At 74.3% G+C, this 57,671-nt stretch carries 42 protein-coding genes and 1 pseudogene (1 of these 43 running past the window's edge); 16 read left to right on the top strand and 27 right to left on the bottom strand.

All coding sequences use genetic code 11. From position 1 onward, the window contains the following. Nucleotides 1–91, bottom strand: partial view of a hypothetical protein gene (locus ABZ449_RS12320; protein WP_360344428.1) — the beginning only. It extends 344 nt beyond the left edge of the window; only the first 91 of its 435 coding nucleotides appear in the window; the start codon lies at nucleotides 89–91; its stop codon lies off the left edge, out of view. A gap of 118 nt (nucleotides 92–209) precedes the next feature. Between ABZ449_RS12320 and sigJ the strand changes: the two genes are divergently transcribed. Next, on the top strand, nucleotides 210–1,166 hold the full coding sequence (sigJ, locus tag ABZ449_RS12315; protein WP_360344425.1) for an RNA polymerase sigma factor SigJ: 957 nt from the start codon (nucleotides 210–212) through the stop codon (nucleotides 1,164–1,166). 10 nt (nucleotides 1,167–1,176) lie between these two features. Here the strand turns inward: sigJ and ABZ449_RS12310 are convergent, their stop codons facing one another. Together ABZ449_RS12310 and ABZ449_RS12305 are read right to left on the bottom strand one after the other, a co-directional pair. Then, nucleotides 1,177–2,424, bottom strand: a complete 1,248-nt coding sequence (locus ABZ449_RS12310; protein ID WP_360344422.1) for a saccharopine dehydrogenase NADP-binding domain-containing protein — start codon at nucleotides 2,422–2,424, stop codon at nucleotides 1,177–1,179. A gap of 6 nt (nucleotides 2,425–2,430) precedes the next feature. After that, nucleotides 2,431–3,486, bottom strand: a complete 1,056-nt coding sequence (locus ABZ449_RS12305) for an alpha/beta hydrolase (protein WP_360344419.1) — start codon at nucleotides 3,484–3,486, stop codon at nucleotides 2,431–2,433. Nucleotides 3,487–3,573: 87 nt separating this feature from the next. On the opposite strand from ABZ449_RS12305, the gene ABZ449_RS12300 reads away from it, so the two are divergent. After that, nucleotides 3,574–4,422 carry a PaaX family transcriptional regulator C-terminal domain-containing protein gene (locus tag ABZ449_RS12300; RefSeq protein WP_360344416.1) on the top strand — a complete coding sequence of 283 codons (849 nt, stop codon included), beginning with the start codon at nucleotides 3,574–3,576 and terminating at the stop codon, nucleotides 4,420–4,422. On the opposite strand, the pseudogene ABZ449_RS12295 reads toward ABZ449_RS12300, so the two are convergent. Then, a pseudogene (locus ABZ449_RS12295) lies at nucleotides 4,412–4,848 on the bottom strand (MFS transporter); the annotation flags it as partial. The gene ABZ449_RS12300 and the pseudogene ABZ449_RS12295 overlap by 11 nt on opposite strands. A 75-nt stretch (nucleotides 4,849–4,923) precedes the next feature. Between ABZ449_RS12295 and ABZ449_RS12290 the strand changes: the two are divergent. From ABZ449_RS12290 to ABZ449_RS12275, 4 genes are all read left to right on the top strand, one after another. After that, nucleotides 4,924–5,667: an SOS response-associated peptidase gene (locus ABZ449_RS12290; RefSeq protein WP_360344413.1), complete on the top strand. Its 744-nt coding sequence runs from the start codon at nucleotides 4,924–4,926 to the stop codon at nucleotides 5,665–5,667. 102 nt (nucleotides 5,668–5,769) lie between these two features. Continuing rightward, the gene (gene fxsT, locus ABZ449_RS12285; RefSeq protein ID WP_360344410.1) at nucleotides 5,770–12,351 is read left to right on the top strand and encodes an FxSxx-COOH system tetratricopeptide repeat protein; all 6,582 of its coding nucleotides are present in this window, start codon (nucleotides 5,770–5,772) and stop codon (nucleotides 12,349–12,351) included. 5 nt (nucleotides 12,352–12,356) lie between these two features. Beyond that, nucleotides 12,357–13,625: a CHAT domain-containing protein gene (locus ABZ449_RS12280; RefSeq protein ID WP_360344407.1), complete on the top strand. Its 1,269-nt coding sequence runs from the start codon at nucleotides 12,357–12,359 to the stop codon at nucleotides 13,623–13,625. Next, nucleotides 13,622–14,668 (top strand): hypothetical protein, encoded by a 1,047-nt coding sequence (locus tag ABZ449_RS12275; protein ID WP_360344404.1) that lies wholly within the window; start codon nucleotides 13,622–13,624, stop codon nucleotides 14,666–14,668. The genes ABZ449_RS12280 and ABZ449_RS12275 overlap by 4 nt, the downstream gene beginning before the upstream one ends. A 99-nt stretch (nucleotides 14,669–14,767) precedes the next feature. Here ABZ449_RS12275 and ABZ449_RS12270 read toward each other — a convergent pair whose 3' ends face one another. Continuing rightward, on the bottom strand, nucleotides 14,768–15,550 hold the full coding sequence (locus ABZ449_RS12270; protein ID WP_360344401.1) for a GNAT family N-acetyltransferase: 783 nt from the start codon (nucleotides 15,548–15,550) through the stop codon (nucleotides 14,768–14,770). 450 nt (nucleotides 15,551–16,000) lie between these two features. Between ABZ449_RS12270 and ABZ449_RS12265 the strand changes: the two genes are divergently transcribed. Then, the gene (locus ABZ449_RS12265; RefSeq protein WP_360344399.1) at nucleotides 16,001–17,149 is read left to right on the top strand and encodes a hypothetical protein; all 1,149 of its coding nucleotides are present in this window, start codon (nucleotides 16,001–16,003) and stop codon (nucleotides 17,147–17,149) included. A gap of 250 nt (nucleotides 17,150–17,399) precedes the next feature. On the opposite strand, the gene lanL is transcribed toward ABZ449_RS12265, so the two are convergent. The 6 genes from lanL to ABZ449_RS12235 form a co-directional block, all read right to left on the bottom strand. Next, nucleotides 17,400–19,931, bottom strand: a complete 2,532-nt coding sequence (gene lanL, locus ABZ449_RS12260) for a class IV lanthionine synthetase LanL (protein WP_360344396.1) — start codon at nucleotides 19,929–19,931, stop codon at nucleotides 17,400–17,402. 55 nt (nucleotides 19,932–19,986) lie between these two features. After that, complete coding sequence (locus ABZ449_RS12255; RefSeq protein WP_360344393.1) at nucleotides 19,987–20,154, bottom strand: SflA family class IV lanthipeptide; 168 nt, start codon at nucleotides 20,152–20,154, stop codon at nucleotides 19,987–19,989. Between the two features lie 261 nt (nucleotides 20,155–20,415). Further along, nucleotides 20,416–21,336: a squalene/phytoene synthase family protein gene (locus ABZ449_RS12250; protein ID WP_360344390.1), complete on the bottom strand. Its 921-nt coding sequence runs from the start codon at nucleotides 21,334–21,336 to the stop codon at nucleotides 20,416–20,418. An 83-nt stretch (nucleotides 21,337–21,419) separates the two neighbouring features. Further along, complete coding sequence (locus ABZ449_RS12245; protein ID WP_360344387.1) at nucleotides 21,420–21,944, bottom strand: hypothetical protein; 525 nt, start codon at nucleotides 21,942–21,944, stop codon at nucleotides 21,420–21,422. Between the two features lie 163 nt (nucleotides 21,945–22,107). Next, nucleotides 22,108–23,361: a styrene monooxygenase/indole monooxygenase family protein gene (locus ABZ449_RS12240; RefSeq protein ID WP_360344384.1), complete on the bottom strand. Its 1,254-nt coding sequence runs from the start codon at nucleotides 23,359–23,361 to the stop codon at nucleotides 22,108–22,110. Between the two features lie 151 nt (nucleotides 23,362–23,512). Further along, nucleotides 23,513–24,163, bottom strand: a complete 651-nt coding sequence (locus ABZ449_RS12235; RefSeq protein WP_360344381.1) for a pyridoxamine 5'-phosphate oxidase family protein — start codon at nucleotides 24,161–24,163, stop codon at nucleotides 23,513–23,515. Between the two features lie 537 nt (nucleotides 24,164–24,700). On the opposite strand from ABZ449_RS12235, the gene ABZ449_RS12230 reads away from it, so the two are divergent. Together ABZ449_RS12230 and ABZ449_RS12225 are read left to right on the top strand one after the other, a co-directional pair. Beyond that, entirely contained in the window at nucleotides 24,701–25,468 is a 768-nt protein-coding gene (locus tag ABZ449_RS12230) for a slipin family protein (protein ID WP_360344378.1), read from the top strand. Between the two features lie 113 nt (nucleotides 25,469–25,581). Next, nucleotides 25,582–26,946: an FAD-dependent oxidoreductase gene (locus tag ABZ449_RS12225; protein ID WP_360344375.1), complete on the top strand. Its 1,365-nt coding sequence runs from the start codon at nucleotides 25,582–25,584 to the stop codon at nucleotides 26,944–26,946. A gap of 165 nt (nucleotides 26,947–27,111) precedes the next feature. Here the strand turns inward: ABZ449_RS12225 and ABZ449_RS12220 are convergent, their stop codons facing one another. From ABZ449_RS12220 to ABZ449_RS12195, 6 genes are all read right to left on the bottom strand, one after another. Further along, a complete protein-coding gene (locus ABZ449_RS12220; RefSeq protein WP_360344372.1) occupies nucleotides 27,112–27,729 on the bottom strand; it encodes a TetR-like C-terminal domain-containing protein in 618 nt (205 codons plus the stop codon). A gap of 635 nt (nucleotides 27,730–28,364) precedes the next feature. Continuing rightward, nucleotides 28,365–30,446: a histidine kinase gene (locus tag ABZ449_RS12215; protein ID WP_360344369.1), complete on the bottom strand. Its 2,082-nt coding sequence runs from the start codon at nucleotides 30,444–30,446 to the stop codon at nucleotides 28,365–28,367. A gap of 180 nt (nucleotides 30,447–30,626) precedes the next feature. Beyond that, the gene (locus tag ABZ449_RS12210) at nucleotides 30,627–31,304 is read right to left on the bottom strand and encodes a response regulator transcription factor (RefSeq protein ID WP_360344366.1); all 678 of its coding nucleotides are present in this window, start codon (nucleotides 31,302–31,304) and stop codon (nucleotides 30,627–30,629) included. After that, complete coding sequence (locus tag ABZ449_RS12205) at nucleotides 31,301–32,689, bottom strand: histidine kinase (protein ID WP_360344593.1); 1,389 nt, start codon at nucleotides 32,687–32,689, stop codon at nucleotides 31,301–31,303. Before ABZ449_RS12205 ends, ABZ449_RS12210 begins: the two co-directional genes overlap by 4 nt. Nucleotides 32,690–32,911: 222 nt before the next feature. Then, on the bottom strand, nucleotides 32,912–33,760 hold the full coding sequence (locus tag ABZ449_RS12200) for an ABC transporter permease (protein ID WP_360344363.1): 849 nt from the start codon (nucleotides 33,758–33,760) through the stop codon (nucleotides 32,912–32,914). Continuing rightward, a complete protein-coding gene (locus tag ABZ449_RS12195; protein ID WP_360344360.1) occupies nucleotides 33,757–34,713 on the bottom strand; it encodes an ATP-binding cassette domain-containing protein in 957 nt (318 codons plus the stop codon). The genes ABZ449_RS12200 and ABZ449_RS12195 overlap by 4 nt, the downstream gene beginning before the upstream one ends. Before the next feature lie 268 nt (nucleotides 34,714–34,981). On the opposite strand from ABZ449_RS12195, the gene ABZ449_RS12190 reads away from it, so the two are divergent. Beyond that, nucleotides 34,982–35,374 carry a DUF302 domain-containing protein gene (locus ABZ449_RS12190; RefSeq protein ID WP_360344357.1) on the top strand — a complete coding sequence of 131 codons (393 nt, stop codon included), beginning with the start codon at nucleotides 34,982–34,984 and terminating at the stop codon, nucleotides 35,372–35,374. Between the two features lie 10 nt (nucleotides 35,375–35,384). Then, nucleotides 35,385–36,227: a universal stress protein gene (locus ABZ449_RS12185; RefSeq protein WP_360344354.1), complete on the top strand. Its 843-nt coding sequence runs from the start codon at nucleotides 35,385–35,387 to the stop codon at nucleotides 36,225–36,227. Nucleotides 36,228–36,412: 185 nt separating this feature from the next. Here the strand turns inward: ABZ449_RS12185 and ABZ449_RS12180 are convergent, their stop codons facing one another. Then, the gene (locus ABZ449_RS12180; protein ID WP_360344351.1) at nucleotides 36,413–37,387 is read right to left on the bottom strand and encodes an alpha/beta hydrolase; all 975 of its coding nucleotides are present in this window, start codon (nucleotides 37,385–37,387) and stop codon (nucleotides 36,413–36,415) included. 231 nt (nucleotides 37,388–37,618) lie between these two features. Further along, nucleotides 37,619–38,170: a DUF6300 family protein gene (locus ABZ449_RS12175; RefSeq protein ID WP_360344349.1), complete on the bottom strand. Its 552-nt coding sequence runs from the start codon at nucleotides 38,168–38,170 to the stop codon at nucleotides 37,619–37,621. A 278-nt stretch (nucleotides 38,171–38,448) separates the two neighbouring features. Between ABZ449_RS12175 and ABZ449_RS12170 the strand changes: the two genes are divergently transcribed. Continuing rightward, on the top strand, nucleotides 38,449–39,537 hold the full coding sequence (locus ABZ449_RS12170; protein WP_360344346.1) for a branched-chain amino acid aminotransferase: 1,089 nt from the start codon (nucleotides 38,449–38,451) through the stop codon (nucleotides 39,535–39,537). 80 nt (nucleotides 39,538–39,617) lie between these two features. Here ABZ449_RS12170 and ABZ449_RS12165 read toward each other — a convergent pair whose 3' ends face one another. The 8 genes from ABZ449_RS12165 to ABZ449_RS12130 form a co-directional block, all read right to left on the bottom strand. After that, the gene (locus ABZ449_RS12165; protein WP_360344343.1) at nucleotides 39,618–41,195 is read right to left on the bottom strand and encodes a long-chain fatty acid--CoA ligase; all 1,578 of its coding nucleotides are present in this window, start codon (nucleotides 41,193–41,195) and stop codon (nucleotides 39,618–39,620) included. Between the two features lie 38 nt (nucleotides 41,196–41,233). Further along, nucleotides 41,234–42,151 (bottom strand): alpha/beta fold hydrolase, encoded by a 918-nt coding sequence (locus tag ABZ449_RS12160; protein WP_360344340.1) that lies wholly within the window; start codon nucleotides 42,149–42,151, stop codon nucleotides 41,234–41,236. Further along, nucleotides 42,148–43,113, bottom strand: a complete 966-nt coding sequence (locus tag ABZ449_RS12155) for a beta-ketoacyl-ACP synthase 3 (protein ID WP_360344337.1) — start codon at nucleotides 43,111–43,113, stop codon at nucleotides 42,148–42,150. Before ABZ449_RS12155 ends, ABZ449_RS12160 begins: the two co-directional genes overlap by 4 nt. Continuing rightward, nucleotides 43,110–43,922, bottom strand: coding sequence for an enoyl-ACP reductase FabI (gene fabI, locus ABZ449_RS12150; protein ID WP_360344334.1), 813 nt, complete (start codon nucleotides 43,920–43,922; stop codon nucleotides 43,110–43,112). The genes ABZ449_RS12155 and fabI overlap by 4 nt, the downstream gene beginning before the upstream one ends. Continuing rightward, nucleotides 43,922–45,163: a beta-ketoacyl-[acyl-carrier-protein] synthase family protein gene (locus tag ABZ449_RS12145; protein ID WP_360344331.1), complete on the bottom strand. Its 1,242-nt coding sequence runs from the start codon at nucleotides 45,161–45,163 to the stop codon at nucleotides 43,922–43,924. Before ABZ449_RS12145 ends, fabI begins: the two co-directional genes overlap by 1 nt. Beyond that, the gene (locus ABZ449_RS12140; RefSeq protein WP_360344328.1) at nucleotides 45,160–45,414 is read right to left on the bottom strand and encodes an acyl carrier protein; all 255 of its coding nucleotides are present in this window, start codon (nucleotides 45,412–45,414) and stop codon (nucleotides 45,160–45,162) included. The genes ABZ449_RS12145 and ABZ449_RS12140 overlap by 4 nt, the downstream gene beginning before the upstream one ends. Nucleotides 45,415–45,558: 144 nt before the next feature. Continuing rightward, nucleotides 45,559–46,677 (bottom strand): radical SAM protein, encoded by a 1,119-nt coding sequence (locus tag ABZ449_RS12135; protein ID WP_360344325.1) that lies wholly within the window; start codon nucleotides 46,675–46,677, stop codon nucleotides 45,559–45,561. Nucleotides 46,678–46,725: 48 nt separating this feature from the next. Then, on the bottom strand, nucleotides 46,726–47,445 hold the full coding sequence (locus tag ABZ449_RS12130; protein ID WP_360344322.1) for a Phenylacetic acid catabolic protein: 720 nt from the start codon (nucleotides 47,443–47,445) through the stop codon (nucleotides 46,726–46,728). 397 nt (nucleotides 47,446–47,842) lie between these two features. Between ABZ449_RS12130 and ABZ449_RS12125 the strand changes: the two genes are divergently transcribed. The 4 genes from ABZ449_RS12125 to ABZ449_RS12110 all read left to right on the top strand — a co-directional run. Continuing rightward, the gene (locus ABZ449_RS12125; protein WP_360344319.1) at nucleotides 47,843–48,301 is read left to right on the top strand and encodes a PaaI family thioesterase; all 459 of its coding nucleotides are present in this window, start codon (nucleotides 47,843–47,845) and stop codon (nucleotides 48,299–48,301) included. A 154-nt stretch (nucleotides 48,302–48,455) separates the two neighbouring features. Next, on the top strand, nucleotides 48,456–48,623 hold the full coding sequence (locus ABZ449_RS12120) for a hypothetical protein (protein ID WP_360344316.1): 168 nt from the start codon (nucleotides 48,456–48,458) through the stop codon (nucleotides 48,621–48,623). A 255-nt stretch (nucleotides 48,624–48,878) separates the two neighbouring features. Next, entirely contained in the window at nucleotides 48,879–50,129 is a 1,251-nt protein-coding gene (locus tag ABZ449_RS12115; RefSeq protein ID WP_360344313.1) for an MFS transporter, read from the top strand. Nucleotides 50,130–50,307: 178 nt separating this feature from the next. Next, on the top strand, nucleotides 50,308–57,671 hold a 7,364-nt coding region (locus ABZ449_RS12110), incomplete at its 3' end, for an SDR family NAD(P)-dependent oxidoreductase (protein WP_360344310.1).

Raw genomic sequence — 57,671 nt, 5'->3', positions numbered from 1 at the left:
TCTGGAGCGCGACGGAGACCCGCAGGAAGGTGTGGGTGCGCTGCCCCGCCGTGGTGTCCGTCGTCGCCCCCGCCGTCATCCCGATGGCCATGATGTGCTCCCCTCTTCTGCCTCGCGGCAGCTGATCGGTAGTGTCCCGCTCATCCGACGACACAGGCCGGCGAAGTGTGAGGCCCGCGGACGAGAGGAAGCAGGGAGTGGCCCCGACCATGAACATCCCGTCCGAGCCGGGGCAGCAGCGGTCCGTACCGGAACCGAACGTGATCGTCGGCGAGCGGCGGCAGCTGATCAACCTCGCCTACCGGCTGCTCGGTTCGCTGGCCGAGGCCGAGGACGCGGTGCAGGAGACGTACGCCCGCTGGTACGCGCTGTCGCGGACGCAGCAGGAGGCCGTCGCCTCGCCGGGCGCCTGGCTGACCACGGTGGCCTCCCGGGTCTGCCTGGACCTGCTCGGGTCGGCGCGGGCCCGCCGGGAGCGCTACGTGGGCGAGTGGATACCCGAGCCGCTGCCCGACCGCGGCGAGTGGATCGGGGGGCCGGGCGGCGACGGCGGCGGACCGTCCGATCCGGCGGACCGGGTGACCCTGGACGAGTCGGTGAACATGGCCTTCCTGGTCGTGCTGGAGGCGATGACTCCGGCCGAGCGGGTGGCGTTCGTCCTCCACGACGTCTTCCGCTACCCCTTCCCCGAGGTCGCCGAGATCGTCGGCCGGACCCCGGCGGCCTGCCGGCAGCTGGCCACCTCCGCCCGCCGCCGGATCAGGGCCGCGCAGGCCCCGACGGTGCCGAGGGGCGCGCAGGCCGGTCTGGTGCGGCGCTTCAAGGAGGCCTGGGAGGCCCGGGACATCGCGGCCCTGGTCGCCCTGCTCGCCCCCGACGCCACGATGACGGCCGACGGCGGCGGACTGGCCGGCGCGGCCCTGCGCCCGGTCCGGGGCAGCGAGCGGATCGCCCAGTACCTGATCCACATCGCCGACAAGGCCCCCGGGCTCGTGCTCCTCGAACGGACCGTCAACGGCCGCGCGGGGCTGGTCGCCCAGCACGGCGGGCGCACCGCGACGGTGGCGGCGTTCGAGCTGGCGGAGGGCCGGATCACCCGCATCTGGGCGGTCCGCAACCCGGAGAAGCTGCGCCCGTGGACGGAGGACGACCCGCGCGGCGCCTGAACCCCCCGGCCTACAGGTCCTCCACCACGGTCACTCCCGGGCACTCCCTCGCCAGATCGGCGAAGAACCGCTCCCCGTCGATCACCGCCTCCGGCGGGTGCACCCCGGCCGGCCGTACCGTGCCGTCCAGCAGCTGTGCCAGCCCCAGCCCCGCCGGGACGCCGGTGGCTTCCGCCATGTCCGCCAGCAACCGCTCCGCGCCGGTCAGCCGGGCGAGCGCCACGGCCGGGCGGCCGTCACGCGTTCCGGTGGCGGCGGCGAAGAACGGCGGGAGGGTGCCCGGGCCCCGCAGCCTGGGGGCGCGGGCGGCCGCGCGCAGGGTGCGGCGCACGGTGGGGCGGTCGAGGTCGGCGGCGGCGCTCTCGTTGGTCAGCCGTCCGGCGTCGAGGTCGGTGCGCAGCACGTCCAGGTAGGCGGCGGTGCCGACGGTCACCACCATCAGGTTGGCCGCGTCGCCGCCGGGCCGCAGGCTGCGGTGCAGGGTGACCGGCTCGGGGTGGCCGACGGTGTAGGCGGTGCCGCGGTGGCCGCCGGGCAGGTCGAGGGTGACCGGGCGCAGCGGGGGCCGCCGGACCAGCCGGCCGCCTTCCACGGCCGCGACAGTGCCGCTGATCTGCTGCATCCAGTGCACGGCGGCGGCCGAGATCGCGCCGTTCGCGTCGCGCAGCGAGGTGTCGGCGGGCGGGCTGTCGGTCGGCGGGGTCGCGGGCTCGGAGGTCGCGGGCCGGGAGGTGTCGGGCCGGGAGGTGTCGGGCCGTTCGCCGACGTCCACCGGCCAGGCGGTGTACACGTCGGTCAGGGTGTCGAGGCGGGCGGCGGCCCGGGCGGCGAGCAGGTTGCTGACGCCGGGACTGGCGCCCATGCCGAGCACGGCGCGCACTCCGGCGGCGCGGGCCTCCCCGTCCAGTTCCAGCATCGCGACGGTGGGTTCCCAGTCGTCGCAGATGTCCAGGTAGTGGGTGCCGGTGCGGATCGCGGCGCGCAGCACGTCGAGGCCGTAGCGGTAGTACGGGCCGACGGTGTTCAGCACGGCGTCGGCGTCCGCGAGGGCGGAGCGCAGCCGCGGGCCGTTCGTGACGTCGACCCGGCTCGCGCGGACGGGCACCGGTGAGCCGGTGGCGATTGCGGCGGCGGCGTGGCGGGCGGCGTCGAGGTCGCGGTCGGCGATCACCAGTTCGTGGACGCCGGGCAGTGCGGCCGCGACCCGGGCGGCGACCCGGCCCATCGCGCCGGCTCCGCCGAGGGCGAGCAGTCTCATCGTGGGTCAGCCCTTCCGGTGGTCGAGCGAGGTCAGGAAGTTCCGCATGCCGTCGAGGTAGCCGGGGGCGAACAGCGAGCGCGGGGCGGCGATGGCGAGGAGGGTGCTGCGCAGTTCGGAGTCCTCGACGTCCTTGGGCACGATGTTGTGGGTGGCGTCGGGGAAGCGCAGGACCTGGAGCAGGCCCGGGGTGGTGACGAGGCGGCGGTAGCCGGCCTCGGTGTCGTCGCTGTCGACGTTGACGTCCCGGCCGCCGAGGACGAGCTGCACGGGAACCCGCAGGGCGGCGAGGTCCTCGGTGGCGTCGGCGAGGTGGTTGCGCTTGTTGAACGCCCAGCGTTCGGGGGTCAGCCCCTGGACGTCGCCGCCGGCGGCCCGGTACTGCTCGAAGGTTCCGGCGGTCCGCAGGGCGGCCAGGTTCCGGTCGCTGCGGTCGACGGCGGCGGCGGTCTCCTCGGGCGAGGCGTGCCGTTCCCGGAGCTCGGCGAGCAGGTTGTAGCGGCCCTGCCGGAGCCAGTTGACGGCGGGGCCGACGGCGATCACGAACTTCACGTCCGGGGACTGCCGGGCGGCCTTGGGCATCACCCAGCCGGCCTGGCTGGCGCCCCAGAGTCCGATCCGGTCCGGGTCGATGCCGGGCTGGGCCTTGGCCCACCGGATCGCGGCGAGGGTCTCGTCGGCGCGGTCCTGGAGGCTCTGGTCGAGCCAGTTGCCGGGGGCATGGTTGACGCCGGGCTTGTCCCAGGACAGCGTCGCGTATCCGGCCTTGGCCATGGCCTCCCAGAGCGGCCGGTAGAAGGTGTCGTGGGTCGCGTCCATGGGTCCGTCGCCGTGGACGAAGACCACCAGTCCGTACGGTCCGTGGCCGCCGCTCGGGCGGGCCAGCACCCCCTGGAGCGGCTGCTTGCCGCCGGTGACGGTGACCCGCTCCTCGGTGAGGTCGTACTCGTTCTGGTACACCACCCAGCCGCCCGCGCCGGCCAGCAGCACGGCCACGGCCAGCAGGGATCCCCAGAGGCGACGGCGCTTGCCCGGCGTCTTCGTCGTCTTGGCTCTCTTCATCGCCTTCGTCGCCTCCATATCGTTCACTTGCCCATCGATCGTTCTGAAAACGACCGTATCAGAGATGAACGCACTAGGATGATCGTCATGCAGGAGATCCCCACCCGGGTGCTGGTGGACGCGATGGTCCGTGCCGACGGAACGGTCGACTGCGGCGACCTCTACGCCGTGGCCGGCCGGCTCGGCATGAGCGACCAGCAGGTCCGGCTGACCATCAAGCGCCTCACCGCCGACGGCCGATTCGTCCAGGAGGGCCGCGGCCGCCGGGCGCTGCTGCGTGCCACCGCCACGACCCGACGGGAGATCGAACCCGACGTCGAGCACCTCGCCCTGATGTACGCCCAGGACCGGGGCGAGGCCCCCTGGGACGGCGTCTGGCACCTGGCCGGATTCGCCGTCCCCGAGCGCGAGCGCACCGCCCGCGACGCACTGCGCGAGACCCTGCTGCGGCTCGGCGGCGCCCCCGTGCAGAACGGGCTCTACGTCTCGCCGCACCCCTGGGAGCCGGACGTCCGGGAGGCGGCCGGCGCCCTGGGCGTCCTCGGCAACCTCACCCTGCTCGGCACCCGCGACCTGCACACCGGCGACACCGCGGACCCCCGGGAACTCGCCCGTCACTGGTGGCCGCTGGAGGAGCTCGCCGAGGGCCACCGGCGCCTGGCCGCCTTCGCCGCCGAGCAGCTCGCCCGGCTCACCGCGGGCAGCCTGTCGGAGACCGAACTACTCACCGTGGCCGTCGAGTTGGCCGCCGTCTTCACCGAGGCCACCGAGCCGGACCCGCTACTGCCCCCGGAGCTGCTGCCGCGGCCCTGGCCCGGCGCCGAGGCCCGCACGCTGGTCGCCCGCTGCTGGGCCCTGCTGCTCGCCGACCGCAAGCCGGGCACGCCCCGGCTGTTCGACGCCTACGCGGAGGTCGTCGCGGCGGTCACTTCCTGACCGGTGCCACCCACGTCGCCGCCGCCGCCTCGGACCCGGCGGGCACCGGGAGCACCAGCTCCGGCAGCGTCCGGAACAGCACCCAGCTCAGCACCGGCATCAGCACCAGCGGCAGCAGTGCCGTGCGCAGCGAGGTCGCGTCCGCGAGAGCGCCGATCACGGGGCTCGCCAGGCCGCCGACGCTGACCGTCGCCCGAGGGTGACCTGCAACGAGAACAGCACGTACAGCCCCGCCGAGGCCAGCGCCACGAACAGGTACAGCACCGGACCCGGTACCAGCAGCAGCCCGGCCACCGCGACCGCCGCCACCGGGTACGACCAGCGGGACACCGCGACCCGCCCCCACCGGTCCGCCAGCGCGCCGCCCAGCACCGACCCCACCGCGCCGCCCGCGTACAGCACCACCAGCGCCGCGGTGCCCGCCGCGCCTTCGGCCACACCCCGGGCGCGCAGGCGCCCCGTTGAACGTTTGGTGCCCCTGCGACGTGGGAGGCTGGGGGCATGTGCGGTCGCTTCGTCTCCACCACCACGCCCCAGGACCTCGTCTCGCTGCTCGGAGAGCTCCGCTGGGACCCGGCCGAGACCTTCGCCCCCAGCTGGAACGTCGCCCCGACCGACCCGGTGCCGGCCGTCCTGGAACGCGTCGACCGGGACACCGGCGAGGTGCTGCGCCAACTGCGCCCACTGCGCTGGGGTTTGGTGCCCTCCTGGTCCAAGGATCCGTCGGGCGGCGCCCGCATGATCAACGCCCGCTCGGAGACCGTCGACACCAAGCCCGCCTTCCGCAAGGCCTTCACCGCCCGCCGCTGCGTCATCCCCGCCGACGGCTACTTCGAGTGGCGTGAGGTCCCCGCCGGCGCCGACCACAAGAAGTACAAGCAGCCGTACTTCCTCAGCACCGGCGGCGTGATGCTGATGGCCGGCCTCTACGAGTTCTGGCGCGACCGCACCCGCCCCGAGGACGACCCGCTCGCCTGGCTGGCCACCGCCACGGTCATCACCACCGACGCCACCGACTCCGCCGGCCGCATCCACGACCGGATGCCCCTGACCATCGCCCCCGACGACCTCCCCACCTGGCTCTCCCCCGCCCACACCGACCCCGCCGAACTCCACCACCTGCTGCGCCGCCCCGCCGACGGTGACCTGCGCGTCCGCGCGGTCCCCACCACCGTCAACAGCGTCCGCAACAACGGCCCCCGACTCCTTGACCCCGCACCGGACCCACTGGGGCTGGCCGACTGAGGATCCTTCGGCGATTTCCCTGACACACCGCCCGCGCACCACTACGGTGGGCTCGCGGAACCGGCAGCGGGGATGGATGAGGGCACCGAAGTGTTGATGTCGATGACGGCACACGTCCGACCCGAGGGCGGCCTGCCCGACCCGGAGCCCTTCGAGCAGCGGCGCCGCCCCACCTCGTCCTCGGCCGCCTCCGGCGACCCCCACGCCGCCGTCCTGCCGCCCGAGGCGGCGCAGGCCGCGCTCACCGTCGAGCCGACCACGCCGACGCCCAACCTTCCGCCCCACTCGGCCGGCCGACTCGTCGGCCGGGAAGCCGAGTTGCGCGCCGTCACCAAGGCCCTCGCCCGCGGCCGGGGCGGCGGCCTGGTCACCCAGGCCACCACGCTGCACGGCCTCGGCGGCGTCGGCAAGACCACCCTGGCCCTGCACTACGCCCACCGGCAGGCGGCGGCCGAGCAGTACCGGCTGGTCTGGTGGATCACCGCCGAATCGGAGGAGCAGCTCGCCGAGGCCTTCGCCGGGCTCGCCGTCCACCTCCACCCCGCCTGGGCCCTCACCGCCCCGCCCGGCCAGCAGGTCGAATGGGCCCTCACCTGGCTGCGCACCCACGACCGCTGGCTGCTCGTCTACGACAACGCCGAGGATCCGGCGCACCTCGCCCCCTACCTCGGACGACTGCTCGGCTGTGGCCACCAGTTGGTCACCAGTCGCCGCGCGGGCGGATGGCACCCCGGCATCCGGCCGGTCCACATCGACGTCCTGGGCGCCCCGGAGGCGGCCCGCCTCCTGTGCGGCACCGCGTACCCGAGCATCGACGTCGACCCGGCCGAGCGGGACGAGGCCCGTGCGCTCGCCGACGAACTCGGCCACCTGCCGCTGGCACTCGCCCAGGCCGGCGCGTACGTCCAGCAGACCGGCACCACCTTCGGCGCCTACCGCGAGCTGCTGCACAGCACCAGCCCGACCGGGCCCGGCTCCGATCCGGGCTCGGTGGACACCGTCGCCCGGCTCTGGCAGACCACACTGCGCACCGTTCAGCACGCCGCACCCTTCGCCGTCGAGCTGCTGCGGACCCTGGCCTGGTACGCCCCCGAGGCGCTGCCCCGCGAGGTGCTCACCCCGTTCGGGTCCCGCCGGACCGAGGAGGTCGACGCCGCCCTGCGGCTGCTGGCCGACTACAACCTGATCACCCTCGGCGACACCGTCGCCGTGCACCGGCTGCTGCAGGCCGTACTGCGCGGCTCCGACGGCGCCCGCCGGCTGCGGCAACGGGCGGAGTCACACCTCGCCCACACGGCCGCCCGGCTCTGGGAGGACGCCGGCCCGGAGCTGCGCCGGGCCCTGCTGCCGCACATCCGCGAACTCGCCTCCACCGGCCCCTCGGAGGAGGCGACCGCGGAGGCCGTCGCGCTCTACGCACTGGCCGCGGCGGAGCTCACCGACCGCGCGCAGCAGGTCTTCGCCATCCCCCTGGTCACGGCCGTGGCCGACGGCCGGACCCGACTGCTGGGCGCCGACCACCCGGACACCCTCACCGCCCTCGGCCGGCTCGGTTCGCTGTACACCCACGCGGGCGACCCGGCCCGGGCGGTCGACCTGTGCCGGGACGTGGTCGCCCGGCGCACCCGGGTCCAGGGCCACGACCACCCGGACACCCTCGCCGACCGGCACACCCTCGCGAACGCCTGCCGCAAGGCGGGTCGGCACTCCGAGTCGATCGAGGAGTTCCGTACCCTCGTGGCCGAGCGCGCCCGCGTCCTGGGCCCCGATCACGACGACACCCTGCGCAGTCGCTCCGCCCTCGCCTACGCGCTCCAGGTGGCCGGTCAACACCCCGCCGCGGTGGCGGAGTTCGAGCGGCTCCTGGCAGACGCCGAGGAGGCACTCGGGGCCGACCATCCGGACGTCCTGACCCACCGGAGCGGGCTCGCGTTCGCCCGACTCGCGGCCGGGCGGCACCGATGGGCGATCGCCCTGTACGAGAGGGTTCTCGCCGACCGTACCCGGCTCCTCGGCACGGACCACTCCGACACCTTGAACAGCCGCGGCTGGCACGCCGCCGCGCTCGCCGAGACCGGTGACTTCCCGGCAGCCGTCGCCGCGTACGCGGCCGTGGTCGCGGACCGCACCCGGGTGCAGGGCGCGGACCACCCGCAGACCCTCCACACCCGTGCACGGCTGGCCGAGCTCCACCGGCATTCCGGCCAACCCGCCATCGCGGTCGACGAGTTCACTCGACTGGCCGCCGACCACGCCCGGGTGCTCGGCCCCGACCACCCCCAGACCCTCGACGCCCGGTCCGCGCTGGCCCTGGCGCACCAGGACGCGGGCGCTCCTCGCACCGCGGTCGAACAGCACCGCGCCCTGGTCCGCGACCGCACCCACATCCAGGGCGCCACCCACCCCGACACCCTGAACGAGCGCAGCTACCTGGGGAACGCGCTGGGCGCGGCCGGATCCCCGGAACTCGAAGTCGAGGAACTGGAGATCCTGGTGGCCGACCGGCTCCGGATCCAGGGCCCCGAGCACCCGCACACCCTGGACGAACGCGCCAACCTCGCCTGGGCGCTGCACACCGCCGGCCGACCGCACGAGGCACTCGCCGTTCACGAGCAGCTCCTGGCCGAGCACCGACGGCTCCACGGCCCCGAACACGTCAGGACCTTCGACACCCGCCTCGCCGTGGCCAGGACGCTCAGCGGTGTGGGCGACCACCGACGCGCAGCGGCGCTGTGCGATGAGATCGTCGCCGACCGGGCGCTGGCGCTGGCGCCCGACCATCCCGCGGTCCTGCGCACCCGTGGCTGGCAGGCCTGGCTCCACGGCAAGGCCGGGAACTACCGTCACGCCGTACACCTGCGGGAACAGCTACTGATCGACCGCACCGGAGTGCACGGCCCCGACCACTCCCACACGCTCGAAGCCCGCAAGGGCCTCGCCTACGCCCTGCAGGAGGCAGGCCACTACCGGCAGGCCCTCGCCGAACGGGAGCACCTCGCCGCCGAGCGCCACCGGATCGAGGGCCCCGACCACCCGCACACCCTCGGTGCCCGACTCGACCTGGCCCGGGCACACCGCGATGCCGGGCACCACCGCCTCGCCCTCGAACTCTCGGAGCAGGCGGTCACCGACTACGGTCGTGCCCTGGGCCCGGATCACCCGGGCACGCTCAACGCCCGCTTCTGGCTCGCGTCAGCGCACGGGGACGCCGACGCCCACCGCCGCGCCGCGGAGCTCTACGACACGCTCGCGAGCGATCGCGCCAGGATCCAGGGCCCCGACCATCCGCTCACCCTGATGACCCGCTACTGGCTCGGCGACAGTCACCAGGAGGCGGGGGACCACCGGGGCGCCGTCGCGATCTACCGAGCGCTCCTGGCCGACCGTTCCCGCATCAAGGGACCGGTCCACCCCGAGACCCTGAGCACACGGGCACGACTGGCGCAGGCGTTCTCCGGCGCCGGTGACCACCGGCAGGCGATCGAGCTGTTCGACCGGCTCGTGGCGGACCGGACCCGGCTCCACGGCCCCGACCACGCGAGCACTCTCCACGCCCGTTGGCAGTACGCGAACGCCTTCACCAAGGCCGCCGACGGCCCCCGGGCCGCGATGCTCTACGCCGAGCTGGCCGCCGACCAGGACCGGGTGCTGGGTCCCGACCACCCCGACACCCTCGTCTACCGCTGGTGGGAGGCGATCGGCCATGCCCAGACGGGTGACCACTACCGCGCCGTGGAGCGGTACACCCCGCTGGTGGCCGACTTCGATCGGGTCCTCGGCCCCGAGCACTCCAGCACCCTCTCGGTCCGCAAGGGCCTGGCATGGGCCGCCTTGCACGCGCACGACCAACAGCAGGCCCTCGGTCTCTTCCAGGAACTGCTCGCCGACTGCACCCGCTTCCTCGGAACCGACCACCCTTCGACGCTGGACTGCCGCGACTCCCTCGCCTCCGCGACCGAGGAAGCGGGCGAGCACCGCCGCGCGATCGAGCTCTACGTCAGCCTGGTGGCCGACCGGACGAAGGTCCAGGGCCCCGACCACCCGGACACCCTCGGGACCCGAGGATCGCTCGCCTACACCCACCGCGAAGCAAAGGACTTCGGGCGCGCGGTGGACCTCTACGACCGCCTCGTCCCCGACCTGTGCCGGGTCCTGGGCCCGGACCACGGCACGACCCTCGACACCCGCTTCGGCCTGGCCCGCACCCATCGGGAGTCCGGCGACCCCGGCCGCGCGGTGGACCTGTTCCGGGCCCTCGTCGCCGACTGCCTCCGGACTCTCGGCCCGGACCACCAGACCACGCTGAACGCCAGGCTCAGCCTCACCCGGTCGGTCGTCGCGGCAGGCGACCACCGCGCCGCCGAGCAGCTCTACCAGGCCCTGCTGGCCGACCGGGAGCGCGTGGAGGGCCCGGACCACCCCGGAGTGATCGACACCAGATGGTGGCAGGCCGCCGCGCAGCGTGACGCGGGCCATCATCGGCGCGCGAGCGAGCTCTTCGGGGTGGTGGCCGCCGACCGGGCCCGCGTGCTCGGCCCCGACCACACGACCACCCTGGGCACCCGCTGGTCCCAGGCCTCCGAGTGTCGTGCGGCCGGTGACCTGCAAAAGGCACTCCACCTGTGCACGGCCCTGCTCGCGGACCGCACCCGGGTCGACGGCCCCGACCACCCGGACACCCTCGACACCCGCTCCCTCCTGGCGTGGATCCACCGGACCTCCGGCAACCACCTGAGCAGCATCGAGCTCACCGAGGCGCTGCTGCGCGACCGGATCAGGCTCCAGGGGCCCGACCACTCGCAGACGATCGACACCCGAAGCGGCCTCGCCGCCGACTGCCATGCGGCAGGGATGTACCTCCAGGCGGTCACCGAACGCCAACGGGTGGCCGATGATCTCGCCCGGATCCTGGGCCCGGAGCACCCGGACACCCTCACTGCCCGCTCCCAACTGGCCCAGATCCTCCGGTCGACCGGTGAACTCGACCGTGCCGCCCACCTGCTGACGGTCCTGATCTCCGACCGGATCCGGATCCAGGGCCCCGATCACGCGGACGTCCTCGCCGCCCGGGCCGAACTCGCGCTCACCCACCGCTACGCCGGTCGCCAGCACGAGGAGATCCTCGCCCGACAGCGACTCGTCGCCGATCACACGCGCGTCCACGGCGCAGACCACCCCGCTTCCCTGGCCGCCCGTCACACCCTGGCCGACGCTCACCGCCTCGCGTGGCGCCACGAGCAGGCCGACGCGCTCTTCCGGGAGCTCCTGGCCGACCACACCCGGGTCCTCGGCGCCGACCACCCGGACACCCTGGACCTCCGGGACAGCATCGCGCTGAATCACCTGGACGCCGGTCGCCTCACCGACGCCGCCGCCCAGGCCCGGGAGGCGATCGCCGTCGCCGACGAGGCGCTCGGGCCGGAACACCACCTGCCCGGGTGGCTCCGGATCCGCCGGGCCTGCGCGCTCCTGTACTCCGGCGATCACCAGACCGTGATCGCCGAACTGTCACCGCTGATGGCCGGCTTGACCGGTCTCGACGACCCCGGGCTGCCCCTGCTCGGCTACGTCGGCAGCATGCTGGCCGTCGCCCGGCATCAGGACGGACAGCACGACGAGGCGGTGCGGACGGCATCCGATCTCGTGGCCGCCCTCGAGGCGTTCGGAGCCGTCGACGACACGACGCTCTGCGCCCGCGACACCCACGCACTCCTGTTGGCACTCGGATCCCGGCCGCTGCGCGCCGTGGTCCGGCTGGAGGAGCTCACCGAGATCTGTCTGGCAAGCCGCGGCCCGCGCGCGTTCGCCACCCTGGACATCCGCCTGAGCCTCGCCTACGCGCGCTTCCGGGCCGGCGACGCACCAGGAGCGGTCCGGGTCTACGAGCAGATCCTCGCGGACGTCCTCCCCGTGGCGGACTTCTCCTCGGCCACCGCCCTGCTCACCGACGGCCATCGGGAGGCCCAGGACGTCGCCGTGTCGATCGGGGCCGAACGCTGCGACCAGACCCCGGTCTTCCCCACCCTCGCCGTCGGCCTGGCCCAGGCGCTCGCCGCGGCCGGGCGCCCCGACGCCGCCCACGAGCTCCTGGCGGCCGTGTGCGCCGGGCGCGAGGCGCTGATGGACCCGGGGCACCCCCTCATCGAGGAGAGCCGTGCCGCGCTCGCCCGGCCGGCCGACGACACCCCGTCCGTGACGCCCTCCGCCGCACCCGCCGTCCCGAGGCCCGCCCCCGCCCCGCTGCTGATGCGCCGCTCGCGCGGCTCGATGCACCGCTCCTTCCGGCCCACACCGCCCGGCGCCGCCTGGCGTCCCCGGCTCACCCTGCTGGAGGACCCCGCCGTGGGCACCACCACGCGGTTGGAGCTGCGTGTCGAGCCCGCCGACGACCCGGGGGCCGACCCCGCCGCACTGCCGGCCCTGCGGCTGGTGGCCGCCGTCAGCCCGGGAGCCGGGATCGACCCGCCCGTGGCCGAGTACCTCCCGGCCGGCGAGCCCGCCCGGTTCGCACTCACCCCGGCCGCGCCCGGCCCGCACACCGTCCGGATCACCGTCTTCGACCAGAGCCACGGCGCCGTGCTCCAGGACCTGTCCGCCGTCGTGGACGTCCCCGGATCCACCGTCATGGACGCACTCGAAGCGGCCCCCGCCCGAACCGAAGCCCGAGCCCAGGAGCAGGAGTAACCGACGTGCCCCGGGACCTCCCCGTCATCGTTCGGCAGAATCCCTCCGCCGACTACACCCGCCTGCCCCGGCAGGCCGGCCCGTACAACCCCGCCGGGGACCTCCCGTCCAAGGGCCCGACCCCGCTCGACCTCGTGGTGACGCTCCGCCGTCACGGTGACCAGCTGTACGTCTCCGCCTTCCGCCCCGGCGAGCGCTCCCCCAGGACCCGCACCCACTGGGCCCGGCTGGAGATCTCCGCGCCCGCGCTGCTCGCCAGGGCCGCTCGGCTGCGCACCGTCTGGCGCGACCGCCTGGTCGAGTACGACCCCGACCCGCGGGCCCCCTACCCCTTCGCGACCGGTGTCGACTTCACCCCGCTGGCCGAGGTCGCCGAACGCCAGGTCGCCGAACTGGCCGAGGAGGGGCGGTACTTCATGGACATGATGCTCGACGGCACCGGCCCCGACCTGGTGGTCTTCCGCGAGTACCTCATCCGCACGCTCACCGAGCACGGAGCACTGCGGATCAGCTTCGACTCGGATCTCCACCTGCCGTGGCCCATGCTCGCCGTCGGCGACAGCCATCCGGACGACTGGGCCGACTTCCTCGGCCACCGCCACCAGGTCGAGCAGACCGGCGCCGCCTACCCGGCGATCCAGGCGCCGTACCCGGCCCGGACCAGGCCGATCACCAGCCTCAACACCGACGACCAACTCACCGGTGTCGGCCGCGCACCCGAGGTCCGCAAGCTCCTGGAGGACCGCTCGCACCTCACCGTGCGCACCGAGTCGGACCTCCTGCTGGAGGCGCTGTCCTGCGCGGTACTGGACGAGGACGTCATGTACTTCTGGTGCCACGGCCAGTTCGTCGGCAACGACTCCCCGTACGAGCAGCTCACCGTCCGGCTCACCGACGACCGCCACATCGACGCCGACCTGGTGCGCCAGCGCCGCCGGCGCCACCTCAACACGCCCGAGGCCGTGTTCCGGCCGTTCGTGCTGCTGAACGCCTGCCACACCGGGCAGTCGGCGGCGTCCGAACTGGAGCACCTGGGCCGGGCGCTGGTCGACCTCGGTGCGGACGGCGTGCTCGGCCCGCAGATCCAGATCCCCCAGGAGTTCGCCGCCGAGTACGCGTTCGCCTTCCTCGACCTCTACCTCACGGGCGAGTTCACCGCCGGCGAGATCACCCAGCAGCTGGTGCGGTGGTTCGCCCGCGAGTTCCACAACCCGCTGGCCCTCGCCTACTCCCTGCACTGCGGCATCGACAGCATCCTGGAGCTGACCCCGTGACGGCGCACCGCCGCGACACCCCCCGCTCGACCGTCCGCCCCGCCACGGTGGACCTGGACGAGCACGGACGCCTGCTCGTGCCCGGGACCGGCACACCGGTTCCGGAGGCCCGGATCGCCGATCACCTGGCCCGCCACCTGCGCATCCCCGACCGGGCGACCGACCTCTTCGTCTACGTCCACGGCTGGCAGACCGGGCCGGCCGCCGCCGACCGCTCGGCCACCGCGCTCGTCGACGCCGCCGCCGTCCTTCACCGCGCCGCGCCCGCCGCGTACCCCGGGCTCGCGGCGGGCTTCCGCCCGTGGTGCGTGGTGGTGCGCTGGCCGTCCTCCAGCATGCCCTCACCGGGCGGCTACCGGCGGATCCGGGACCGGGCCCACGCCATGAGCGCCCGGGGCCAGGCCGGACGGGTCCTCGGCCACCTCCTCGGCTACCTCGACGGCGGCCGCGGCAATCCGGACGCACCACGCGTCCTGGCCAACCGCCACGGCCAGTACCTGCATCTGGTGGGCCACTCCTTCGGCGGCCGTTTCCTGTGCGAAGCCGTCCAGTACGCGGCCGACCGGCCGGCCGGGCCGCCGGTTCTGGGGTGGAGCCGGCCGCGCGACCCGTCGCGGCCGTTCACCGTGGACAGTGCCCTGATATTCCAGATGGCCGCGCCCCGCGACGCCTTCGACCGGCAGTTCCCGCGGCTGTTCCTCGGTCCTGGCCGGCCCGGCGCGCCACTGCGCGGGCCGCTGGTGCTCACCCACTCCCGCTGGGACCGTGCCACCGGCTTCTGGCACCTGCGGGCCGAGGGCCTGCCCGGCATCGGCCACTCCGGGTCGAGCGTCGCACCGGTGCCCCAGTTCACCGCCCGGCTCCGCCCGGTGTCCTCGCCCTACCCGCACACCGAGCTGGACCACCCGATCGTCAACATCGATGCCGGCCACGTCTACCGCGGCGGCCTCGCCACCCGCCTCAACCCCGCCGGGGCGCACTCCGACTTCCAGCATCCGGAGTCCGCCCATCTGCTGCTCAGCCTCGCCTCCCACTCCCGCTGACCGGCGCCCCTCGGCGCCCGAACCCCTCCGAGACGCCCGTGCTCGGTTCGGCCGCGCGTGAGCACGGTCCTGGCGGGTGGTCAGGCGTGAGAGGCCGCCTCAGGTGCGTTCGAAGCCGTGGGTGTGTCCGACGGCCTCGAAGCCGCGGTGCGCGTACCAGTGGCGAGGCCAGTCGTCGGACTCCGCGATCAGGAAGCGGGTGCCACAGTCCGCGTCGGCCGCGCGGCGCAGCGCGCCGGCCAGGACGGCGTCGGCATGGCCGCGCCGCCGGTGCGCCTCGGCTGTCATCAGGTCCTCGATCTGGGCGATTCCGAGGGCGGGTTCGAGGTAGAGGTCCGTCCAGGCGGCCACCTCGCCGTCCGGAGTCCGGGCGCCGAGCAGTCGGACGTGCTCGGCTCCGCGCCGGTCGGCCCGGCGCCGGTCGACCAGCATCCGGATGACCTCGTCGCCGGCCTCCGGGAGCGTCGCGCGCCAGCTCGCCGCGAGCGGTGCCCGGATCGCCTCCAGATCGACCTCCTCGACGGTCCGCCCGTCGTCGGGGGTGGGCACCGGGCCGGTGTGCTGCATCACCAGGTAGGTGCTGTGCCGGTACCCGGCCCGCCGGAAGGGCTCGCCGCACGCCTCGCCGAAGGCCCCGTCCAGGACGGTGACGAGGCGGAAGGGCCGCTCGCCCATCACCTCGTCCACCAGGCCGGGCAGGGCGGCCGGCTCCGCTTCGGCCCGGTCGACGAGGACCTGGTTGTGCGACCACGAGTCGGCGAACCGGTCGTCGAACACCGCGAACCCGCCGGGGAGTTCGACCGTGCGACCGGCCCGCCTCCGGGCGAATCCGGCCAGGAAGGCGCGGATCCGCCGCAGTTCGCCCTCGGCCACATCGCGCACGTCAAGCTCCGTTCCGCCGGGTCGTGGCTCCGGCCACCGGCGAGCACGGCCCCGCCTCGAGCACGCCGGTCTCCGCCTCCCCTTGGTGACCTTCGGCTCCAGAATGAGGCCGGCGGGGCGGGAGCACCAATGGTCTGGGTCCCGGCTTCATGCCGCGCCGGGGCGGTCCAGCGGGAGCAGGTACTGGATCGGCTCGCCGAGGTCGTCGAGGCCGAGGAGTTCGTGGGCGAGGTCGTCCTGGAGGCCGCCGAGGGAGTGTTGCCGTCCTCCCGCGCCCTCGGAGTCGGCGCCCGTGACGTCACGGGCATGCTGGTCGGAGCCGGGCCCTCCCTGATGGCGGTGACCGCAACGAGGAGTCAGGCGTTGGAAAGCGGCGTCACGAGGTACGGGCTTATCCGCGGCTACCAGGAAACTCGGCGAGGGGTTGGGCCAACGCCATAGAATGCGCCGATGTCTGCCACCCAGCCGGCCCCTCGGCGCGCAGCCGTCGAAGCCCTCCTGACGGGCCTTCATTCCTCGCCCGTCGAAGTCGAGACCTGGGAGCGTCTGGAACCCTGGGCTGTCGCGCGTGTGACACTCCGCGGCCCGATCGCTCCCCGAACCGTCATCGTCAAATGGGTGCGGACCCACCCGATCGAGACCCATGCCGAGTCCTGGCGGCTGTGCGCTGAGTTGGCGGCGCTGCGGTTCCTCTCCGACGACCTCAACCTCGCCCTCACCCCCCGCGTCATCGCCGCCGACCTGTCCGCCGGGCTCGTCGCCATGGAGGACCTCGCCCCCCGCACCGCCTTGGACCACTTACTCCGCCGCGACGGCGCTGCGGCTCACGCCGACCGGCTGGTTGCCTTCGCCCGCGCCCGCGGTGAGCTGAGCGCCGCCACCGTCGGCCATGCCGACACCTACCACGCGCGTCGGGCTGCCCTCGGGCCGATCGATCCGGCGGCCAACCTGGTGGGCCGGTTCGCCCGGCTCCGGGGCGAGGCACTCAGACAGGCCGCAGCTCTCGGAGTACCCGTCACCGGACCAGCTGAGAACGAGCTTGGCACTGTACTTGCCGAGTTGAGCGACCCAGGCCCCTTCCTCGCGCTCAGCAACGGTGATGCGGAGACCAACAACCTCCTCCTCAACGAGTCCGGCCCCGCCGACGCCCGCCTCATCGACTTCGAGTTCGCCGACTACACCCACGCCCTTGTCGACGCTGTCTGCCTGCATGTACCCGGCCCGGCATGGATGTCGGTCGGCGACCCCATCGCCACCGGTCTCGCCGACCACTACCGCCGCGCCCTGGCCTGTGGCGCGCCCGAGGCCGAGGATGACCGGCGATACGGATTCGGCCTGGCGGCAGCCTGCATCTCCTGGGCGATCGTCCGTCTGCAACGGTTCGCCTTGCTCGACGCTCGTTCGCCTGGCGACGGCAGTCGACCCCAGCTCGTCGAGACACTGGAGGCCGCAGCCCGCACCGCCGAGACCTGTCGCGCCCTGCCGCACCTCACCGGCTGGTCCCGCCGCACGGCTGACCTGCTGCGCCGACGCTGGCCCGACGCGGACCTGGATTTCACCGGCCAGGCCACTTTCCCGCCCTACACCGCGCGCGGCTGACTGACGAGAGCGTCTCGCAGGGGCGGAGCAGGGTCTTACCGGGTGCGGGTGTCGTCGTACGTCTTCGGCTTCCGGCCCCATCGCGGCAGCCGACCGGCCTTCTCCTCCTCGCCACCCCGGCTCAACTCCTCAGTCGACCCCGTGCGGGGGAACGACTGCCACCATCGGTTCACGTCCGCGTCCACGTGCGCGTCGGCTGTGGCCGAGCATTCGACCGGGGCACCATGCCGTTGCGTCCGCCCGGGGCCGGTCAGCGCAGCGGCAGCAGGCCAGGCACGGGGCCGCCGCGGTGCGCGAGGCGGCGCAGGAAGGTGGTGACACCGGGAGTGCCGACCGCCCAGGCCCGGGACTCCTCGTCCGGCCTGCGGCCGGGCAGCAGCGGCCGCTTCGGCTCGCCGCCCGCCCGGGTGAGGATCAGGGCCGCCAGTTCCCCGGCGGCCGCCCAGTGCCGGGCCTCCCCGGTGGTCACCGCGAGGTCGACGAGCAGGTCCCCGACGCCCGCGAGTCCGCAGCAGCGGAACACCTGGGCGGTCCTCGGAGCGAGCGTCCGGCAGGCGTCGGCCGCCTCGGCGGCGAGGGCGATCAGCGCGTCGTCGTCGTACTGCCGGCCGGCCTGGACCAGCAGGGTGCCGAGCCCGGCGAGGCCGCGGCACCAGGAGAGGTAGCGGCGGGTCGCCCCCGGCGTACGGGCGGCCGCCATGATGCCGGGCAGATCGGCCGCGAGTCCGTCCACGATGTCCCGGGCGCCGCGCCGGGACGCCTCGTCGGGCATGGCGAGCAGGAAGTGGGCGACGCCCGCGCGACCGTGCGCGAAGCCCTCCGCGAGGGCCGCGGTGCCGGGGTTGGGTTCCTCCCCGAGGTCGTCCAGCGGCCGCCCGGCCAGGTCGGCGGCGCAGTCGGCGGCCGCCGCGCGGTGGGCTCCGGCCGCCGGGCCGAGGGCGGCGAGCAGCAGGTGCCCGGTGCCGATGCCGGCCGTGCCGGCGATCTGGTCCACGCCCGTCCCCTCGTACCGGCAGTGCTGCGGGGGCTCGGTGCCCAGCACGACGGCCGCCTCGGCGAGGAACAGGTCGACACCCGTACGGCCCTGGTACAGCGAGCCGTCCAGCTGGTCGAGGGCGGGGTGGGCGGCCGTCCAGCGGGCCAGTTCGGCGGCGGCGGCCCGGGCGTCCGGGCGGTCCGGGTGCTGGAGCAGTTCGAGGCCGAGGCCGGCCGCGCCGTCGTACAGCGAGAGCAGGGTCCGGGGCTGCCCGGTGCCCGGGCCGGCGGCGACCAGCTCGCGGGCCATTCGGACGCAGGTGGTGACGGTGTGGTCGAGCGCCTCGGCCGGTCGTCCGGTGCCCCGTCCGGTGGGGGCACCCCGTCGGGCGGGCACGGCCCCCTCCCGCAGCCCGGCCGCCGTGGCGGCGCGCCGCTCCGGGTCGAAGCTCAGCAGGCCCTCGACCAGTTGGGCCGCCGGGTGCCCGGGCTCCGGGAGGGCGGCGCGCAGACAGGCGAGGGTGCGGTCACGGTTGGTCGCCGGGTCCGGGTCGATCACCACCGGGTCGAGGCCGGTGAGGGCGTGGTGCAGGGTGGCGCCGAGCGCGTAGTGGTCCTCGGTGGGGTCCTCACCGGTGGCGCCGGGCAGGCCGTACCCGGCGGTGGCGCCCGGCGGGCGCTCGCCCGCGAGGGCGCTCACCCCGAAGTCGACCAGCGCGGGCCGGCCGTCCGGGTCGAGCACCACGTTGGCGGGCTTGAGGTCGCAGACCACCACGCCGCGGACGTGCACGGCGTCCAGGACCTCCAGCAGCCGGCGTGCCAGCGTCCACCAGTCGCGTCCGCCCGCGGTGCCGGCGTCGGCGTCCCAGGGGCCGGCGGTGAGCACCTCGCGGCGCAGGTCGATCCGGCCGCGGGCGGCGCTGACCAGGTACTCGTCGGTGCCGTGCCGGAAGTAGTCGACCAGCGCGGGCACGCCGGGGATCCCGGCCAGCGTGTGGAGCACCCGTTGCTCGTGCCGCAGTCGGCCGCGCGCGTCGTTGCCCGCGCCGTCCTCGGCGACGAAGGCGCGGGCCTGCTTGACCACCACCTCGCGCCCGGTGGCGAGTTCGACCGCGCGGTAGACGTGGCCGCTGGGTGCCCGGGTGATGCCGGCGGTGATCCGGTAGCGGCCGGCGCCGACCCGGGTGGTGGCCGGGCGGGCGGGGGCTTCAGCCGTCGCGAAGGGGTCACCGGCCCAGGGCGGCCGACGGTAGCGGGCCTCGGCCAGTCCGGGGAAGAGCGAGCCGTCCGGGCCCGCCATGCCTGCCTGGGCCTCGTCGTCGGTGACCCGGAACGGGCCGTAGCGGTAGTGCACCGGGGCGTCCGGCCGGACGGGGCGGTCACTCACCACGGCGGGGCCCTCCCGGCCGGCCAGCGCCTGGGCCAACTCCAGTCCGAGCGACCGGACTTCCTCCGGCCGGGGGTAGACGGTGAGGGCCTTGCCCACGGCGGCGGCGCCGTGCCGGCCACTGTTCAGCTCCCACAGTGCCGCCGTGCTCACCGCGAACTTCACGTCGCAGACGCGGCCGAGCAGGATCGGCAGCGCCGTGTCGAGCAGTGCCGCGAAGCTCTCCGGGCGGGCGGACAGGTGGAGCTTCCAGCCATGGGCCAGCTCCGGCATCCGGGGGTCGCGGAGGTACCACCACTGGCCGTCGGTGCGCAGCGGGCGGTGCGGGCCGGGCGCTCTGGCGGCCAGTTCCTCGGCCCGGCACCGGAGTTCTTCCTGTCCCAGGACCACGGCGGAGCCGGGGTCGGGCGGTGTGCTCATCGTTCCGTCCCTTCCCGGTCCACCGTGGTCCGCCGTGCTTCGGGATCCGGATGGATCAGGAGTCGAACTCACAGGGGAAGCGGGTCGGGACGTAGGTCACCCACGGGTCGGCGAGGCAGGCTACGGGGGTGAGGTCGGCGTCGAACTCGTCCTCGAAGACGATCGCGTCCTCGTCGATCTCCAGCAGGCCGGCATCGCGGATGTCGGTCATCAGAGCACTCATGAGGGTCCTCCCAATGATTGGGGTCTTTGGGTCCTGCGGGCTGAGCGAGATCATGCTAGCCAGGCCACCCAGCCCGGGACAGAGCGCTGACAGACCCGCCGAATCGACTACGACAAAGAGGGGTTCCGTTTGTGGACGCCGGCCCAGCCCGCCCGCACCGGTGCCGCACACTCCGGATCGACACGTCCGGGACCAGCGGTGTTCGCGGGCAGGCGCCGTTCACGGGCCGGCGGTCGGTCGGCCGCGCGGGCCGACGACGGGTCAGCCGCGCGACCGGCGGGCCCGAAGGTACTCGCGGGCCAGCAGGCGCAGCGCGGCCGGCTTGCCCGGGCTCGCCGAGCGGCGCAGCAGGGCACCGAGGTCGGCGCGGGCGGCGGCACTGGTGAGCTCCTCCACCCCGACGATGCCGCGCACCATCGGCCGGTGGGCGGGCGGCACCCGGTCGATGACGGCCCTGCCCTCGGCGAGGCTGCGGTCGGCCCGGTCGAGCAGGTCCGCGAGCAGGGCCCGGACGGCGGGCAGGTCGCGGGCCTGCTCCAGGTCGGCGCGGGTGACGCCGTACTCCTTCAGGGCCTGCTCGGGGATGGTCAGCCGGCCGTCGGCGAGGTCCTCGGCGAGGTCGTTGACGAAGTCGAGCCGCTGGCTGCCGTCGATGAAGGTGCGGCAGGCGGCGCGGTAGTCGCTCTGGTCGCCGTCCGGGCCGATCAGGCCGGCGACCACCATGAAGCCGGGCAGCGAGTACCCGTCGACGTAGGCCTGGTAGTCCTCCTCGGTGGCGAAGCCGGTGAAGTCCAGATCGGCCTCGGTCGCGGCGAGGAAGTCCAGCACCCGGTCCCGCAGGACGGGGTGGGCGTCGACGCTGTGCAGCAGGGGGCGCAGCTCGGGGTCGTCGGTGCGGCCGGCGGCGAGGCTGTCGGTGACCTGCCGCTGCCAGCGGGCGGACGCCGCCCGGCGTTCGGCGAGCGGGCCGCTGTCGAGCAGGGTGTCGGTGCGGTGCATGAAGGCGGCGGCGGCGATCACGTGCGGGACCATGCGCGCGGGCAGCAGCAGCTCGCTGGCGAGCGCGGCCTCCCGTCGGTACCGGGCCATCTGCTGCCGCTGCCGGCCGTAGTCGGCCCGCAGCCCGGTCTCCCGCACCCCGGCCGCGTCCAGCGCCCGCTCCCACCTGCCCACTCGGTCCATCCCATCGTTCGTTCGACGGGGACCGAGCGTAGCCGGTGGGAGCGGGAGGGCCTATTCGGGGCCTCGGGCCCCCGCGGCGCCGGTCAGCGCGGGCGGATCGAGGCGAACCCGCAGGCCGGGGTGCAGAGGGTGACGATGCCGCTGTAACGGTGGGTGGTCCGGCCCCGGGTGACGCTGTGCATGGTGTACTTCTCCCGCAGGTTGAGCTCCCGGCAGCGCGGGCAGGCGGCGCTGACCGGCTTGCCCCACGGGCGGTTCGGGTCGAGCTTGACGACGGAGACCACCAGCAGGACGGCGGCCACGCCCGCTCCGCCGAAGCCGACCGCCCGCCACACCCCGTTGGACGACTCCCGACGGTCGATCATCTCGTCGTAGGAGTAGGTGCCCCCGCCGCCGCGGCTGGACCAGATCCGGCACTCGCTGTGCCGGGTCATGGTCTGGCCGTCGCAGGTCGGCGGGGTGTCGGGGTCCGACTTGCCGACCACCAGGGCCAGGAAGAAGCCGAGCGCGATCAGCAGGCCGAAGAAGATCGCGGCGACGGTCCGGCTACGGCCGGTGTGCAGCCGTTTGCGCTCGTTGAAGGCCGTATCGATCACAGCCTGGGCCATGTTTCCCCCGTCGACCGCCACTGCTCTTCTCCCCTTGTTCGCTTCGCCCGCTCGGCCCGGACGCCGGGCCGGACGCCGCCCCCTCGTCGGGGGGCGAGAAGAACCCACCACGAACGAAGCATGGCCGCAAGGAACTTGGGAAGATCTTGACCCTTCGGTTGCCCTATCGGTCGTCCGATCGTGCTGCCTCCGTGACCGACGCCAGATAGTCGGCGGCCCTGGCCGGGTCGAAGTACCACTCCTCCAGGTCCGCCGGATCGTCGAAGGCGTTGGCGAAGCGGTCGGCCACGGCCGGCACCTGGCCTCCCGCGCCGAACAGGTGGAGGGCGTGCGGGGGCGGCGGGGCGAGCATCGCGTTGGTCCAGGTGGTGGCCGGGCCCGCCACCCGCCAGAAGCGGTCGAAGGCGGACTGCAGGAAGTCACGGTCGAACGGCTTGTCGCCGTGGGCAGTGATCGCCTCCAGGTAGACGTCGGCACACTTGGCGGCGCTGTTCGAGCCCTGGCCGGTGATCGGGTCGTTGAGGACGACCACGTCCGCGACGCCGAGCACCGTGCCGCCGCCGGGCAGTTCGCCGATCGGGTGGCGGACCACCGGCGTGAAGCGCCCGGCCAACGTGGCACCCGCATCGGTGAGTTCGACGCCTGAACGGGTGCGTTCGTACTCCCAGGGCGTGAACGTCTTCATCAACTCCAGCGTCACCCGCAGGTGTTCGGCCGGGTCGCGGATCCCGTCGAAGGCGTCCGCCGGGCCTCCGGGCTGGGCCTCCCAGAGCAGGATGTCGCAGGGCCCGGCCTCGGTGAGCGCCGGCACCGCGAAGAACTCGCCGACGCCCGGCACCACGTTGCAGCGCACCGCCGGAATGTCGTGTTCGATGCGTGGCCCGAACCCGTGCACGTAGGCGACCGCCAGCGCGCGCTGCGGCCGCTCGTACGGGGAACGCGGCACGTCGCGCTCGAACAGCGAGGCCAGCGAGCCCTTCCCGGAGGCGACCAGCACCAGATCGTACGAGCCGGCCAGGTACTGCAGGTCGGCGGCCGTCACCTGGCGCAGCTCGACCCGGCCGCCGCGCTCGGCGAACAGCTCCAGCCAGGTGGACATCTTCAGCCGCTGGTCGACGGACTGCGCGTAGGCGTCCAGCCGCCCGACCCAGTCGATCACCCGCTCCGCCCGGGGCAGGGCGACCGACATCCCGATGCCCTCGATCCGAGGTGCCAGGTCGGCCCACAGGTCCAGGCCGAGGGCGCGCTCGGTGCGCAGCGCGCAGTCGAACATGCACTGACTGGACGTCACCCGCCCGCCGCGCACCTCCTCCGGTCCGCGGTCGGTCAGCACCGTCACGTCGTAGCCGTGGGCCTGCAACCCCAGGGCCAGTTGGAGTCCGGCCTGCCCGGCGCCGACGATCAGAATTCTGCGCATCGCCCCTGCTCTCCTGCTGGTACGTCCCGGCCGGCGGCCCGTGGGCGCCCGGCCGCCCCCGGTCTGCTTACCAGTCATCGCCACGCCCGTCCATGGGCCGTGCCGCTCCCCGAGGGCCGTGCGGGAGCTCCCGGGCGCGGCGGGCAGGGCCTCACGCCGTGACCAGCTGGCGTCCAGTGATCTCCTCCGGGCGGATCCGGACCCAGCGCGGCCGGTCCCCGCCCGCCCAGGGAGCCGCGCCGGGCAGGCCGGCCAGGCGCTCGAGTTCGGCGGGGTCGGTCACGTAGTGCGCCGGCCCGAGGGCGAGCACGCTCCAGCCGCGCCCGAGGTACTCGTCGATGTGGTCGACCTGGAAGGCGACCGCGGCGCCCTCGTCGGGGAGGGCGGAGCCATGCTCGCCGGTGCGGTAGGCGAAGCAACCCTGGTCCACCACGTAGTTGACCGGCAGCACCACCGGCCCCGGCTCGACCGGCAGGGCGATCCGGCCGATGCCGTGGCTGCCGACCAGCTTCCAGCACTCCTGCTCGGTGAGGCCGAGCAGCCGGGGGCGCGGGCCGGGGCCGCCCTGGCCGGGCGGGGCGTCGGCGCGGCCGGACTGCAGCTCCTCGGGTGTGCTGTCCAGGGCGGCGGCGATCCGGACGAAGCCGCCGGGGTCGAAGGAGGGCCCGGCGTCCAGCAGGCACCGCAGGTAGCGGGGAGCCATCGAGGCCTGGTGGGCCAAGGCCTCCTCACTGAGGCCCAGCTGTTCGCGCCGCTCGGCGATCCGACGGGCCACGACGGCGGGGTCGGGGGTGTCGTTCACGGTGGTGACTCCTCGGCTTGCCGGGGGCCGTCTGGCCGCGTCCGGGCGTTGACCAGGCCGGATCCATCCAAGCGCCCGGCCTGCCGCAAGTCGAGCAACAGCGCGACCCCGTGCGTGTCGGTCCCCGCCCGGCGGTGACCTGCGTCCGACGGGCGCTCTGGTGACGGCGGCCCCGGCCCACGCCCGGGCCAGCGGATACCGTGCCTACGTCGCGCTGGGCGACTCCTACGCGGCGTACGGGACCGTCTCGAAGAGCGACGCGCTGGAGCCCGCGTCAGCAGCGGCGACCGGGCGCAGCCGGGGCCCGCCGCGGAGTCGATCGTCGTGGTCACCCGACGACGCTACCGGCCCGAACGGCCCGCCGGCAGGGCTCACTTCGGCCCCGGCACCCGCCCGTCGACGCTCCCTCAGAATGCCCGCGCACAACGCTGTCCGTCGCCTCGGCCCGGGCGCATACTGGCCTGCGCGGCTCGCACCGGGCGACGGGGCCACTCCGGTCCCCGGCCCGGCTGCGCCGCGACGGGGGAGGCCGGAATCGTGGCAGCTGTCGTGATCGTCGCCGTGGTGGTCCTGCTCTGGCTGGTGACCGGCGTACGGGTGGTCCAGCAGTACGAGCGCGGTGTGGTGTTCCGGCTCGGCCGGGTGAGCGGGCGGGTCCGCGAGCCGGGTGTGAGCCTGCTGGTGCCGGTGGTGGACCGGATGCGCAAGGTCAACGTCCAGGTCGTCACCATGCCGGTGCCGGCGCAGGAGGGCATCACCAAGGACAACGTCTCGGTGAGCGTCGACGCGGTGCTGTACTTCCGGGTCATGGACCCGGTCAAGGCCACCGTCGACGTCCAGAACTACTCCTTCGCCATGCTCCAGGTCGCCCAGACCTCGCTGCGCTCCATCATCGGCAAGAGCGAACTGGACGACCTGCTCTCCGGCCGGGAGAACCTCCACCAGGGCCTGGAGGTGATGCTGGAGAGCCCGGCCACCGGCTGGGGCGTGCAGATCGACCGGGTGGAGATCAAGGACGTCAGCCTGCCGGACTCGATGAAGCGCTCGATGGCCCGCCAGGCCGAGGCGGACCGCGAGCGCCGGGCCCGGATCATCACCGCCGACGGCGAGTTCCAGGCCGCCGCCAAGCTCGCCGAGGCGGCGAGCACGATGAGCGAGAACCCGGCGGCGATGCAGCTGCGGCTGCTCCAGACCGTGGTCGAGGTCGCGGCGGAGAAGAACTCGACGCTGGTGCTGCCGTTCCCGGTGGAGCTGCTGCGCTTCTTCGAGGCCTCCGCCGCCCGGGCCGCCGAGCCTGAGGCATAGACCGGATCTATGACCCCATAGATCACCACCGACTACTTCCCAGGTCATCTGTAAGGTTTGCTACAAAGGTTCAGACCACCTTTGCGCCGCGCCCGACCGGAGGACCACTCGCCATGCCCCGCCCGATCCGAGTCGCGATCGTCGGAGCCGGCCCCGCCGGCATCTACGCCGCGGATGCCCTGCTGAAGTCCGACGCCGCCCAGGAGCCCGGTGTCTCGATCGACCTGTTCGAACGGATGCCCGCTCCGTTCGGCCTGATCCGCTACGGGGTCGCGCCCGACCACCCGCGCATCAAGGGCATCGTCACGGCCCTGCACCAGGTGCTCGACAAGCCCCAGGTCCGACTGTTCGGCAACGTCGACTACCCGAACGACCTCGCCCTGGATGACCTGCACCGCTTCTACGACGCCGTGGTCTTCTCCACCGGCGCGACGGCCGACCGCGCCCTGGACATACCCGGCATCCACCTCGACGGCTCCTACGGCGCGGCCGACTTCGTCTCCTGGTACGACGGCCACCCGGACGTGCCCCGGACCTGGCCGCTGGAGGCCGAGAAGGTCGCCGTCCTCGGCGTCGGCAACGTCGCCCTGGACGTCGCCCGGGTGCTCGCCAAGACCGCCGACGAGCTGCTGCCCACCGAGATCCCGCCGAACGTCCACGAGGGCCTGCGGCGCAACCGGGCCGTCGAGGTGCACGTCTTCGGCCGCCGCGGCCCGGCCCAGGCCAAGTTCAGCCCGATGGAGCTGCGCGAGCTGGACCACTCCCCCACGATCGAGGTGATCGTCGCCCCCGAGGACATCGAGTACGACGAGGGCTCGATCGCCGAGCGCCGCTCGGTCAAGCACGTGGACCTCGTCGCCTCGACGCTGGAGAACTGGGCGATCCGCGACGTCGGCGACCGCCCGCACCGGGTGTACCTGCACTTCTTCGAGTCCCCGGTGGAGGTGCTCGGCGAGGACGGCCGCGTCGTCGGCCTGCGCACCGAGCGCACCGAGCTGGACGGCACCGGCAACGTCCGCGGCACCGGCAGCTTCACCGACTGGGACGTGCAGTCGGTCTACCGCGCCGTCGGCTACTACTCCGACGAGCTGCCCAAGCTGCCCTTCGACCCGGTCTCGGGCACCGTTCCGCACCAGGCCGGGCGGGTCCTGGACGGCGACGGCTCGCACCGCACCGCCACGTACGTCACCGGCTGGATCAAGCGCGGCCCGGTCGGCCTGATCGGCCACACCAAGGGCGACGCCAACGAGACCATCGCCTGCCTGCTGGACGACCACGGCGCCGACCGCCTGCCCGGCGCCGTCGAGCCCGACCCGACGGCCGTCGAGGAACACCTGCGCGCTCAGGGCGTCCGCTTCACCACCTGGGAGGGGTGGCAGCTGCTGGACGCCCACGAGCGCGCGCTCGGCGAGGCCGAGCAGCGCGAGCGGGTCAAGGTCGTCGAGCGCGAGGAGATGCTCCGCCACAGCGGGGCCTGATCTCCTTCGGGGCCGGGGCATCCGAGCCATGGGCACCGCCGCCGAAGTCCCGCGGGAATTCCTCCGGAACACTCCCGCGGGACTTCGGCCGACGACCGCACCGAGAAGTCCGCGGTCCCCTGCCCGTCGCCCCGTCGCGCCCCGCCGGCTCGGGGTCGGTCCCCGTCAGGGACGGACGATCGGCAGCAGCAGCTCGTCCACGATCTCCGCCGGATCGAGCTGCACCGCTTCCCCGCCGCACATCTTGGTCCGGTACAGCATCAGCGCCGGCACCAGGTCGGTGACCAGCGGGGTGACCGCCCCGGGCCGGACCTCGCCGCGAGTGGCGCCGCGGTCCAGCACCTCGGCGATCAGCGCGGTCGTCGGCTGGACGACCCGTTCCAGCACGATCTCCACGAAGGCGTGCGCCCGCTGGTGGTCGAGCTCGCTCATGATGGCCCGCACGGCGGCGCCCAGCTCACTGACCATCGCGGCGCGCAGCCTGGTGACCACCTCCAGCAGGTCCCCTCGCAGGCTCCCGGTGTCGGGGGCCGGACCGGACGGCGGCAGGCTGGCCCGCAGCGCGTCCTTGACCAGTTCCTCCTTGGAGGACCAACGGCGGTAGAGCGCGGCCTTGCCGGTCTGCGCGGCCGCGGCCACCCCCTCCATGGTCAACCGGGCGTAGCCGTCGGTGGTGAGCTGCTGGAGGACCGCCTCGTAGATGGCGCTCTCCAGCGCCTCGCCGCGCCGCCGCAGCGGCGCGCCCGTCACCGGTCCGCGCCCGGCATCCGTCTCAGCGGTCATGGTTGTGCACCTTCTTCAGTTGCCTTTCCTCGATCCCGTCGCTCCACGCGCTCGACCGTGGACTCCCGGGAAATCCGGGGCCGGCCGTGCAGACGGTGAAGCATTTCCCCTGCCGCGATTTCGAGGATCCCTCGACGTCACCGGGGCTACTGACGATGTTAGTGAACGAACCCGTTCCCGCCGCCACCCCGGTCCACCCGTATTCGTTCCGGTGTTCTCCTTGCGGCGGGTTGACGCCCCGCTGCGCTTCGAGAAGAGGCTCCCCGGTGTCCGGGCCCACGCCGCGCGCGGTGCACCCGTCCCGCAGGACGGGACCGGAACAGGACCGTGGCCTCATGCGGCTGGGGCGCAACGGGCAGTGGCATGGAGGAGCACATCGCAGCGGACCCGCCTGCGGAACCCCGTGGAGGACCCCATGACCGAGACAGTGGCCGGATCCAGCCCCGGCGCCGGCGTCTCCCGGATCACTCCCCGACGCTGAACACCCTGAACTGCCGTTGACCCCGCTGTCCCCCACTTCCCCCGGAATCGCCGGTTCGCCTCCGGTCACCGTGTCGGGGGCCCTTCCCGCGTAGTCGCCCCTCGTACCCGGGGGCCTCTCGCGCGGGGTCGCTCCGGCTCGGGGACTCCGGACCTCAGCCGCTCACGGGCCGACGCGGGAGCACCGCGTGCACCCGGGTGCCGTGCAGCAGGGCGTCCACCGTGCAGCTGCCGCCGATCTCCGCGGCCCGCTCGGACATCGACTGCAGTCCCACCCCCGGGTGCACGGGGAGACCGCGGCCCGGACCCTGCCCGTCGTCCTCGACATCCAGCACCAGCTGCCCGGTGTCCGCCCGGACGGACACCGTGGCGCTGTTCGCCCGTGCGTGGCGCACCACGTTGTTCAGCGCCTCCGCGGTGATCCGGTAGACCGCGACCTCGACGGCGGCGGGCAGCGCCGGCAGCGGGTCGGGCTCCAGCCGGGTGGTGACGGCGAGGTCCGGTCCGCTGAAGGTCTCGACGAGCCGGCTCAGCGCCAGGGACAGGCCGTAGTCGCCCAGTGCGGTGGGCCCGAGCCGGTCGGTGATCCGCCGGACCTCCCGGACCGCCGAGGCGAGATCGTCCGCGACCCGGTCCAGCACACCGGAGAAGCGCGCCGGGTCGTCGACCGCCGCGGCGGCCTGGAGTCGCAGCCGCAGGCCGGCCAGCATCGGGCCGAGGCCGTCGTGGATGTCCCGGCGCAGCTGGCGCCGCTCCTCCTCGCGGGCCGCGACGATCTGCTCGCGGCTGGCCCGCAGGTCCTCCGCCAGCTGGAGCGAGGCGACGGCGGGCGCGGCCTGGTCGGCGAGCGAGCGCAGGATGTCGCGATCGCTCGCGTCGAGAGTCCGCTGGCCCTGGCGCGGGGCGACGGTGAGCCGTCCGATCTGGTCCCCGCGGTGCACCAGCGGGAAGCCCTCACCGCCGCCGGAGAGCTCCCCGACCGCGGCCAGCGACCGTTCGCCGCCGCGCGTGAATACGGTCAACTCGACTCCGGGCAAGCGCAGTTCGTCGCTGACGGTACGGCACAGCACGGCCGGAACCTCCTGCGGGTCGACGGTCTGACTGACCCTCCCGGCGAGGTTGCGCAGCACCTGGTAGGGCTGCGCACGCGAGCCGAAGTACCAGCGGTCGACGACGCCGAAGGCCCAGCGCACGCCCCGGGGCAGGCCGATCGCGAGCACGAAGACGGCGGCGACCACCACCAGCGCCCCCAGACCGCGGCCGGGCATCATCATGGTGGAGAGCAGGCAGGCCACCACCACGGACACCATCGCCAACCCGGCTGCCACCAGCAGGCCGGCCAGGACCCGCCGGGCGGCCCGGTCGAGGTGCCAGGACCCGTCGCGGACCACGACGACGGCCAGGGTGACCGTCCACAGCGCCGAGGTGACCGCGAACACGGCGTACGAGCGGGTGCCCTCGTACACGTAGTAGGCGAGCGCGGCTCCGGCCCACAGCACGTACACGCCGACGGCGATCAGCACGTTCCGCCGGAGGCGCCGCGACACCCCGCAGAGGTGGGTGAGTGGGACGAGTACCACCAGGAGGGTCAGCGCGATGTACAAGGCGAGCTGGGTGTCGTACAGCCGGTCGTCGACGTCCCTCAGCCAGTTCGCGAAGGCGCTGCCGGCGAACGGGTTGGGCCGGCCGAACACGGTGGGATCGGCGAGGAAGGAGGTTGCCGCGAGCAGTCTCTCCAGGCCCACCGCACCAATCGCGAACCACCACCGCTTGCTCGGCAGCGTCCCGTACGGCAACCAGAGCGGCAGCGCCTGCCAGAGGGCGGCGCTGACCGCGTAGCCCGCCACCGCCAGGACCACCACGGCCCCGACCACGTGTGAGTCCACCCTCACGACCGACAACGGGGTCTCGGCGGCGTAGGGGACGATCAACGCCGTCCCGTACAGGAGCAGTACCCAGCCGAGCTGGTTCCCGGGCCGGTGGGCGTGCAGCAGCACCCCGCCGGCGACGGACGCCAGGCCGTAGCCGAGAACCGGCAGGAGATGGGCGGGCGTGGAGATCCCCGGCGCGCCGCGGTGGATCAGCACGTACCCGACCCACAGTGCGGCGGCCGCCAGGCAAACGAGCGCGACCAGCCCGGCGGCGGCCAGTTGCCGCTCCGCCGGGCCGGTCCGAGGCCGCCACCAGGCTCTCCGAATGCTGTCGGCAACCATGTCGGCCCTTTCGTCGGCGGACACCTCCGGATGTCTGCAGTCTCCGGCACCCGTTGTCCCGGATGCATGAGGCAGCGGCCCCGCAGGCCTGCACGGCGGGCCCGCGGACGAACGGGCGGGTCCGCTGGCGGGCGGGCGCGTCCGTCCGGAGTGGTTGGAGGGGTGGGCGGACCGGGTCCTCGGAGGGGCTGGCCGGAGGGGGGGTCAGACCGGCGGGTTGGGGCGGGTCAGACCGCGGTCGTAGGCGAAGATCACGGCCTGGACGCGGTCCCGGGCACCGATCTTCGACAGCACCCGGCTGACGTGCGTCTTGACGGTCGACTCCGCCAGCACTAGGCGCTGGGCGATCTCGCTGTTGGACCAGCCGCGGGCGATGGCGAGCAGGATCTCGCGCTCCCGGTCGGTCAGGGCGTCCAGCTGCGGATCCGCGACGGGCGCACCACCGGGCGGGCGGACCGGCAGGCGGTGGGCGTAGGCGTCGAGCAGCCGCCGGGTGATGGCGGGGGCGACCACGGCGTCACCCCCGGAGACCGCGCGGATGCCGGACAGCAGTTCCTCCGGACGGGCGTCCTTGAGCAGGAAGCCGCTGGCACCGGCCCGCAGCGCGGCGTGCGCGTACTCGTCGAGGTCGAAGGTGGTCAGCACCAGGATGCGGGAGCGCCCGCCGGTCGCGACGATCCGGCGGGTGGCCTCGATCCCGTCCATGCCCGGCATCCGGATGTCCATCAGGACGACGTCGGGGCGCACGTCGGCGGTCAGCCGGACGGCCTCGGCGCCGTGGGCCGCTTCGCCGACCACCTCGGTGTCGGGCTGGCTCTCCAGCAGCATGCGGAAGCCGTAGCGCTGCAAGGGCTGGTCGTCCACGATGAGGACGGTGGTCACGTCGGGCCGCCTGTCGGGTCGGGGGTGGGGTTCGGGTCCGCGGTGAGCTCCGGGGCGGGCGCGGGGGCGAGGGTGGGGTCCGGGCCGGGAGCGCGGTCCGGGCTGGACGCGTCCGGCCCGGGGGTGAGGGCAAGAACGGCCTCCACCGCCCATCCTCCACCGGGGACGGGGCCCGCCGTGAGGGTGCCGCCGTAGAGGGCCGCACGTTCGCGCATCCCGGCCAGGCCGTGGCCGTACCCGTCCGGACGGCCGTGCCAGCGGGAGCCACCGGGCGGGCCGCCGTCCTCGACGCGGACCCGCAGCCGGTCGGTGTCGACAGTGAGGGTGACGTGGGCCCGGGTCTCGGTCCCCGCGTGCTTGAGGGTGTTGGTGAGCGCCTCCTGGACGATGCGGTACGCCATCAGCTGGACGCCGCGGTCCGGCCGGTCCAGGGCGCCGGCGGCCGTGTAGACCACCTGCGGTCCCGCTGCGCGGATGCGGGCGCACAGCCCGTCGAGGTCGGCGATGCCGGGCTGCGGCGTGTACTCGGCGGTCTGGTCGCCCTGGTCACGCAGCACACCGAGCATCCGCCGCAGTTCGCCGAGCGCCTGCCGGCTGGTGTCCCCGATCAACAGCAGGGCCTCCCTGCCGCGTTCGGGGTCGGCCTGCGCCGCGTACGCGCCGCCGTCGGCCAGGGTGACGATGACGGACAGGTTGTGGCCGACGATGTCGTGCATCTCCCGGGCCACCCGGGCGCGTTCGGTCGCGGCGGCCAGCCGGCTGCGCTGGTCGCGCTCCGTCTCCAGCCGGGCGGCTCGCTCCCGCAGCCCGGCGAGCTGGGCGCGCCGGACGCGCACCGCGATGCCCAGGGCCACGGCCGCCGTCGTGGCGCTGAACAGGAAGAACAACGCATCGCCGACCGGCAGCCCCCCGCCGGAGACGGCCACCGCGACCAGGGCGACGGCCACCGCCATGGCCGCACAGGACCACGCCAGGTGCCGCAGCCGGCCGTGCAGCGCCAGGCTGTAGAGGGCGATCAGCAGGGCGGCGTCGGCGCGCAGGCCGACGCCCAGCGACCACTGCAGGATGAACACGGCCATGATCGCGGCGAAGGCCGCCGTGGGCCGTCGGCGGCGCCACAGCAGCGGCAGCACCAGGCCGGCCTGCAGGGCCAGGGTCTGCGGCAGCGGCAGCCGGGTGAGCACGATCCGGTGCTCGCGCGCGCCCGCCTCGACGTGACCGGGAAAGAGGTCGGGCAGGCAGAACAGCAGGAAGGCGGCGGCCACCACTGCGGCGTCGAGCGCCCACGGGTGGTCGCGGTCCGCCTGCCGCAGCCGCTGGCCGATCCGGGCCAGGCGGGCGAACAGCGGGTGTCGGGACAGGACGTCGGCGGGCAGGACGTCGATGGTCGGCGAGTCGGTGGTCGGCGAGTGAACGGTCGGCGGATCGACGGTCGGGGCACCGGCCGCCGGGGTGTCGGCGGCCGGTGCCCCGGCCGCGAACCGGGCCGTGGTGGCGGCGTGCTCGCTCACAGGTGGCACCTCCCTGGGTCCGCCGGGCTGTCGTGGTCGGGTGTGCGGCGACGGCTGTTCCCGGCGCCACGGGGGATGGACCCCGTTCCGAGTCTCTCAGGCGTCGGTGCGGACCAGCCGCACGGCCGCCGCGCCGAGGGCGAGGACCATCCAGCCGAGGAAGACGACCAGCCCCGCCGTCGGCGAGAGCGTGGTCGAGTCCCGGTGCAGGGCGAACATCGCCTCTCCCGCGTGGCTCGGCAGGTACGGGCTGAGATGGCTCTGCCAGGAGCTGGGCAGCAGCGACGTCAGCCCGGGGACCAGCATCAGCGTGGCCACCAGCACCGCGATGCCGCCGGCCACCGAGCGCAGCAGCGCGCCGAGCGCGACGCCGATCACGCCGACCAGCGCGAGGTAGAGCCCGGCGCCCAGGAGGCCTCGGACCACCCCGGCGTCGGAGAGGGTCATCGCCACCCGGGTGCCGGCGAGGACGCCGCTATCGGCGACGAAGACCGCGAACACACCGACGGTGCCGAGCACCAGCGCGATCAGCCCGTACACGGCGGCCTTGGACCAGAGCACCGGCAGCCGGCGCGGCACGGCGGCCAGGGTGGAGCGGATCATGCCGGTCGAGTACTCCCCGGCGGCGATCAGTACGCCGAGGACGCCGAGTGCCAGCTGGGCGAAGTTGGTGCCGAACAGGGACAGGCTCAGCGTGCTCGCGGCCGCGAAGTCCCGGTCCATCGGACGGCCGGAGGTCATCCGTGACTTGAACTGGTAGGCGGCGATCAGGCCGAAGGCGACCAGGAAGAGCAGGGCCAGCCCGAGGGTGATCCAGGTGGAGCGCAGCGACCACAGCTTCGCCCACTCGGAACGCAGCACCCGCACCGCCGTCACCTTGTACGCGGGGCGCGTGGGCCGCATGCCACCGGGGGCGGGCATCGGGCTCGGTGCCGTGGTGGTCATGCCGCGCTCCTCGGGGTCTCGCCGACGGGGGCGCCGCCGGCGGTGGTGGTCGTGCCGTGGTACTCGACGGCGTCGCGGGTCAGGTCCATGAACGCCTCCTCCAGGGAGACCGTCCGAGGGGTGAGCTCGAACAGGGCGATGCCGTGCTCGGCGGCGGCCAGGCCGATCTCGCGGGCCGTGCGCCCGGCGACCAGCAGTTCCTCCGAACCCGCCCGGCCGGTGATCTCCACACCGGGGCCGGCCAGCACGGCGCGCAGCCGGGCCGGGTCGGCGCTGACCGCCTTGACGACGTCGCCGCCGGCCTGGCGGACCAGCTCCTGCACCGTCGTGTCGGCCAGCAGCCGGCCGCGGCCGACGACGATCAGGTGGTCGGCGACCAGCGCCATCTCGCTCATCAGGTGCGAGGACACGAAGACGGTGCGGCCCTCGGCGGCAAGCGAGGTGAGCAGGTTGCGGATCCACCGCACGCCCTCGGGGTCGAGGCCGTTGACGGGCTCGTCCAGCATCACGGTGGCCGGGTCGCCCAGCAGGGCCGAGGCGATCCCGAGCCGCTGGCCCATGCCGAGCGAGAACGCCCCGGCACGCTTGCGGGCCACCGAGGACAGCCCCGTCAGCTCGATCACCTCCTCGACCCGTCGGCGCGGGATGCCGTGGGTGTGTGCCTGGGCCATCAGATGGTTGAAGGCCGAGCGGCCCGGGTGGATCGACTTGGCCTCCAGCAGCGTGCCGACCTCCTGGAGCGGCGCCGCGTGCTCGGCGTAGCGACGGCCGTTCACCCGTACCGAACCGCTGGTGGGCGCGTCCAGCCCGACGATCATCCGCATCGTGGTGGACTTGCCCGCGCCGTTCGGCCCGAGGAAGCCCGTCACCGTCCCCGGCCGGACCGTGAAGTCCAGCTGGTCCACGGCCGTCTTCTCGCCGTACCGCTTCGTCAGCCGGTGCGCTTCGATCATCGCTCACCCCTGTGCTCCGGGGCCGGTCCGTACCGGCCACCCTCGCGCACCACGCTACGTGCGGAGACGGCTGCGATCCGTGGTACCGGGGTCCGATCCTTGGCGCGCCCGTGGTACCGCGGTACCACCGCGACACCCCACCACGGCAGGCGGTCAGCGGTGCCCCGCCGGCACGGCCCGGACCTCGGCGGCCGAGCGGTCCGCTCCGGGAGGCGGCGGGCGCGCCGCCCGCCGATACTGGGGCCGCCCGGATTCTCAGGGAGGAACCATGGACTACGGTCTCGGCGTGCGGCTCGACCGGCCGTTCGCGCAGGCGGTGGAGACGGTCACCGCCGCGCTCAAGGAACAGGGCTTCGGCGTCCTGACCACCATCGACGTCCGGGCGACGCTGCGCGAGAAGATCGGCGCGGAGATCGAGGACTACCTGATCCTCGGCGCCTGCAACCCCGCCCTCGCCCACCGCGCGCTCGGGGCCGACCGCAGCATCGGGCTGCTGCTGCCCTGCAACGTGGTGGTCCGGACGGACGGCGACGCCACGCTGGTGGAGGCCGTCGACCCGCGGACGATGGTCACCCTGGCCGGCCCGGGCGGCGGGCTGGACGAGGTCGCGGACGAGGCGGCGCAGCGGCTGAACGCCGCCCTGGACGCGCTGCGCGGATGAGGAGCAGACCATGACCGCACCCGTCGTCGCCGGATTCGACGGCTCGCCCGAGAGCCGCGCCGCCACCGAGTGGGCCGCCCACGAGGCGGAGCGCCGCGGCTGCCCGCTCGACCTCCTGGAGGCCTGGCCGTGGCCGCACCGGGACGTGGTCGGCAGCGAGGAGACCTACCGGCACGCGCTGGCCCGGCTCTCGCTCCGGGCCGAGGAGTTGCGCCCGATGGCCGGTGCCGGGCCGGTCACCACGGCGATCGTCCCGACCGATCCGGCCGAGGCGCTGGAGGCGGCCGGGAACTCGGCCGCCGTGCTCGTCCTGGGCTCGCGCGGGCTGGGGGCGGTGCGCGGCTTCCTGGTCGGCTCGGTGAGCCAGGAGGTGCTGCGCCGGGCGAGCTGTCCGGTGGTGCTGGTCCGGGCGGAGGCGGCCGAGTCGGACGGCCCGGTGCTGGTGGGCCTGGACCTGACCCGCCCGATGGACGACGTGCTGGCCTTCGCCTTCGACGCGGCCGCCCGGCGCCGGGCCCCGCTGCGGGTGGTGCACATCTGGTCGCGGCCGGTCGCCACCGAGTACACGGCGCTCCAGGCCGTCGGGCTGGAGGGCGACCTCTCCGCCGTCGAGCGGGACCGTTTCGCCGAGCAGCTGAACCCCTGGCGGGAGCGCCACCCCGAGGTACCGGTGAACGCCGAGCTGATCCAGGGCAACCGCTCCGTCGCCCTGGTGGACGCGGCGGCGGGGGCCCGGCTGCTCGTGGTCGGCCGTCGGGTCCGCCGCACCCTGCTCGGCGCCCACCTCGGCCCGGTCGCGCACGCCGCGATCCACCACGCGGTGTGCCCGGTCGCCCTCGTCCGGCACGCCTGACCGGGGCGGAACAGCGGCCGGGGCGCACCGCTACCGGTTGCTGCGCGGGCCGTCGGCCGGCACGTGCGCGGCGGAGCGACGCTGGAGCACCGGGCCGTGCCGGTCGAAGGCGGTGCGGGACGGCCCGGCCGGGCAGGGGCGGCAACGGGAGTCCCCGGCCACCGGTGGCCCGCCGGCCCGGTCGCTCAGCGGGTGGCACCGCGGCGGGCGATGCGGGTGAGCAGCGAGCCGGACACCAGCGCGGCGGCCCCGACGGCGCCGAGCGCGGCGAGGGCCTGTCCGTGGGAGCCGGTCGCGGCGAGCTCGGCCGGGGCCGCACCGTCACCGGCGAAGCCGGCGGCCTCGCGGATCTGGCGGACCACGACGTCGGGGTGGGACATCATCGACACGTGCGAGGAGTCGATCTCGACGGTGCGCGACTTGGCGCGCCTGGACTCGAAGCGCTCGAGGTCGGGGGCGATGGCCCGGTCCTGCCGGGAGACGACGAACCAGGACGGGATGTCGCGCCAGGCAGCGGCGGTGGCCTTCTCCGCGAAGCCGACCTGGGAGACCGGGCGCTGCTCGGCAGCCATCAGCCGGGTCCGCGATTCGGGCAGGTCGGCGGCGAAGACGGCGCGGAACCTCTCGGTCTGGATGTAGAGGTCGACTCCGCCACCGCCACTGCCCGCGAAGAGAACGGGGTTGAGCGCGGTGGCGAGGTCACTGCCCGCGAACTTCGTCGAGAGCTCGGCCGGGGACTCGCCCACGTCGGGCGCGAAGGCCGACACGTAGACGAGTGCCTTCACGTTCGGGTTCCCGGCGGCGGCCTGGGTGATGACGGCTCCGCCGTAGGAGTGGCCGGCCAGCACGATCGGGCCGCTGATGCTCTTGAGCACGCTGGCCACGTAGGCGGCGTCCTCGGTCAGCCCGCGCAGTCCGTTGGGCGGGGCGAGGACGGTGAACCCGTCGTCCATCAGGCGCGCGGCGACGTCGTTCCACCCGGAGGCGTCCGCGAACGCGCCGTGCACCAGGACCACCGTCGGCTTCCCCCCGCCGCCGCCCGGCCTTCCTCCGGTTTCGGCGGCCGTGGCCGGAGACGCCCCGGCGGCGACCGCCGCACAGGTCGCCAGCGCCACCACTGCGGCGGCGGACATCGAACGGCGGGACTGCGATATGCCCATGGTTCCTGCCTTCAGCAAGGTGAGAGGGGGGGTTGGAACCACCCTGTTCACACCCCTGCCCGGGCGGCACACCACGCTGCGCACGCGGGTGAATCCGCACCGCTGTTCGAGTTCCGGTACGGCAGCACCGGGTTTCGGCACCGGGCTTCGGCACCGGGCTTCGGCACCGGGTTGCAGCGCCGGCGACACCGCGTCGACCGACGCGGGCAGGAACGATTCGGCCCACGCTGTTCAGAGCTCACCGGCTCTGAACCGAGCCGCCTCGTCCTCCAGGTCCGCCAGGTCGGGCATGCGGTGGCGTACGGCGCTCACCCATTGGCGGACGAGCGCCCCGAGGTCGGCGAGGCGGCTCGGGACCGGGGCGCAGAGGAGGGCGAGGAGGCCGGTCGCCGCCGGGTCGTCCTCGTCGCAGGCGGGGCAGAGAGCGGTCTCCTTGAAGCCGGTCACCTGCTTCCCGGCCTGATTCGGCCAGGAGTGCGGGTAACGGGCGGTCAGGAGCGCCTGGTTCCCGCAGCGTCGGCACGGCGGGAGGGCCATGGTGCGGACCTCGACGGCGGGAGCGGGCTCGCTCGGAGGTGTCATAGCCGACCCACTCCGGGCTTCGGCGCCGGGATCGACGACCCCGGCGAGCGCGGCGGACGGGGCGAGCGGGCCGGACGTGCCGTTTTCGCGGTCGGGCGGAAGCGCCCCGATGACGCCCCGGCCGTGCACGAACGGGCGGCCCGGGGTGCGGGAGGAGTCCTCGATGGCGTTCCTGGTCTTGATCCTGCCGAAGGTGTTCACCCATACGGTCTACCCGCTACCGTCCGTGTCGATCACCGAGGACGCCGGTCTCGGGGACGGTTCCCGGCGCCACGGCGAAACGGGCGGCAGCCCGCGTGCCGGAGCACTCCGGGTCGTGCCGGATCCGTTCACTCCCCGGAACGTGGCAGCGGTCTCATGACGACTCCGGCCAGGTCGCGCCGTGTCACGTCCGGCTGACGACCGTTAGCATGACGGGTATGGCGCCGATCGTTGGCGCCGGTTCGCACAGATTCCACAGCGGTGTTGAGGAGTTGACGATGAGTCGAGGTTTCCCTCTGGTCCGGAGGACCGATCCCGTCTCCGAGCAGGAGCGACGCACCGTCCTCGCCGCACCGGGGTTCGGCAAGTACTTCACCGACCACATGGCCACCGCCACCTGGACGCCCGCCGAAGGCTGGCACGACCGCAAGGTCTCCGCGCTGGCCCCGTACTCGCTGCACCCGAGCGCGGCCGTGCTGCACTACGCCCAGGAGATCTTCGAGGGGCTGAAGGCCTACCGCCACGCCGACGGCAGCGTCTGGCTGTTCCGCCCGGAGTTCAACGCCCGCCGCTTCGCCCGCTCCGCCGAGCGGCTCGCCCTGCCGGTGCTGCCGGAGGAGGACTTCCTCACCAGCGTCGAGGAGCTGGTCCGCGCGGACGAGGCGTGGGTGCCGGACTCCGCCGACGAGAAGAGCCTCTACCTGCGGCCGTTCATGTTCGCCTCGGAGGCCTTCCTCGGCGTCCGGCCCGCCGAGCAGATCGCCTACTCGGTCATCGCCAGCCCGGCCGGACCGTACTTCGCCGGCGGCGTCACCGGGATCACGCTCTGGGTCAGCAGCAACTACACCCGCGCCGGGCGGGGCGGCACCGGCGCCGCCAAGTGCGGCGGCAACTACGCCTCCAGCCTGGCCGCGCAGTTGGAGTCCCGCGAGCACGGCTGCGACCAGGTGCTGTTCCTGGACGACACCGGCGGCGAGGGCGACCTGGAGGAGTCCGGCACGATGAACCTGTGCCTGGTCACCTCGGCCGACGAGCTGGTCACCCCCGCGCTCGGCAACATTCTCGACGGAGTCACCCGGGACTCGATCCTGGCCCTGGCGGGCGAGTTCGGGCTGACCCCGGTGGAGCGCTCGATCACCCTCTCCGAGCTGCGGGCCGGTGCCGCCGACGGCACGATCACCGAGGTGTTCGCCGCCGGGACCGCCGCGGTGGTCACCCCGATCGTCGGATTCAAGGGCGAGGGCTACGAGTTCACCATCGGCAACGGCTCGCCGGGCAAGCAGACCCTCGCGATCCGCGAGCACGTGCTGGACATCCAGTACGGGCGCGCCGAGGACGTCCACGGCTGGATGCGGCGGGTGGTCTGACCACCCCGGGCGGCCCGACCGGGCCGCCCGACCCTCCGGGGCCCGCCCGGCTCCGGGCCCGCCCGGGTTCCCTGGCCCGCTCAGCTCCCGAGCCGGCTCAACTCCCCCTCGGGCACGACGACCTCACGCTTGAGGATCTTCCCGGTCGACCCCTTGGGCAGCGCGTCGACCGTCCAGACCAGCCGCGGGTACTTGAACGGGGCCACCCGCTCCCGGACGAATCCGCGGATCTCCTCCGGGGTCGCCGAGGCTCCCTCGCGCAGGACCACGGCGGCGGCCACCTCCTGGCCGTGGGTGGGATGGGGAACGCCGATCACCGTGGCCTCGGCGACCGCCGGGTGCTCGTACAGCACGTCCTCCACCTCCCTCGGGTAGACGTTGAAGCCGCCGCGGATGATGACGTCCTTGCGGCGGTCGACGATCCGGAAGTCGCCCCGCTCGTCGCGGGTGCCGAGGTCCCCGGTGTGCAGCCAGCCGTCCCGGACGGTCCGCGCGGTGGTGTCCGGGCGGCGCCAGTAGCCCTTCATCACGTTGTGGCCCCGGATCACCACCTCGCCGACCGTGCCGTCCGGCACCTCCCTGCCCGACTCGTCGACGATCCGCATCCGCACCCCCTCGATCGGGATGCCGATGGTGCCCGCGATCCGCTCCCGGTCGCTGCGGTTGGCACAGGCCAGCGGCGAGGACTCGGACAGCCCGTAGCCCTCCAGCACCACGCAGTCGAAGTCGGTCTCGAAGCCGCGCAGCACCTCCGGCGGCATCGACGCGCCGCCGCCCAGGCACACCCGCAGCGAGGAGACGTCGTGCCCGGCGCGCTGCGGGTGGGTCAGCATCAGGGTGTACATGGTCGGGACGCCGAGGAAGACGCTCACCCGGTCGCGCTGGATCACCGAGAGCGCGACCAGCGGGTCGAAGCGCCGCACCAGGGTCATGCACGCCCCGACCGCCACCGCGCAGTTGAGGCCGATCACCTGGCCGAAGGAGTGGAACAGCGGCAGCCCGCCGAAGACCACGTCCCGCTCGACCATCCCCAGCACCCGGACGCCGGCCCGGACGTTGCACACGATGTTGCGGTGGGTCAGTTCGGCGCCCTTGGGCACCCCGGTGGTGCCGGAGGTGTAGAGGATGACCGCGGTGTCCTCTCCCCCGCGTCCCCCGGTCCCCGGCAGCCCGTCCGGCTGCCGCGCGAGCGTCGCGGCGAGGACGGAGGGCTCGACGGGGACCAGCCGGGTGCCGGTGCGCCGCGCACCCTCGACCGCCTGCTCGGCGCCCGCGTGCCAGGCGAGCAGCACGGCGGCCCCGGCGTCGGCGAGGCAGTGTTCGATCTCCCGGGCCTTCAGCAGCGGGTTCATCGGGACGACCACCGCCCCGGCGCGCAGGATGCCGTAGTACAGCACCGCGAACTCCGGCACGTTGGGCAGCAGCACGGCCACCCGGTCTCCGGGCGCGACGCCGAGCGCGGCCAGCCAGTGCGCGGCCCGGGCGCTGCGCGCGTCCAGGTCGGCGAAGCTCAGCACCTCCTCGTCCAGCCGCAGGACGGGGTGCTCCGGGCAGCGCGCGGCGGTCGCGGTGAGCAGATCGGGAATGCCGTACGGGAGAGCGGCCGGACCGTACGGATCGTCGGCGCTTCTGTCGGACGGGGTGGGGACGGCGGACATGCGGACGCTCCTCGGGGCGGCGGGGCTCGGTCTGGTCCTCATGCGGTCGGGTGGGCGCCGCGCTGCGACGCGGCGCCCTCGCGGGCGCCCTCGGCCGCGGCGAGCAGCCAGGGGGCGATCCGCTCCACCAGCCCGCGGTTGTGCCGGATCCAGCGGAAGTGGTCCAGCGGGCGGCCGTCCGCCTGTTCGGCGGTGTAGCTCCAGCGCTCCACCCGGGCCCGGGGCAGCTTGGCGCACAGGTGGTCCACGGCCCGCGGCGGCGCCAGTTCGTCGCCCTGCACGTCCACGGCCAGCACCGGCAGGTCGACCCGGGCCAGCGCCCGTTCGTAGTCGGCGACCGCTCCGCGCACCCGGTAGCGGCCGGTGCGCATCTGCCGCGCCCAGTCCCGCATCAGCCGGGCCGACTCGCGCCCGCCGAAGCCGAACCGCTCGCCCGGCCAGTGGCCGACCACCGCCGAGGCGACGACCGAGAACTGGCTCAGCGCCAGCCGCCGCAGGCCCGCCCGTGGGCCGAAGGTCCGGTACCAGGCCGATCCGCTGGCCACCAGCACCGCTCCGGCGAGCCGGGGCCGGTACACGCCGCAGTGCACCAGGCCCAGCTGACCGCCCAGGCTGTGCCCGAGCAGCAGGCGCGGCGCGCCCGGGAACGCCTCGGCGACCGCGTCGAGCACCGCCCCGAAGTCGTGCTCGACGAGCTCGCGGAAGCCGAAGGAGATCCCGCGCCGCGGCACCGGCCGGCTCTCGCCGTGGCCGCGCAGATCGCAGGTGGCCACGCTCAGGCCCGCCGTGTGCAGGGCGCGGACCAGCGGGGTGTAGTGCCGGGCGGCCGTTCCCATCGCCGGCAGGACGACCACCACCGGGGCGGCCGGTTCGGGCCGGGCCAGTGCCCGGACGGTGAGCCGGGCCCCGTCCGGCGCGGCGATCTCGGCGATCACGGGGAACCGGGGCGTCTTCACCTCCGCCCCTCCCCGCCGGCGCCGGCACCCGGCCGCCAGCCGATCACCCCGGCGCCCCAGGTGATGCCCGCGCCGAACGCGGCGAGGCCCAGCAGCTTCGGGCCGTCCAGCAGGCCCTCCTCGCGGGCGTGGGTCAGCCCCAGCGGGATCGAGGCCGCCGAGGTGTTGGCGACCCGGTGGACGTTCAGGTAGAGCCGTTCGGGCGGCAGCCCCACCTCCTTGCCGACCGCGCGCACGATCCGCGCGTTGGCCTGGTGGGCGACGAACAGGTCGAGGTCCTCGCAGGTCAGGCTGCGCCTGGCGAGCACCTCCCGAGTGGCGGCGGACATCTTCTCCACCGCGTGGTCGAACACCTCCCGGCCGTCCATCCGCAGCTTGCGGTCCTCCCGGTCGGCGTAGAGCAGCGGGATCTGCTCTCCGTCGCTGCCGAGCGAGAAGCACGGCTCGGGCGCGCCGGGCACGTCGGCGACCACGGCGGCGCCGGCTCCGTCGGCCAGCAGCACCGCGGTACCGCGGTCCTCGTGGTCGGTGATCCGGGTCAGCGCGTCGGCGCCGCAGACCAGCACCGCCTCGGCCCGGCCGGTCTCGATCAGCGCGGCGGCGTGGTCCAGGCCGTAGACGAAGCCGGCGCAGGCCGCGTGCAGGTCGAAGGCGGTGGCCTGCGGCATGCCGAGCCGGGCGGCGACCTCCACCGACACCCCGGGGGTGACCCGGTCGGGGGTGATCGTGGCGACCACCACGTGCCGGATGCTCGCGGCGGTGCGGCCGGAGGCGCGCAGCGCCTGTTCGGCGGCGGCCACCACGAGGTCGGCCAGCCGGCCGTCCGGGGCGAGGAAGCGGCGCTCCTCGATGCCGGTCCGTTTGACGATCCACTCCGGGGAGGCACCGATCCGCTCGAAGTACGCGTTGGGGACGACGCGTTCGGGCAGGGCGGCGCCCACGCCCACGATGGCGGCCGTCATGCCGCGCCTCCTTCCGCGAAGGCCGGGCCGGTGCCCATCCGGACGGCGTGCATCCCGCCGTCCGCGTGCAGGATCTCCCCGCTGACGGTGGCGGCGAGGTCGGAGAGCAGGAACAGCACCGGTCCGACCACCACCGCCGGGTCGGTGCGGTCCCAGCCGAGCGGGGCCTCGGCCTGCCAGCGGTCGGCGATCCGGTCGAAGGTGCTGATCGCCTGCCCGGCGACGGTCTCCACCGGGCCGGCCGCCACCAGGTTGACCCGGATGCCGGACGGGCCGAGGTACATCGCCAGGTAGCGGCAGACCGCGCCGAGCGCCGCCTTGCTCACGCCCATCCAGTCGTAGCCGGCCCAGGCGCCGGAGGCGTCGAAGTCCAGCCCGACGACGCTGCCGCGCCGGCCGTCCGCGGTGAGCAGCGGGGCGAGCGCGGTGGCCAGCGAGTGCAGGGAGACGGCGGCCGTGCGCAGCGCGAGGCCCGCGGCCTCCGGCGGGGTGGTGAGGAAGTTGCCGCTCAGCGCGGTCTGCTGGGCGGCGGCGACGGCGTGCAGCACGCCGTCGACCCCGCCCCAGCGCTGCTCCAGTTCCTTGACCAGCCGGGCGAAGTCCTCGGGGCGGGTGACGTCCAGCTCCAGCACCTCGGTGGGGCGGGGCAGGACGCTCGCCGCCTTCTCGGTGATCCGCCGGGCCCGGCCGAAGCCGGTGAGCAGGACCTCCGCGCCGGCCTCCTGGAGCGCCCTGGCGGTGTGCCAGGCGATGGAGTCCTGGTTGAGCACCCCGGTGATCAGATAGCGGCGTCCGTGGAAGCCGAGCATCACTCCTGGCCTTTCGTCGTACCGGGCGCGTCGGCCGCCGCCAGCACCAGGGCCGCGTTGTGTCCGCCGAACCCGAAGGAGGTGGAGAGTCCTGCCCGGCGGCCGCCGGGCAGGGTGGGGGCGGCGAGCGCGGTGGCGCGGTGGATCAGGTTCAGCGGGCCGAGCTTCTCGTCGGGCTCGCGCAGCCCGACGGTGGGCGGGGCGGTGGCGTGGCGCAGCGCCTGCAGGGTGGCGATGGCCTCGACCGCGCCGGCCGCGCCGAAGAGGTGGCCGGTGCAGGACTTGGTGGAGGAGAGCGGGATCGCTTCCAGGGCCGGTCCGAGCGCCAGCCGCAGCGCCTCGCACTCCGACCGGTCGTTGAGGACGGTCCCGGTGCCGTGGGCGTTGAGGTAGCCGAGCTGTCCGGGGGTGACGCCGGCCGCGTCGAGCGCCAGGGTGACGGCGCGGGCCGCGGGCTCGCCGGTCGGGTCCGGGGCGGTGAGGTGGTGGGCGTCGCAGGTGGCGCCGTAGCCGAGCACCTCGCCAAGCACGGTGGCGCCCCGGGCGGCGGCGCCGGCCCCCGTCTCCAGCACCAGGATCCCGGCGCCCTCGCCGATCAGCAGGCCGTCCCGGTCGCGGTCGAAGGGCACCGAGCGCCCGCTCTCGGACAGCGCGCCGGCGGTCCGGAAGGCGGCCCGCACCAGGTCGGAGGTGGACGCCTCGGCGCCGCCGACCACCACCGCGTCGGCCGCGCCGGCGGCGAGCAGCAGCAGGGCGGTGCCGATCGCCTGGGTCGCGCTGCTGCAGGCCGAGGCGAGGCAGAGCGCCTCGCCCCGGAAGCCGTACCGCTGGGCTATCTGCGAGGCCGCGGCGTTGGCCATCATGGCGGGCACCATGAGCGGGGAGACGAACTCCCCGCCCTGCTGCCGGAGCACCTCGGCCTGGCTCTCGAAGCTCGCCGTCCCGCCGAGCGCGCAGCCGACCACGCAGGCGACCCGCTCGGCGGGGTAGGGCGGCGGGCCGTCCGTCCATCCCGCCTGGGCCAGGGCCTCGCCGGCGGCCGCGAGCGCGAGCTGGGTGAAGCGGTCGGTGCGGCGGATCTGCTGGCGCGACAGGTGGTCGGCGGGCCGGAAGTCCCGGCACAGCCCGAGCCCGTCGGCGAGCCCGCTCTCGCCGGCCACCGCGCGCCGGTGCAGCTCGTCGGCGCCCACTCCCAGCGGGGTCACCGCGCCCAGGCCGGTGACGACGGCCCTGGGACTCACTCCAGACCGGCCTTGCGGCGGCACAGGGCGAGCACCTCGCCGACGGTGTACAGCTGGTCGAAGTCCTTGGGCTTCACCGGGATGCCCAGCTGCTTGCGGATGGACTGGCTGAGCTCGACCATGTCGAGCGAGTCGATCTCCAGCTCGTCCAGGAAGGCGTCGTCGACGATGCCCTCGCGTTCGACGCCGAGGTCGACCAGGGCGTCGACGACGAAGTTCTCGATGGCGGTGCGGTCCAGTGTGTCGGGCATGGCTCTCCTCGTCCGCGCGGGGCGGCGGTGGCGGTGCGGGGGACGTGCGGGCGGTGCGTACGGCGTGCCGGCGGTGCGTACGGCGAGCGGGCGGTGCGCATGACGTGCCGGCGGTGGGTGTGACGTGCGGCCGGGGCGGCGGGCTCAGGCCGTGGAGCCGGCCTTGGTGGCGTGGTACGGGGCCCAGTGCCACTGCCGCCAGTAGCTCTCGGCGATGTCCAGCCACTGCTCCAGCCGGGCGGCGTCGTCCAGGAAGCGGTTGGCGCTGACCACCAGCCAGCTGTAGACGGCCTGGCTGTCCCGGCAGCCGCCGCAGTCGCCGGAGGTGCAGCAGAACTGGAGCGACTCGTAGTCGGCGCCCCACACGTTGAAGCCGGGGATGACCGGGTTGCCGTTGGCGACGCGGTCCTCGTGCTCGGGGGCGTCGACACTGAGGCTGGGGCAGACGTCGTAGCCGAACCGGCCTCCCCAGTGCGTCCGGCCGGTCACCAGGGTCTCGATGAAGTACGGGTGGCTCACCACCGCGTGCGGGTACAGCTCCTTGACCCGCTGCGCCTCGTCCAGCACCCGCTGCTCGTTGGCGATCTTCAGCGGGGTCTCGGTGCCGTGCTCGCTGTAGAAGTTGAAGGTGACGATGTTGCCGTTCTCGGCGATCTTCCGCACGGTGGGCTCGATGTGCTCGACCCCGGCCTCGGCGAGCGCGTAGATGAACAGCACCCGCTGGTCGTCGCGGTAGTGCGAGAGCGCGGTGTCGAACAGGCCGGTGAACTTGGAGCCGTTGACCCGGATCGCGCGCAGGTCGTCGTCGAGCGGGCCGCCGCCGAAGATGCTGACCGCGATGGCGATCTTCTCGAAGCCCTGCTTGGGCATCGGACGCAGGCCGTTGGTGGAGATGGTGATGTACGGCAGCTGTTCGACGAAGGCCTCGACCCGGCGCGGGACGAGGGTGGGCTCGCCGCCGATCAGGGTGGCCTGGTTGACGCCGTCGTCGGCGAGCTTGCGGGCGAAGGCCCGGATGCGGTCCAGGTCGGACAGCTCCTTGACGGCCGTGTCGAAGCCGCCCTCGAAGTACCAGCACCCCTTGCAGCGGATGTTGCAGGTGTTGGTGAGGTGGACCTCGCAGGAGCGGACCTCTCGCCCCAACCGGCGCAGCCGGTGCAGGCGTTCGGCCAGGTCGGGCCGGTCGGCGATGAGTTCGGCGGTGCGCACCTTGGCCTCGCGCCGGCTCAGCGGGCGTCGTTCGATGGTGACGGGTGTTGCCATGACGGTGGGCTCCTCGGGAGTCGCGGGATAGGCGTGCTGCTGCGACTGCTACTCCGGGAGGCGCAGACCCAGGTTCTTGATGCGCGGGGTGACCTTCTCCCGCCACAGGTCGCAGGCCTGGCCGTTGGTGGTCTGCCGCAGGCCGAAGCGGACCGCCAGCCTGGCGCGCTCGGAGCGCGGGCTGCCGAAGATCCGGATGAAGGTCGGCCAGAGCCGGTCCAGGGCCTGCTGGAGCTGCTCGCGGCCGTCGTCGGTGGCGGCGAGGTTGCGGCACACCCGGGCGCCGTGGGCGATGTGCACCTTCTCGTCGAGGACGATCGTGCGCACCGCGTCGGCCCAGGGCCGGTAACTGCTCTGCGCGAACTCGGAGATCATCACCATGGCCGTCTCCTCCCCGATGTAGGAGAAGATCCCGCGCTCGGCCCAGGTGGTGCAGTTGTGGAACTCCTGGGCGCGGAACAGGTTCCGCTCGGCCAGGGTCTGCTTCTCCATGTAGCCGGTGTCCACGCCGATCTCGGCGAGGACCCGCTTGCCGATCTTGTAGTGGTCGTACTCCTCGGCGGCACGCTCGGCGCAGACCTGCCGCTCCTCCGCGTCGGGAGCCAGCGGCAGGAAGACCTGCACGTAGTCGTCACCGCCGGAGAGCTCGCCCTCGGTGTTGACCACCATGCCGCGGATCGCGATCTCCCGGTACTCCTCCGGCATCGCCAGGAACTCGTCGGGAGTGCGGACCACCACCGCCTCGTCGTCCGAAATGGAAATCCCCATGGCACAACACCCCGTTTCTGAAGCAGGACCCTGAAGCAGGACATGGTCGGGCGTGAGCGGCCGGGGCGGCTTCACCGAGGCCCTCGATGACGACCACAAGGAAAAGGACGCCGCCCCCCAGCGGCCGGCGGAGCTTCGCAGCGGCTCCGCTCAACTGCCTCGGAGCGTAGGTGCTGGTTTTTGGGCCGAACAAGGTCCCTCACGAATCGAGCCGAGCGGATTCGGCCACCGGGCACCGCCGGAGCGGCTGGTTCCGGCCACCATGACATCCGCACGACATGCGCAATTTCCTTTCCCGTCAAGGATCTTGGCGGGTGACCACGGCAAACGAAGCTGGCCGGAAGCAGGCCTGGACCACTCCGGGCGTACCGCCGGGCCGACGGTTACGCTGAGCGCCATGACCACCGACTCGAACACGGCGGTCGCCACCGTCGACGTCCTCCTGGGCCCCGAGCGGCTCAATGAGCTGATCACCGACCAGTTCCCCGACTACGCCGCCTGCCGGGTGACCGAGGTGGACGGCCACGCCCTGACCATGGCGGTGGACGGCGACCGGCTGCGCACCCGCCCGGGCGGCACCGTGTCGGGCCCGGAGCAGGCCGGACTGTGCGACCTGGCAGCGTTCCTCCTGATCAACGCCCGGCTCGGACCAACCCTGATGGCGCTGACCAGCTCGCTGCAGATCAGCTTCCTCAACCGGCCGCGGCCGGGGGCCCTGCGGGTGCGGGCCAGGACGGCCAAGTTCGGGCGCCGGCTGTGCGTGGTCCTGGCCGAGCTGCTGGATGCCGACGACGTCCTGGTGGCCAGCGCCACGCTGACCTACGCGATTCCGCCGGCCCGGCCCGACACGGCCTGACGCCCCTCCTCACGCCCCTTTTCCTTCCCGCACCGGCGCCGTCCTGCCGCCGCTCCGACTCCGGCGGCAGGACGAATCCGACATCATGAATACGGGGTGGGGTATATTGGCGGAGTGGCCCCGCCCCCTGGGGGCCCGGAGAACGGAGTACGAGATGTGCCGACGAGTCGCCTGCCGCACCTGCGGGAAGCCGACCTTCGCCGGGTGCGGGATGCACGTGGAGCAGGTCCTGGCCGGGGTGCCCAAGTCCGCCCGGTGCGACTGCGCCGCGCAGGGCCGGGCCGGCAAGGGCTGGTTCGGCAGGCTGTTCGGCCGCCGCTGACCCCCACGCCGGCCGTCACGCGCCCGCCGATCCCGCACCGACCACCCCGGGCCGACCGTCCCGCCCGTCCGTACGCCAACAACTGGCCAGGGTGGCGCGAAAGATGACAGCAAGTCGGCCTAGTTCACGATCTTTTGGACAGGAAATGATCTAAGCATTGATCTGGCGCCCGTTCACCCTCTAAATTGCGGTGCAATGTCACACTGAACCGCCATATGTGGCGCGCCCGGGGGGATCACGGTGCCGGACACCGCATTGGAAGCACCGCACCAGGCCGCGAGCAAGCTGCCCCGGGTCTTCTACCGGCTGGCCGCAGGCGACGCCCTGAACACGTACGGGAGCCAGCTCGACCTGGTAGCGCTGAGCCTGTTCGCCTACGAGGCCGCCGGGAACGCCCTCGGCACGGCCGGGTACCTGGTCCTGCGGCTGGGCGGGGGCGTCGTCGGCGGGCTGGTCGCCGGGCGGTTGGTGGCCCGGCTGGAGCGCCGGAGGCTGATGACGGGCTGTGCCCTGGCCCAGGCGCTGGCACTGGTCGTCGTCGCCCTCGTCCCGGCCTCGCTGCGCATCCCCGTCCTCTACCCGCTCGCCGTGGTCCTCGGCGGCGCCGCCGCGGTGGCCGCCGTCTCCTTGCGGACCAGCATCCCCGAGATGGTCGGCGCCGGGCGCCGCGCCCGCGCCAACAGCCTGATGGCGAGCTGCCGTTCCACCGCGATGGTGCTCGGCTTCGCCTCCGCCGGCGTGGTGGTGGCCTGGGCCGGGTTCCGGGCCGCGCTGCTCATCGACGCGGCCAGCTTCGTCCTCTTCGGGGCACTGGTGATCCGGCTGCCCCTGCCCACCCGGTCCGCACCGGCGGAGGAGCCCGCGGCCCAGCCGGACGAACCCGCGCCGAAGACCGGGAAGCGCGCGCCCCGGTGGCAGGCACTGGTCGTCCTGCGGGCCGCTCCGGTGGTGGGCGCCATGGCGGGGATCCGGCTGCTGGACGCCTTCGGCTCCGCCGCCCACAACATCAGCCTGCCGGTCTTCGCCAACCAGTCCTCCCCCGGCAACCCGGCCGCACTGCTCGGCACCTTCTGGGCCACCTGGGCCATCGGCAACCTCTGCGCCCAGCAACTCGTCTCCCGGTTCATGCTGCGCCGGGGCATCGAGCCAGGCGAGCGCGGCTTCGCACTGGGCACCTGCCTGATGTCCGCCTGCTTCATCCTGATCTTCACCGACCTCCCGACCCCGCTCTTCCTGCTGGTCGCGATCGGCGCCGGCCTCGGCGACGGCTTCACCGAGATCTCCTACACCACCCGGATCCAGGCGCTCGCCGACGAGCGGCGCGGCGAGGCCTTCGGCATCCTCGCCTCCGCCGAGAACGTCGGCATGGGCACCGGGATGCTGCTGAGCGGCTCGCTGCTCACGCTGCTCAGCCCGCTGACCGTGGTCGGCGTCTCGCACGCCGTCCCGATCGTGCTGGCGCTCGCCTTCCTGGTGCTGGTCGCCCGCACCCGCCGCCGCCGCTGAGCGGCCCGCCCACCGACCTCCGCACCGCCCCGGCGGCCCCGCACCGCACCGCGTCACCGACCACTCGCACCACTCCCGCGCCCCCACGCTGTAACGCGACACCCGTCTCCGCTCCCCTCCCTGCCCCGGGGCGGCCCACACCCGCGCCCCGGCACCGATCCGAAAGGTGCCGAACCTCATGAGCCCCACCGGTCCCGACCACGGCCGGCTGCGCACCCTGGAAGCCCGACTGCTGCTGCGCCCCGAGATCGCCGACTGCGCGCTGCTCCCCGTCGAGCACGAGAACGGCCGCCCCGGCCTGCTGGCCTACCTGGTGCCCGCCGTCGACGGCGATCCCGAGGCCCTGCGCCGCCGGGCCGCTGCCGCCCTGCTGGACGCCGACCCGAGCGCCGAGGTGCACCTCCTGGACGGCATCGTCCGCACCCCCGAGGGCGAACCCGACGCGGCCGCCCTGGCCGCGGCGCTCACCCGGGCGCCGGCCGCGCCCGGCCCCGCCCTGCGCCACCTGCGTGAACTCACCGACCGCTGGCGCCCGTTCGGTGAGGCGTCGGCGACGGCCGGCTCCGCCCCGGCGGAGCCGACGGCCTCACCCGCGGGCCCCGGGACGGAGGCCGTCGGCGCCCCGCTGCCCGCCCCCGCGCCGGACGCCCCCCGGACGCTGCCCGAGGCACTGCTGCGCGCCGCCGACCTGCACCCCGACCGGGGGCTGCACCTGGTCCGGGCGGGCGGCGATGCCACCCGCCTGACGTACCGTCAACTCCTCGCCAGGGCCCGCGAGATCCTCGCCACCCTCGCCTCATCCGGAGTGCGGGCCGGGGACCGGGTGATCCTCCAGGTCCCGGAGCCGGAGCTCTACTTCCCCACCGTGTGGGCCTGCCTGCTGGGCGGGGTGCAGCCGGTGACGGTGGCCCGCCCACCGGACTACCACGAGCGCAACCCCGTGCTGGAGAAGCTCTGGCACGCCTGGCAGACCCTGGAGGAGCCGCCGGTGCTCGCCTGTGGGCCGGCCGTGGCCGGACTGGAGCGGCTCGGGGAACTGTACCCGGCGCCTGGCCTGCGGGTGATCGCCGTCGACCGGCCCGCCGACGGCGACCGGCCCGCGGCCGCCGAGCACGCCCCCGTCCCCGGCGACGTCGCTATCCTCCAGCTGTCCTCCGGCAGCACCGGTCGGTCCAAGGCGGTGCAGATCACCCACCGCGGCATCCTGGAGTACGTGGCCGGAGCCGTCTCCCAGGGCTGCGACCCGGGCGACACCACGGTCAACTGGCTGCCCCTGGACCACGTCGCCGGACTGCTGATGTTCCACCTGCGCGACGTGGTGCTGGCCGCCGACCAGGTGCAGGTGCCCACCGAACTCGTGCTCGCCGACCCGCTGGTCTGGCTGGACGCGCTGGAGCGCTACGGGGCGGCGCACTCCTGGTCCCCCAACTTCGGCTTCCGGCTGGTCGCCGAGGCCGTCCGGGCGGCCGGACCCGCACGCCACTGGGACCTGTCCGCGGTCAAGTCGCTGATCAACGCCGGAGAGCAGTGCACCGAGGCGGTGCTGGACGAGTTCCTGGCCGCCACCGCCCCGTTCGGCATCCGCCCGGAGCACCTGCTGCTGGGCTGGGGCATGGCCGAGACCTGCACGGTGATCACCTACAAGCGCTACCACGAGGACGGCGCCCGCCGACTGGTGCGCACCGACTCGCTGAGCGGCCGGCTGGAGCCCGTCGACCCGGACTCGGCCGAGCGCGGCACCGCCTTCCTCAGCATGGGCCGGCCCGCGCCCGGCACCCGGATGCGGGTCACCGACGACGACGGACGGGTGCTGCCCGAGCACTGGGTCGGCCGGCTCCAGGTCCGCTCCGGCCGGGTGACGCCGGGGTACCTGAACAACCCGCCCGCCAACCAGGAGGCCTTCGTCGGCGACGACTGGTTCGACACCGGGGACCTCGCCTTCCTGGCCGACGGCGAGGTGGTGCTCACCGGCCGTCGCAAGGAGATCATCATCGTCAACGGGGTGCACTACTTCTGCCACGAGCTGGAGGACGTGGTGGCCACCGTGGCGGGGGTGCGCTCCGGGCACGTCGCGGCCTTCGGGGTGCCGGACGAGCGCACCGGCACCGAGCAGCTGGTGATCGCCTACGTCCCGAGCGATCCGGACGCCCCCGCGCCGCCCGTCGCCGCCGAGGTGCGGCAGCTACTGGCGGCCCGCCGGCAGCCGGCGCCCGCCCTGGTGCTGCCCGTCCCGGCGGCCGACTTCCCCCGCACCACCAGCGGCAAGATCCAGCGCACCGCGCTGCGCCGCCGGCTGCTGGACGGCGAACTCGACGACCACATCGTGGCCCTGGACCTGGCCGAGGCCAACGCCCGGACGCTGCCGGACTGCGTGCGGCAGCTCGGCTGGGAACCCCGCCCGGTTCCGGAGGCCACGGCCGCTCCACTCGCTGACGAAACGATCCTGCTGCTCGGCCCTTCCGGCCCCGGCACCCTCACCGAGGCCATGGCCGCCGCCCTGCCGAACGCCCTGGTGGTCGACCGGCCGCCGACCACCGACCCCGAGGACTGGCTGCGGACGCTCGGGGACCGGCCGACCGACCGGCTGGTCTACCTGTGGAGCGCGACGTCCGACGGGCCGGCCCAGCCGGACGAGGCACTGCTCGCCCTGCTCCGGGCGCTCCCGGCGCGGGCCCCGGTCCGCGAGCTGGTCTCGGTCAGCGCCGGGCTGCACGCCGTCCTCCCCGGTGAACTCCCCCGGCCGAGGGCCGCGTTGACCGCGACACTGACCGCCGGAGCGCGGGCCGAGCAGCTGGTGCCCGCCGCCCGGCACCTCGACCTGCCCGGCGACACGCCGGTCGCGGAGCAGGCCGCCGCCCTGCTCGCCCTGCTCACCGACACCCGGCCCGAACCCGAATCCGCCTGGCGCGCCGGCCGCCCCTGGGTCCCCCGGCTGCAAGCGGCCGAGGCCGCCTCCGAACCGGCCGGGGCGGGCTGCTCGCTGCTCACCCCCGGCGCCCGCTACCTCGTCACCGGCGGCCTCGGCGGGATCGCCGCCGAGCTGCTGCCCGGGCTGCTGCGCGAGTACGGCTCCCGGCTGCTGATCGTCGGCCGGAGCGACCTGGACGCCCCGACCGCCGAGGCGGCCGAACGCCGGGCCGCGCTGCGCCGACTGGCCGCCCAGGGCGGTCAGGTCAGCTACCGCCAGGCGGATGTGACGGACCGTCGGCAACTGGCGGAGGCCGTCGCCGCGGCCGAGCGGGAGTGGCAGGCTCCGCTGGACGGCGTGCTCCACCTGGCCGGCGGCTACCGGCTCGCGCTCCTCGCCGACACGGACACCGAGGGCTGGCGCGAGGCCGTCCGGACCAAGGCCGAGGGCACCGACCACCTCATCGAGCTGGTCAAGCAGCGCCCCGGCGCCCAGTTCGTCGCCTTCTCCTCGATGATCGGCCTCCAGGAGGCGGTCGGCTCCACCGGGTACGCCGCCGCCAACCGCTACCTGGAGAGCACCGTCGAGCGGATGCGCCGGGAGACCGGCACCCCGGCCTGGACGATCTCCTGGGGCCTGTGGAGCGGGATCGGCATGAACCGCGACACGGAGAACGAGCAGGCCGCCGCCGGACGGGGCATCGCCGTACTGAGCGCCGCGCACGGCCGCCGGCTGGCCGCCCTGCTGCTGGCCGGCGCCCCGGGCCACCGGTACGCCGGCCCGGACCCGAGCTCCCCCGCCGCCCGGCGCCGGCTGCTCGCCACCGCGCCCCGCCCGGTGACCGCCGCCGAGACCCCGTCCACGCCGTCCACGCCGGCGCCGGGAGACCGGCCCGCCGCACGGACCACCCCGGGCCCCGGGCCCACCGCGCCCTCCGGGCTGCGCCGGCTCGTCCTGGACGCCTTCGAGTCCGTCCTCGACACCCCGCTGGACCCGGGCCGCCCACTGGCCGAACTCGGCATCGGCTCGCTCCAGTTGATGCGCGTGCACGGGGCACTCAGCGCCGCGCTGCCCACGCCCCCGGCACCCACCGAGCTGTTCCGCCACCCCACCGTGGACGCCCTGATCGAGCACCTGGCCGCCGAACCGGCCACGCCCGCCGCCGCTCTCCACGCGCCCGTCACCGGGCCCGGCGACGACCGCCGGGTGGCGATCGTCGGCCTGGCGCTGCGGCTGCCGGGCGCCGACACCCCCGAGCAGTACTGGCGGAACATCGTCGAGGGCGTCCGGAGCACCACCCGCTTCACCGAGGAGGAGCTGGCGGCCGCCGGACTGCACCCGGAGGAGTACCGCCACCCCGACTTCGTCCCGGTCACCGGCGCGCTCACCGACGTCGACCACTTCGACGCCGAGGCGTTCGGCATCAGCGGCGCCGAGGCCGCGCTGATGGACCCGCAGCAGCGCCTGCTGCTGGAGATCTGCCGCCAGGCCCTGGAGGACGGCGGCTACGACGCACCGGACCCGGAACGCCGGGTCGGGGTCTTCGCCGGCACCGGGATGACCCTGTACGCACTGCGCAACTACTACCAGCACACCCTGGCCGCCACCGCCGACCCGGCCGAACCGGTGTCCGCGCTGCAGACCGCGATCGGCAACCAGGCGGACTTCGCCGCCACCCGGGTCGCCTACCGGCTGGGCCTCACCGGTCCCGCGATCGGCGTGCAGACGGCCTGCTCCACCTCGCTGGTCGCGGTGCACCTGGCCGTGCAGTCCCTGCTGGCGGGTGACTGCGAGCTGGCCCTCGCCGGGGCCGCCGCCCTGCACATCCCGCAGGCCGCCGGCTACCGCTACGAGGAGGGCTCGATCCTCTCCCCCGACGGCGCCTGCCGGGCCTTCGACGCCGACGCGGGCGGCACGGTCGGCGGCAACGGCGTCGCCGCCGTCCTGCTCAAGCGCCTCGACCGGGCGCTGGCCGACGGCGACACCGTGCACGGGGTGATCCTCGGTTCGGCCGTCAACAACGACGGCGGCCGGAAGGTCGGCTACACCGCGCCCAGCGTGGACGGCCAGGCGGCCGTGGTCGGCCGGGCGCTGGACCTGGCGGGCGTGCCCGCCGAGAGCATCGGCTACATCGAGGCCCACGGCACCGGCACCCCGCTCGGCGACCCGATCGAGTTCCGGGCGCTCGCCCAGGCGTTCCGCGCCCGGACCGAGGCCGCCGGGTTCTGCTCGCTCGGCTCGGTGAAGCCCAACATCGGCCACCTGGACACCTGCGCCGGGATGGCGGGCCTGATCAAGGCGCTGCTGGTGCTGCGGCACGGCACCGTCCCGCCGCTGGTGAACTTCACCAGCCCCAACCCCGCGCTGGAGCTGGACGGCAGCCCGTTCCGGCTCGCCGCCGAGCGCCGCGACTGGCCGGACGGCCCCACCCCGCGCCGGGCCGGGGTCAGCGCCCTGGGCGTCGGCGGCACCAACGCCCACCTGGTGCTGGAGCAGGCCCCGGCCACCGCCGCGGTGCCCGCGCCGCGCCCGGCCCCGACCGTACTGCCGCTGTCGGCCCGCACCGCCCAGAGCCTCACCGAGCTGGCGGGGCTGCTCCGCGACCGGCTCGACGCCGAACCCGCCCTCGCGCCCGGGGACCTGCCGCTCACCCTCGGCGCCGGCCGGCGCGCGCTGCGCCACCGGCTGGCCGTCACCGGCCCCGACCCGGCCGCCCTGCGCAAGGGCTTGGACGCCTTCCTGGCGGGCCGGCCCATCGCCGCCGCGGCCCACCGCGAGACCGGCCGCGCCGAGGTCCGGCCGGTGCTGCTCTTCACCGGCCAGGGCGCCCAGTACCGGGGCATGGCCGCCGAGCTGTACCGGGCCTTCCCGGTCTTCCGCACCGTCCTGGACGAGTGCGACCGGCTGCACCGCGAGAGCTGGGACGAGCCGCTGCTGCCGCTGCTGCTCGACCCCGCCCCGCAGGGTACCGACGCCACCTGGACCACCGAGGCGGCGCAGCCCGCGCTGTTCGCCCTCCAGGCAGCCTACCTGCGGCTCTGGCAGGAGCTCGGGGTGCGTCCCGCGGCGGTCGCCGGGCACAGCGCCGGGGAGTACGCGGCCTTCCACGCGGCCGGCGCGCTCGACCTGGCCGACGGGATGTTCCTGACCGCGCTGCGCGGCCGACTGATGCACCGGCTGACCGAACCGGGCGCCATGACGGTGGTCCCGGTCGGCCTGGACCGGCTGACCGGGCTCGGTGACTGGCTGCCCGGGGTGGACCTGGCCGTGGTGAACGGCGAGGGCCAGTGCGTGCTGGCCGGCCCGCCGCGCGAGATCGCCGCCGCCGAGGCCGTGCTGGCCGCCGACGGGGTCACCCCCGAACGCCTGGCCACCGACCGGGCGTTCCACTCCCGCCTGCTCGATCCGATGCTCGACCCCTTCCGCGACCAGCTGGCCCGGCTGCGGCTGCGGCCGCTGGCCGTCCCGCTGGTCAGCAACCTCGGCGGCGAGGTGCTGGCACCCGGGACCGTCCCGACGCCCGAGTACTTCCTCCGTCAGACCCGGGAGACCGCCCGGTTCGACCAGGTCCTCGCCGCCCTGGACGGCCAGGACCACGAGCTCTTCCTGGAGATCGGCCCGCACCCGACGCTGACCGGCATGGGCCGCCGGGAGCTGCCGCAGCGCCACTTCGTCGCCGGCGGCCGGCGCGGCGCCTCGCCGGAGCAGCAGTTCGACGCCGCCGCGGCCGCGCTGTGGTCGTACGGCGTCCCGATCGACTGGGCCCGCTTCGCCGCCGCCCGGGACTGGCCGGACGGACCGGCCCGCCGCGTCCCGCTGCCCACCACCGTCTTCCAACGCCGCCGCCACTGGTTCACCGCCCCTGCCAGGCCCACCACCGAGGACCCCGCCATGCGCCAGGACCCACCCCAGCAGAGCGCACCGGCCGCGACGCCGGCCGCCGCACCTTCCTCCGCACCGACGCCGAGCCCCGAGGAGCTCGCCGAGCAGGCCGTGCTGCGGCAGGTCGTCGAGCAGACGGCCCGCCAGCTCGGCTACGACGAGGCCTCGGTCGGGACGGACGAGCCGTTCTTCGACCTGGGCGCCGACTCGCTCTCGATGATCAACATGATCCGGGACCTGGAGCGCGCGTTCCGGGTGCGGGTGTCGATGCGCGAGCTCTTCGAGGCGGCGGACACCCCGGCCCGGCTGGCCGGGCTGATCGCCTCCCGGCTGGAGCCGGCGGTGCTGGCCACGCTGCTGCCGGCCGCCGAGCCGGAGCCCGTGACGGAGCCCGAGCCCGCCGCAGTACCGGTGCCCGCGCCGGTGGCGGCCGCGGCTCCGGCGGTCGAGGCCCCGGTGCCTGCGGCGCCCGTTCCCGTACATCCCGCCCCAGCCCTCCGGACCGCCCCGGCCGTCCAGGCGCCGGCGCCGACCCACCAGCCCGTGCCCGTCGCTCCCGCCGCGCCGCAGGCGGCCCCCGTCGCGCCCCAGCCGGTGACCGACGGCACCGGACTGATCGAGCGCCAGCTCGCGCTCCTCGGCCAGTTCTCCGACCTGATGCGCGACCAGCTGGGTCTGCTGGCCGGCGGCGCGCCCGCCCTGCCGCCGGCGCCCGTGCCCGCGGCCCTGCCCGCGGCGGCCGTACCCGCCAC

It is taken from the genome of Kitasatospora sp. NPDC005856 (genome assembly GCF_040629945.1).
Lineage (GTDB): Bacteria > Actinomycetota > Actinomycetes > Streptomycetales > Streptomycetaceae > Kitasatospora.
The sequence above is the reverse complement of the archived record's forward strand: the minus strand, read 5'-3'. Positions and strand labels throughout refer to the sequence as shown.

Excerpts from the sequence above, each read along its gene's own strand:
- ABZ449_RS12195 (WP_360344360.1), bottom strand. The coding sequence starts at position 34,713 with ATGATCGAAGCGCACCGGCTGACGAAGCGGTACGGCGAGAAGACGGCC.
- ABZ449_RS12240 (WP_360344384.1), bottom strand. The coding sequence starts at position 23,361 with ATGCGCAGAATTCTGATCGTCGGCGCCGGGCAGGCCGGACTCCAACTG.
- ABZ449_RS12155 (WP_360344337.1), bottom strand. The coding sequence starts at position 43,113 with ATGACGGCCGCCATCGTGGGCGTGGGCGCCGCCCTGCCCGAACGCGTC.
- ABZ449_RS12200 (WP_360344363.1), bottom strand. The coding sequence starts at position 33,760 with ATGACCACCACGGCACCGAGCCCGATGCCCGCCCCCGGTGGCATGCGG.
- ABZ449_RS12135 (WP_360344325.1), bottom strand. The coding sequence starts at position 46,677 with ATGGCAACACCCGTCACCATCGAACGACGCCCGCTGAGCCGGCGCGAG.
- ABZ449_RS12180 (WP_360344351.1), bottom strand. The coding sequence starts at position 37,387 with ATGGGCATATCGCAGTCCCGCCGTTCGATGTCCGCCGCCGCAGTGGTG.
- ABZ449_RS12290 (WP_360344413.1), top strand. The coding sequence starts at position 4,924 with ATGTGCGGTCGCTTCGTCTCCACCACCACGCCCCAGGACCTCGTCTCG.
- ABZ449_RS12190 (WP_360344357.1), top strand. The coding sequence starts at position 34,982 with ATGGACTACGGTCTCGGCGTGCGGCTCGACCGGCCGTTCGCGCAGGCG.
- fxsT (WP_360344410.1), top strand. The coding sequence starts at position 5,770 with ATGACGGCACACGTCCGACCCGAGGGCGGCCTGCCCGACCCGGAGCCC.
- ABZ449_RS12225 (WP_360344375.1), top strand. The coding sequence starts at position 25,582 with ATGCCCCGCCCGATCCGAGTCGCGATCGTCGGAGCCGGCCCCGCCGGC.
- ABZ449_RS12120 (WP_360344316.1), top strand. The coding sequence starts at position 48,456 with ATGTGCCGACGAGTCGCCTGCCGCACCTGCGGGAAGCCGACCTTCGCC.
- ABZ449_RS12130 (WP_360344322.1), bottom strand. The coding sequence starts at position 47,445 with ATGGGGATTTCCATTTCGGACGACGAGGCGGTGGTGGTCCGCACTCCC.
- ABZ449_RS12140 (WP_360344328.1), bottom strand. The coding sequence starts at position 45,414 with ATGCCCGACACACTGGACCGCACCGCCATCGAGAACTTCGTCGTCGAC.
- ABZ449_RS12255 (WP_360344393.1), bottom strand. The coding sequence starts at position 20,154 with ATGAGTGCTCTGATGACCGACATCCGCGATGCCGGCCTGCTGGAGATC.
- sigJ (WP_360344425.1), top strand. The coding sequence starts at position 210 with ATGAACATCCCGTCCGAGCCGGGGCAGCAGCGGTCCGTACCGGAACCG.
- ABZ449_RS12305 (WP_360344419.1), bottom strand. The coding sequence starts at position 3,486 with ATGAAGAGAGCCAAGACGACGAAGACGCCGGGCAAGCGCCGTCGCCTC.
- ABZ449_RS12265 (WP_360344399.1), top strand. The coding sequence starts at position 16,001 with ATGTCTGCCACCCAGCCGGCCCCTCGGCGCGCAGCCGTCGAAGCCCTC.
- fabI (WP_360344334.1), bottom strand. The coding sequence starts at position 43,922 with ATGCTCGGCTTCCACGGACGCCGCTATCTGATCACCGGGGTGCTCAAC.
- ABZ449_RS12300 (WP_360344416.1), top strand. The coding sequence starts at position 3,574 with ATGCAGGAGATCCCCACCCGGGTGCTGGTGGACGCGATGGTCCGTGCC.
- ABZ449_RS12245 (WP_360344387.1), bottom strand. The coding sequence starts at position 21,944 with ATGGCCCAGGCTGTGATCGATACGGCCTTCAACGAGCGCAAACGGCTG.
- ABZ449_RS12220 (WP_360344372.1), bottom strand. The coding sequence starts at position 27,729 with ATGACCGCTGAGACGGATGCCGGGCGCGGACCGGTGACGGGCGCGCCG.
- ABZ449_RS12310 (WP_360344422.1), bottom strand. The coding sequence starts at position 2,424 with ATGAGACTGCTCGCCCTCGGCGGAGCCGGCGCGATGGGCCGGGTCGCC.
- ABZ449_RS12170 (WP_360344346.1), top strand. The coding sequence starts at position 38,449 with ATGAGTCGAGGTTTCCCTCTGGTCCGGAGGACCGATCCCGTCTCCGAG.
- ABZ449_RS12165 (WP_360344343.1), bottom strand. The coding sequence starts at position 41,195 with ATGTCCGCCGTCCCCACCCCGTCCGACAGAAGCGCCGACGATCCGTAC.
- ABZ449_RS12185 (WP_360344354.1), top strand. The coding sequence starts at position 35,385 with ATGACCGCACCCGTCGTCGCCGGATTCGACGGCTCGCCCGAGAGCCGC.
- ABZ449_RS12125 (WP_360344319.1), top strand. The coding sequence starts at position 47,843 with ATGACCACCGACTCGAACACGGCGGTCGCCACCGTCGACGTCCTCCTG.
- lanL (WP_360344396.1), bottom strand. The coding sequence starts at position 19,931 with ATGAGCACACCGCCCGACCCCGGCTCCGCCGTGGTCCTGGGACAGGAA.
- ABZ449_RS12250 (WP_360344390.1), bottom strand. The coding sequence starts at position 21,336 with ATGGACCGAGTGGGCAGGTGGGAGCGGGCGCTGGACGCGGCCGGGGTG.